This window comes from Qipengyuania xiapuensis, assembly GCF_019711395.1.
GTDB classification, from domain to species: Bacteria; Pseudomonadota; Alphaproteobacteria; order Sphingomonadales; family Sphingomonadaceae; genus Qipengyuania; species Qipengyuania xiapuensis.
The window spans coordinates 1,619,154-1,674,861 of the sequence record NZ_JAIGNL010000001.1 but is presented as its reverse complement, the minus strand read 5'-3'; the positions used below and the strand labels follow the sequence as shown (position 1 = coordinate 1,674,861).

The window sequence follows — 55,708 nt, the reverse complement described above, 5'->3', positions numbered from 1 at the left end:
GTCCTCGAGTAAGGACCCGTAATGGCTCTCGCACGTTGGTCAGGCAAAGGAGGATTTTTGCATGACCGACCACCCGAGCACTTACAAAGGCCAAGATTGCCATCGCCCCGGGATCCAATGGGACGACCGGGCCTCGCTGCACCATGTCGGTGACGGCGACGGTGTGCTGGACGCTGCCAAGGGCCTGCGCAACGGGACTTTCGCCGATCTCGTCAACCACATGATGCTGATGCCCGAGCACGAGCGGAAAGATTACTACATCGAGAAGCTGGGCGACCGCGAATACCACGCCTCGGAAGTGGAGGAGCTTTCCAAGCGAGACGATTTCCCGCGCTCGTAGGGCGCGATAGCCGCTCCGCAGATTGAAATTGGCGATCCTCCCGCAGCCGGTTTAGGCAGGATGCGGGAGGATTTTTCATGTCACTTGCATCCGTCGCCCTGATTCTCGCCCAGACCACCGCAGCCGAGGCGCCCGCCGTGCCGCCAGCACCTCCTTCATGCGAAGGCGAGGACTTCGAGGCTTTCGATTTCTGGGTCGGCGAGTGGGATGTTTACCCGAACGCAGATGGCTCTCCCGAAAAGGTGGCCGACAGCAGCATCGAGAAAGTGAGCGCCGGTTGCGCGATCCGCGAGACGTGGATGCCGCTTCAGGGGCGCAGCGGGACGAGCCTGAGCGCCTATGATCCCGTGACCGAGGGCTGGCACCAGCTGTGGGTCGGCGGGCAACCCGGCCGCGTCTTCTTCGATGGCGGCGCGGTGGAGGGCAAAATGATCCTCACCGGCCAATGGGGAAAGGCGCAGGATGGAACGCCTTTGCTGGTCCGAATGACTTATAGCTTGCGCGATGACGGTAGCGTGCGCCAACACGGAGAAGCCAGCAAGGACCGGGGTCTCAGCTGGGCGAATTACTTCGACCTCATCTATCGCCGCAAGGACGCAGCCCAATGACCACCATCGCCGATTTCACCGTGGCCACTAACAAGGGTGACGAACTCGACCTGAAAGAGAAACTCGGCAAGGTCCTGCTGGTCGTGAACACTGCCAGCAAGTGCGGTTTCACGCCGCAGTACGACGGGCTCGAGAAGCTGTTCCAGGACTACAAGGACCAGGGTTTCGAGGTCATGGCATTTCCCTGCAACCAGTTCGGCAACCAGGAGCCCGGCGATGCGGGCGAGATCGAGCAGTTCTGCAAGGTCAATTTCGGCCTCACCTTCCCGCTGATGCAGAAGGTCGAGGTGAACGGCGACAATGCCAGCCCGCTCTTCGACTGGATGAAGGCGGAAGCGCCGGGCCTGATGGGCTCGAAATCGATCAAGTGGAACTTCACCAAGTTCCTCATCGACCGCGAAGGCAACGTAGTGAAGCGTTACGGCCCCGCCGACGCTCCGGCGGCGATTGCCAAGGATATCGAAAAGCTACTGTAACTGATTCGGGGCTTCCAGCGAACACCACGCCATGCTTGCCGAACTCAACACCTGGTTTCTCTCGCTCGGCGCCCAGTACGGCGTGAACCCCTATATTTTCGGGGGGATATACGTGGGGGCGATCCCGTTCTTCCTCGCTTCCATCGCCTGGCTTGTGAAGCGGGCGAGGGCGGGGCAATCGACCGTCGTGCCGACGATGCTTGCGGGATTTTTCTTCGTTTCGGCCTATCTCTATCTCGCCATTGTGGGCGAGAATATCCCGGTCTGGGTGTGGGTCTTCCTTGCCGCTCTCGTCGTTTACGGAGCCTGGTCGACGATCCGCGACACTCGCAGGAAGATCGCTGCTCCGCCGGAGGACTGATTTCTCCACAAGCGGTGGAGAATAACCGTCCGCGCGCCCTTTGAGATCGGCGCGCAAAATCCTACCTTGCGAGGATGCCTTACAAGCCCTTCGTACCCCTGCGCGTGCTATCCGCTTATTCGATGCTCGAAGGAGCGATCGATCCCAAGGCGATGGCCAAGCTGGCGAAGGAGCGCGGCTTTCCCGCCATCGCAATGGCAGACCGCAACGGGCTCTATGGCGCGGTCATGTTCGCGAACGCCTGCAAGGCGGAGGGCATCCAGCCGATTACCGGCACGCTGCTCGGCGTTGCACGGGATGAGGAAGGCCGCACGGTCGACTACCTGCCGCTCTACGCGCAGGACGAAGCGGGCTACGACAATCTATGCCATTTGGTCTCGAAAGCGCATCTCGATCGTCCGCTCGAGTTCGAACCGCATATCCGGATGGAAGACCTCGAAGGGCGCACCGACGGCCTGATCGCGCTCACCGGCGCGAGCGAGGGCGGGGTTACGCGCCTATTGGCAGAGGGCCAGACGAGCCACGCCACGGCCATGCTCGACAAGCTCGAGGCGCTGTTTCCCGGGCGACTCTACGTGGAACTCGCGCGGCGCGGCAACCCGGTCGAGGAAGCGGCGGAAAGCGCACTGATCGACCTCGCCTACGAACGCGACCTGCCGCTCGTCGCCACGAACCCTGCCAACTTCGCCGAACCGCATATGTACAAGGCGCATGACGCCATGTTGTGCATCGCCAATTCGACGCATGTCGACGCGGAGGAGCGCGCGAAGTCGAACCCAGAGGCCTACGTCAAGACCGCCCACATGATGGAAGAGGCCTTCGACGACCTGCCGGAGGCCACTGCCAACACGCTGGTGGTCGCACAGCGCTGCGCTTACGCGCCGCCCTATCGCGACCCGATCCTGCCAAGCCTTGCCGGCGACCTCGAGGGCGAGGCGCGAATGCTGGAAGAGGATGCGCGCAAGGGTCTCGCCAATCGCCTCGAGCCCTATGGCGAGATGTCGGACGAGGAGCTCCAGGTCTATGTCGACCGGCTCGATTACGAGGTCGGCATCATCAACCAGATGGGCTTTCCCGGCTACTTCCTGATCGTTGCCGACTTCATCAAGTGGGCGAAGGATCAGGACATCCCTGTGGGGCCGGGCCGTGGTTCGGGTGCGGGCAGCCTTGTAGCATGGGCGCTGACGATTACCGACCTCGATCCCATCAAGCTGGGCCTGCTGTTCGAACGCTTCCTTAACCCGGAACGCGTCTCGATGCCCGACTTCGATATCGACTTCTGCGAAACCCGCCGCGGCGAGGTGATCCGTTATGTCCAGCAGAAGTACGGGCATGACCATGTCGCGCAGATCATCACCTTCGGTAAGCTGAAGGCGCGCGCCGTGCTGCGCGACACGGGCCGCATCCTCCAGATGAGCTACGGCCATGTCGACCGCATCTGCAAGATGGTCCCGAACCACCCGACCGACCCGTGGACGCTCCCTCGTGCGCTCAACGGGGCCGCCGATTTCAAGGCCGAGTACGACAACGACAACGAGGTCAAACGCCTGATCGACCTCGCGATGCAGCTGGAAGGTTTCCCGCGCAACAGCTCGACCCACGCCGCCGGCGTGGTGATCGGCGACCGGCCGCTGGCTCAACTCGTCCCGCTTTATCGTGATCCGCGTTCGGACATGCCGGTGACGCAGTACGACATGAAGAATGTCGAGAGCAGCGGTCTCGTCAAATTCGACTTCCTCGGATTGAAAACGCTGTCGGTCCTCAAGAAGGCGACCGACCTGCTCAAGAAGCGCGATATCGAGATCGATCTCTCGCAGCTCGAGCTGGACGATCCGGCGGTCTACGAGTTGATGAAGGCAGGTAACACGGTCGGCGTGTTCCAGCTGGAATCGGAAGGCATGCGGCGTACGCTGACCGCGGTGAAGCCGACCAATTTCGGCGACATCATCGCGCTCGTCTCGCTCTATCGCCCGGGCCCGATGGACAACATCCCGCTCTTCGGCAAGCGCAAGGCGGGCGAGGTGCCGATCGAGTATCCGCACGAGAAGCTCGAGGGTATCCTTGCCGAGACATACGGCATCTTCGTCTACCAGGAACAGGTCATGCAGGCCGCGCAGATCCTCGCCGGATATTCGCTCGGCGATGCAGACTTGCTGCGCCGCGCCATGGGCAAGAAGGTCCAGGCCGAGATGGACGCGCAGCGCGAACGTTTCGTGGCCGGCTGCAAGGAAGTCAGCGGCATCGAGAAAGCCAAGGCCAACGAGCTGTTCGACTTGATCGACAAGTTCGCAGGCTACGGCTTCAACAAGTCGCACGCTGCCGCCTACGCACTGCTCGCGTACCAGACCGCGTGGCTGAAGGCGCATTATCCGGAAGAATTCTTCGCCGCGTCGATGTGCTTCGACATGCACCAGTCGGAGAAGCTTACGATCTTCGTCGACGATGCGCGGCGGCAGGGCATCGCGGTCGAGCCGCCCTGCATCAACAAGTCCGAGGCCGAGTTCACCGTCGAACAGACCGACGATGGCTATGCGGTTCGCTATGCGCTCGCAGGCATCCGCAATGTCGGCGAGAAGGCGATGGAAGCCATCGTCGCCGAGCGTGAGGTTTCGGGGCAGTTCGACAGCCTGCAGGACCTGTTCGAGCGCATTCCCAAGGGTTCGATGAACTCGCGCCAACTCGAGGCTCTTGCCTGTGCAGGCGGGCTCGACGCGCTCGAGCCCAACCGCGCGAAGGTTTTCGAGAACGCCGACATGCTGCTGGCAGTCGCAGATGCGGCGGACCGCGAACGGACCAGCGGACAGGCCAGCATGTTCGGCGGCGAGGACGCGCCCGGCGAGACGCTGCGACTGCGCGAGGTCGAGGACTGGCCGCGCGCCGAGCGCATGGCGCGGGAGCGCGAGAACTTCGGCTTCTATTTCTCCGCCCATCCGGTCGCGGCATGGAAGGACATCGCTTCGGCCAATGGCGCGCGGACTTACGCCTCGCTGATGGCGGGCGGTGCACCTGCGGGTGGCCGCTCAAATGCGGTGATGGCCGCCATGGTCGAGAAGGTGAACAAGGGCACCACGCGGCGCGGAAAGCCTTTCATCCGTGCGGATTTCTCCGATGCGACCGGCCAGTTCAGCGCCGCCTGCTTCGAGGAAGGCATGGTCGAGCGCTTCATGAAATGGGCCGAGGAGCAGACCTGTGTGCTCCTGCAGGTCGAACTCGATTCGCCGAGCCCCGATGAACCGCCCCGCATTACGGTGCGCGGCGGCACTCCGCTCGCGGACGTGAAGGGCTCGACGCCCATGATCCTCACGCTCGACATCCTCGATGTCGCGGCGGTCGAGGCATTGAGCCGTGAATTGTCCGAAGCCGGAAACGGCAAGGACGAGGTCATGGTGACGCTACGGATCGGCGGCGACCACGAGCCTGTGATGCGCTTGGGCCGCGGGTTTGCGCTCGATGGCGAGCTCGCAGAACGCTTGGCAAGCGTGCCCGGCCTTGCCAAGGTGCAGCTCGACAAGCGGCGCGGCGGCTCGCACCTACGCCTCGTCGCCTGACCGACAAGCGCCGTGAGAGGCGCAAGAGGCAAGGAGAGAGGCTGAATGCTCGGAGCGATGCAGGACTGGACCATGCGTGTGACGCATGTGATCGACCACGCGGCACGTGAGGCACCGACCCGCGAAATCGTCACCCGCTGGGCGGATGGAACCGAAACCCGTACGAACTGGGCTGGCATCCGCCGCGATGCGCTGAAGATGGCGCAGGCCCTGCAAAAGCTTGGCCTCAAGCCGGGAGACAAAGTCGCCAGCATCGCGATGAACCATTCGCGCCACCTCGTCAGCTGGTATGGCGTGGCGGGTATGGGCGGCGTGCTCCACACGGTGAACCCGCGCCTGTTCGAGGACCAGCTCGAATACATCGTCAATCACGCGGACGATCGCGTTGTGATCTACGACGCAGCCTTCCAGCCCATCGTCGACAAGATGCGTGACCGCTGGCCGAACGTCGAACATTACATCTGCTTCGACAGCGGCGAGCACACGACCTCGTTTGAGGACTGGATCGGCGCGGAAGACGGCGATTTCGAATGGGTCGAAGGCGACGAGCGCGACCCCTGCATGATTTGCTACACCAGCGGCACCACCGGCAATCCGAAGGGCGTCCAGTACGAGCATCGCAGCACGGTCCTGCACGCGATCTCGGGGCTGCAGCCCTCGACGTTCAATTTCAGCGCGTCCTCGGTGATGCTGCCGGTCGTCCCGATGTTCCACGCGGCGAGCTGGGGCCTTCCCTATGCAGGCGCGATGGCGGGCATCAAATTCGTGTTCAGCGCGGTGAACGATCCGGCGGTGCTCCACGAGATGATGCTCAAGGAAGGCGTGACCGACAGCGCCGGTGTGCCAACCGTCTGGCTCGCTCACTTCCAGTATTGCGACGCGGAAGGCATCGACCTGCCGCCGCTCAAGGCCGCCACCATCGGCGGTTCGGCTGCGCCCAGGTTCATGATCGAGCGCCTAATGAAGAACGGTACGCGCGTCCAGCACGCATGGGGCATGACCGAAACCTCGCCCATCGGCACGGTCGGCGGCCCGACGCATGACTGGGACCAGCTCAGCTTCGACGAGAAGGTGACCAAGACGATGAAGCAGGGCCGCCCGATCTTCGGCGTGGAGCTGCGCACGATCGACCTCGACGATCCGACCAAGGTCCTCCCGCGCGACGGCGAAACCTCCGGCGCGCTGCAGATCCGCGGGCCGTGGGTGGTGAAGCGCTATTTCAAGGCCGAGGAAGACGCGGTCACCGAGGATGGCTGGTTCGACACCGGCGACGTCGGCATGCTTCATCCCGACGGCACGCTGCAGCTCACCGACCGCACCAAGGACGTCATCAAGTCGGGCGGTGAATGGATTTCCTCGGTCGAGCTCGAAAATGCGGCCGTCGGCCATCCGGCGGTCGCCGAGGCTGCATGCATCGGCATGTTCCACCCCAAGTGGGACGAGCGCCCGGTGCTGTTCGTGGTGAAGAAGGAAGGTCAGGATGTCAGCGCCGAGGAGGTGACCAATTTCCTCTCGGACAAGGTCGCCAAATGGTGGCTTCCCGATGCGGTCGAGTTCGTCGACGACATTCCGCACACCGCCACCGGCAAGATCAGCAAGAAGGACCTGCGCGACCGGTTCGCCGACTACAAGCTTGAGGCGTGAGCCGGCTGATCCTGCTCAACAAGCCCTTCGGCGTTCTCTCGCAGTTCACCGGGGGCAAGGAGGGGGTGGAAGACACTCTTGCGCATCTCGTCGATGTGCCGGGTGTCTATCCGGCAGGCCGTCTCGACAAGGATAGCGAAGGGCTGCTGCTGCTGACCGACGACGGTCGGCTACAGTCACGCATTGCCGAGCCGCGCTACAAGATGGCGAAGACCTACCTCGTGCAGGTCGAGGGCGAGGCGAGTGACGAGGCGCTTGAGAAACTGGCGCGCGGCGTCGAGCTTAAGGACGGCATGACCCGGCCTGCCCGCGCGAAACGCATCGATCCGCCGCCTGTCTGGGACCGCAATCCGCCGGTCCGCTATCGCAAGAGTGTGCCCGACAGCTGGATCGCGCTCGAGATCACCGAGGGACGAAACCGCCAGGTCCGCCGCATGACCGCCGCCGTAGGCCTGCCCACGCTGCGCCTCATCCGCTGGCGTATTGGCGATTGGAACGTGGACGGCATCGCGCCCGGCACCTACCGTGAAATCCAAGTCTGAGGAGAGAGCCGTGACCGACACCTACATCGACCCAAGCCGCGCCAATTTCGAGGCGTTCAAGGACCTGCCGCGCGACGAGCCGATCCACATGCTGAACCTCCTGCTCTATCGCGAAGAGGCCGAATATCCCGAGGGCCATCAGAATGCGGGCAAGGGCTGGAGCGGCCGCCGTGCCTACGAAGAATACGGCAAGACCAGCGGCCCGATCTTCCGCCGTGTGGGCGGCGAGATCGTCTGGCGCGGAGCATTCCAGACCGTGGTGACAGGGCCGGAGGCGATGCGCTGGCACGACGGCTTTGTGGCGCAATATCCGAACTCGGGCGCGTTCTTCGAGATGATCAAGGACGCGGATTATCAGAAGGCGGTGGTCAACCGCACGGCGGCGCTGGTGGACAGCAGGTTGGTGCGGTTCGCGCCGGGTGATGCGGGGGAGGGGTTTTGACGCGGCGGATCTGGTTGCCCATCATCGGAATAGCCCTGTTTTTCGCGGGCTACCTTATTGGTCAGTGGGCGCTTAAATGGCGTATTGCCGATGATTGCCTTCACTATGAGGGAGCTTTTATAGAACCCGGTTTGTGTCTTGACCCTCGGATCAAACCCCTTTCAAACTCATAGCAACCGCAATTGCCCACCCACCGCTGGCGGCCTGAACTGTGTACAATCCAGCTCGAACTTCGCCTTTCCCAGCCCCGCGCGTTTACACGCCACTCGGAACCTTGCGCGGAAGAGGTCGGCCCAGACGCCGGTCGGTTTGAGGCGCGAGAAGAAGTTGGGGTCGTTGTCCTTGCCGTTGCGGATCGACTGGACGATGCTCATCACCTTGTCGCCGCGTTCGGGGTAGTGGACCGACAGCCATTCGCGGAAAAGCGGGGCGACTTCGTGCGGCAGGCGGAGCGGAATCCAGCCCACGCTATCGACTCCGATCGCGGCGGCGCGCTGGACGATTTCCTCCATGAACTGGTCGGTGATGGCAGGAATGACCGGCGCGACCGAGCAATGGCTCGGGACGCCTACCTCGACCAGTTTCTCCAATGCTGAGAGTCGTTTGGCGGGCGAAGCTGCGCGCGGTTCGAGTTTGCCCGACAGCTTCGGATCGAGGCTGGTAACCGAAATCGCCACTGCCACAAGCCGCCTCTCAGCCATCTCGGCAAGCAGGTCGAGATCGTCGAGCACGCGGTCGGACTTGGTGGTGATCGTCACCGGGTGTCTTGCGTCCAGGCACACCTCCAGGACGGCTCGCGTGATCCGGTAGTCGCGCTCGATCGGCTGGTAGGGATCGGTGTTGGTCCCCATGGCAATCGGTTTGGGGCGGTACTTCGCTTTCGCCAGCGTCGCGCGCAGCAATTCGGCGGCATTCGGCTTGGCGAACAGCTGGGTCTCGAAGTCGAGGCCGGGCGAGAGGTCGTGATAGGCGTGGGTAGGGCGCGCAAAGCAATAGACGCAGCCATGCTCGCACCCGCGATAGGCGTTGATCGAGCGGTCGAAGAATATGTCGGGAGACTGGTTGAAGCTGAGGATCGTCTTCGGGTTCTCCTCGGTCACATGGGTGCGCAGCTTTACCGGGGGGCCGTCGAGCGCCTCCATATGATCGCGCCAGTCGCCATCGGCCTCGCGCGTGGCAAGGCCGAACCGCGTCGGGACCGCGCGCGACTGCGCACCCCGTCCGCTGACAGGCGACTCACTGCTTTTCTCCATGACGGGAACATATGTGGAACATTGGCGCCGGTCCAGCGAAAATCCGATGCAGGCTTGTGCAGCACGCAACCATGGTCAACATAGCGTAGGATGACCAAGCATGGCCCTTACACCTACCGCGTCGACGAGGGCGATCTCGCCGTCGCGGGACGCCATTACTTCCAGCGCCGAGTATTCCAGCGACCGATGCGCTACCTCTTCATCGCGGTGCTCGTGCTCGCGGCCCTGCTCGTCGCTCTCGACCTTTACGAGGACGGTGCGCTGAAGCTGTCGACCTTGATTGTGATCGGGGTCGGTATTCCGCTGATCTGGTTGATCCCGTATCTCATCGCACCACGCATCATGCGCAGGCAGTTCAGGCAGAGCGCCGCGCTACGCGATGAGAACGAGCTCGAGTTCGACGCTGAATCGATAACCTTCACCAACCAGCGCGGCCACGCGCGGATACCCTTCCACGAGCTCTATGCATGGTCCGAGACCGAGCGGATGATCCTGCTCCACCAGACTGAAGCTTACTTCAATCCCATCCCCAAGCAGGCGATGGGGGATGACCACCGCCTTCTCGCGGCAGCGCTCGATGCGGCGGGGGTAAAGCGCTTCTAGCGTTCGCGCAGGCGCGGCATCAGGTCGACGAAATTGCAGGGCCGATGGCGGCTGTCGAGCTGGCTTGCGAGGATCTTGTCCCAGCCGTCTTTCACTGCACCGTTCGAGCCGGGCAGCGCGAATATGTACGTCCCGCGGGCAATCACAGCGCAGGCGCGGCTCTGGATCGTGCTGACGCCGATCGTCTCGTAGCTGATCCATCGGAAAAGCTCGCCGAAACCGGGAATGTCCTTGTCCTTAACCCGGTCGAGCGCCTCCGGGGTTACATCCCGGCCAGTGAGGCCCGTGCCGCCAGTGGTGATGACCGCGTCGATTTGCTCGTCGTCGATCCAGCGGTGGAGATGTGCCGCGATCTCGTTCTTGTCGTCCTGACTGATCTCGCGGGCGGCAAGCGTATGCCCGGCATCCTCGATCCGTCCGGCCAGGATGTCCCCCGAAGTATCCTCGCTCGCCTTGCGCGTGTCGGAGATAGTGAGCAGCGCGATATTGACCGGCTTGAAGGTCAGGCTTTCGTCGATAGCCATTGGTTACCTCTCAACGGGTTCGTGGAAATTGCGGCCAGTCGTTTTCGGCAAGGTCGGTGCGGCTCGGGGCCGGAGCGTCGGCCTGTCGCAGATACATCCAGTAATTGCGCATCACGATCGCCACGTAGCCGCGGGTTTCCCAGTAGGGGATCGATTCCATCCAGAGCAGCGGATCGCCCTGGTCGTTGATCTCGCTGTTCCAGCGCGCGACCGGCGAGGGACCGGCGTTGTACGCGGCCATGACCTTGGGAAGCGTCCCCCGCGTGTAGCTGGCCTGCGCCAGTGCCTCGAGCGTGCGCTGCCCGAATGAGAGATTGGTGCGAGGGTCCTTGAGATCGGCCCCGGCACTCATGTTGATCGAGGCAGCATATTCACGCGCGGTGATCGGACGGATCTGCATCAGACCGATCGCGTTGGCGGGGCTGACCACACGTTCGCGGAAATTCGATTCCTGCAGCGCATGGGCAAAGGCGAGGGCGGGGTCGATCCGCCAGCCGTCCTGCGGAGCGTGATAGGCAACCGGCCAGCGCAGGTTGGCAGGCGAACGCTCTCCGCGCGGGGCGTTGTAGGCCATGAAGGTCTGTGCGCCCGTCACTCCGAGCGCGCGGGCAAGCCGCGCCAGTGCGGCAAAGTCGTCCGGGTCGCCGTAGCGGACCTGCCAGCGGAGCGCTTCGTCGGCGAGGTCACGCCGGTTCACTTCGGCGAGCATGACCGCTTCGCGAACTGCGCTCTTGCCCGAAAGGCGGTTCCAGTCGGCTCCGCTGAAATCCGCCGCGACATGGTCGCGCGGCAGGTCTCTCCCGAGCTGCTCGCTCGCGATCATGCCGTAAAGCGTCTCGTCGTAGCGCGCGGCGCTTCTCAAGTGGTCGTCAACGCCCTGTGGCTGGCGGCAGCGAATGAGGCTGCGAGCTGCCCAATAGTGCGCGGCCGTCCGGAGCTCGACATTCTCCGCTCCGCGTGCGCTTGCAGCGAAGTAGTCGGCAGCCCGTGCGCAGTCGCCGATCCGCCAGGCGGCAAGCCCTGCCACCCAGTCACCCTCGGCGACCCAGGGGCCGGAGCCTTGGGAAACCAGTTGGGCCATGGCGTATGCCTCGGCGTCGCGGTTCTCGATGTAATAACTCCAGGCGACGCGCTGTCGCCATTCGGCGCGAGCTTCGCGCGATAGCGACGCATCTACGCCGTCGAGAAGCAGGCGTGCTCCGTCCGGATCGTCTTCGCGAATGCGCTCGAGGATGGCCGAGCGCACGTCATCGGACAGCGTGCCGTCGTTTATCGTTGCAGGGCGCGTTCGCCGCGTGATCCCTGGCTGGCGCACCAGTGAGCGGGCTCGGGGCATCTCCGGTTCCCACGAGAGGCCGCGGGTCTGGCCGAGACGCACGATATCTTCGGTGCGGGCGCTACCGGCGTAGCGGCGCAGCCACTCCTCGATCCTCGCCAGTTCGATCCGGGGGCTCTTGGGGTCGAGGTAATAGGCCGCGAGCGCTGCCGCGTGGAGCGGACCATCCTCGCGCTGTCCGAGCACGACCTCTACACGGTCCCAGTTCTCCGCTTCGATGGCTTCGAACAGGGAAGCATAATAGAACCGGTCATCGGTCGAGAGCAGACGCGGCAATGCATTCGCATGATCGCGAGAGAAATGGCTGAGACTGCTTTCCTGGGCCTTTGCCGGAGCGGCGAGAGGCAGGCCGAGGCATGCTGCCATCAGCATCAAGCGGGAAGTCTTCATGCGGTCCATTCCAGCCAGCGATTCCAGAAGTTGCGGCGGCGATCGGCCGAGCGCGCGAGTTCGTCCAGGGGAGGGGCCAGCAGCAGGGGCAGGGTCCTGTCACCTGCCTCGATCACCGCGGGCTCGCGAGCCATTTTGGGCTGGATGCCGAACAGCGGGGCAAGGCTGCGATCGAAGGACAAAACCCTGTGCGGTTTCGCCAGAGCGACGTGTCGCCGTGTCACTTCGCCAAGGCCGCGAGCGGCCAACTCCGTCCAGTCCGGCAATGAGAGGGGCGCAGGCAGCGCACTGGCCAGATATGCCTCGTGGGGTTCGATGCCCATTGCCTTGAGAAGCGCGTCGGTGAACTTGCCCGGTGCGCCCGACAGGAGAGCATCGGTATCGCTTTCCATGGGATGCGGCAGGATCACCATGAGCTTGGCGCCTTCGACACCGCGGGGCGGTAGGCGGCGATCCGGCCCGGACGAGGAAAGGGTTTCCTCGCTCATCCACCATTCGCGAAATTTTTCCAGCGTGTCGGGCAAAGCCTCGGGGAGGCCTCCGATCAAAGCGGTGGGGTTCGTGCCCTCGAAGGCCCGCTCGAGAGGGCTTTGCTGCGGCTCCTCGGGCGGTTTCTTCGGTTTGGGAGACGCTACGGCCTGCTCTTCTTCGGGCTCGGCCAGCCAGCTGAAGGTTTCGTCATCATAGTCGCTGTCGACGCCTGCTTCACGCCACCAGTCAAGCGCTGCTTCGAGCGCTTCGGCGGGCGATATTTCGCGGGATTCCGGCGTTGCTGCGATCATTTTCCGTCCGTCACAGGTCTTGACCTCAATCCGCCCAGCAATCAAGGCATTCGCAACGTTTACGCGACGAAAAGAGAGAGACATGAGCGAACGCGAATCGATGCCCTGCGACGTCGTCATTATCGGCGGCGGTCCTGCCGGCCTTTCGGCTGCCATCCGTTTGAAACAGATCAACGAGGACCTCGAGGTCGTGGTGCTCGAAAAAGGCAGCGAAATCGGCGCGCACATCCTCTCGGGCGCGGTCGTCGATCCCAAGGCGATGAACGAGCTCTTCCCCGACTGGCGGAACATGGACTGCCCGCTCGCCGAGACGCCGGTGAAGGAGAACCACCACTGGGTGCTTTCGGAAGGCGGCAAGTCGGACCTTCCCGAATTCCTGCTCCCGCCGTTCATGTCGAATGACGGCAACTACACCGCATCGCTTGGCAACACCTGCCGTTGGTTGGCCGAACAGGCCGAGGGGCTGGGTGTGATGGTGTTCCCCGGCTTCCCCGCCGCGGAAGTGCTGTTCAACGAGGCAGGCGCCGTCACCGGCGTCGTGACGCAGGACATGGGCATTGCCGAGGACGGATCGCAGAAGGGCGATTACCAGCCAGGTATGGAAATCCACGCCAAGTACACCCTCTTCGCCGAGGGTGCGCGCGGTAACCTTACCAAGAAGATGAAGGCCAAGTACGACCTCGAGGCCGATTGCCAGCCGCAGGTCTATGGTCTCGGCATCAAGGAACTCTGGGACGTCGCGCCCGAGAAGTACGAGCAGGGCACCGTCATCCACACGCAGGGCTGGCCGCTCAGCGAAAGCGGTACGTGGGGCGGCGGCTTCATCTACCACCAGGCGAACGGCCAGGTCGCTCTCGGCTTCGTGACGGCTCTCGACTACAAGAACCCGCACGTCTCGCCCTACCAGGAATTCCAGCGCTGGAAGCACCACCCCGAGATTGCTTCGCTTCTCGAGGGCGGCAAGCGCGTCGCTTACGGTGCGCGAGTCATCAACGAAGGCGGCTGGCAGAGCGTGCCCAAGCTTGCATTCCCCGGCGGCGCGCTGATCGGCTGTTCGGCCGGCTTCGTGAACGTGCCGCGCATCAAGGGCACGCATACCGCCATGAAGAGCGGCATGCTGGCTGCCGAGAGCATCGCCGATGCGATTGCCGCCGGCAGTGAGCACACCGAACTCATGGAATATGACAGCGCGGTGCGTTCGAGCTGGATCGCAACCGAGCTCCAGAAGGTGAAGAACGCGCAGCCTGCGGTCGCCAAGTATGGCGAAGACCTCGGTACGATCCTTGCCGGGATCGACATGTGGATGCGCACTCTCAAGATCGGACTTCCGATCACGATGAAGCACCATCGCGACTACGAGCAGCTCGGCCGCGCGGATCTCTACCAGCCGATCGCTTATCCCAAGCCGGACGGTAAGATCAGCTTCGATCGCCTGACGAATGTCAGCTTCAGCTACACCAACCACGCCGAGGACCAGCCGGTTCACCTCAAGGTCCTCGACCGCGAGCTCCAGCGTGAGAGCGAGCTTGAGGTCTATGGTGGTCCCTCGACCCGCTATTGCCCGGCTGGCGTCTATGAATGGCTGGTCGACGAGGATACGGGCGAGCCGAAGTTCCAGATCAACTCGCAGAACTGCGTCCACTGCAAGACCTGCGACATCAAGGATCCAAACCAGAATATTGAATGGACCACGCCCGAAGGTGGCGGCGGGCCGAACTATCCGAACATGTGAACCGTCCGCGTGGCGGTAACCGAAACAGCCTATGCCAAGATCAACCTCGCGCTGCATGTCCGCAGGCGGCGCGAGGACGGCTATCATGAGCTGGAGACACTGTTCGCCTTCGTCGACAAAGGCGATGTGCTGACTGCACGCACGGCGGCCGAGGATCGGCTCGAGACCTTCGGCGAGTTCGCTTCCGCGCTCGACGATCCGTTCGACAATCTGGTGATGGCTGCGCTCGGCAAGCTTCCGCGACCGGAAGGTCTCGCGATCACGCTCGAGAAGAACCTGCCCGTCGCCGCAGGGCTGGGCGGAGGCTCCGCGGACGCCGGAGCGGTCTTTCGCATCATCCGCGATCGTTTCGGCTTGCCCGACGACTGGCACGAGCGCGCGACATCGCTGGGCGCCGACGTCCCTGCCTGCGTCGAAAGCAGGACCTCGATCGGCCTCGGTACCGGCACCGAACTCGAGGTGGCCGACGATAGTCTCGCGGGTACGCCTGTCCTTCTGGTCAACCCGCGCATCCCGCTCGCCACCGGGCCGGTTTTCAAGGCATGGGATGGCCAAGATCGGGGACCAGTTCCGCAAGGGAACGTGCGCGAGATCGCGCGTGCAGGCCGCAACGACCTTGAGGGTCCGGCAGTAACCATTTGCCCCCAGATCGCGGACGTACTGGCGTCATTGCGCGGAACCGAGCCGTTTCTCGCCCGTATGTCGGGTTCAGGCGCGACATGTTTTGCGCTCTACGACAGTAATTCCGCGCGTGATGCAGCTTCCGCGCGCATCGCCGCCGCCCAGCCGGATTGGTGGCAGTTGAGGGGAAAACTTAGATGATGATCGACAATCTGCCGTACCGACAGGTCGGTGCGGACGATCCGAGGCCCGGCGGCCTGCTTTGCGTTGCGGACCATGCCTCGAACTACGTACCCGATGGCATCGAGCTTGGCATCGATCCCAAGCTCATGGACCAGCACATCGCGCTCGATATCGGTGTCGAGGGTATCGCCGACCGTCTCGCACGCCGTCATGGCATTCCTACGCACATCGCATGTGTCAGTCGCCTCGTATGCGACTTCCACCGGCGCGAAGACGATCCCTCGGTCGTGCCGACCGAGAGCGATGGTCGCCTGATTCCCGGCAATATCGGCGCAGATGTCGAGGCTCGCCTCAACCTGTTCCACCGGCCGTATCACTTCGAACTGGGCAAGCTGATCGACCGGGTAAAGCCTCGCATGCTCGTGGCGCTGCACAGCTTCACCCCGAGCCTCGATACCAGTGACGAAGAGCGCCCCTGGGAAGTCGCCTTGCTCTACAACAAGGATGACAGGGCCGCTCGCCACGCCATTCGCCTGTTCGGCGAACAGGGCCTGACCGTCGGCGACAACGAGCCCTATTCCGGCAAGGAACTCAACGCCACGATGGACCGCCATGCGGAGGCCAACGGCATTCCCTATTGCACGGTCGAGATCCGGCAGGATCAGATTGATACCGAGGCGGGACAGGCGCGCTGGGCGGTCATGCTGGCCGACGTCCTGGGCCGCGTCGCACTCGAAGTCTAAGGTCGCTCCAAGCAAAGCTTTTCGTCAGACTGCTTGAATTCCTCTGCCCGCGCGGCGAATGCTGCGCGCTACGGAGGTATTCATGGCAAGGTTCGACAAATCCCGACTTCCCAGCCGTCACGTTTCGGTGGGCCCGGAGCGCGCGCCCCATCGCTCGTACTACTACGCAATGGGCCTTTCCGAAGAGGAGATTGCGCGCCCCTTCGTCGCTGTCGCCAGCGCTGGCAACGACAGCGCCCCTTGCAATACGACGCTCGACGCGCAGGCGGATATCTGTCGCCGGGGTGTCGACGAGGCGGGCGGGATGCCGCGCCGTTTCAATACGATCACGGTGACCGACGGTATCGCGATGGGCCACCAGGGCATGAAGAGCTCGCTGGTCAGTCGCGAGGTAATCGCGGACTCGGTCGAATTGTCGGTTCGCGGGCATTGCTACGATGCGCTTGTCGGGTTCGCCGGTTGCGACAAGAGCCTGCCCGGGATGATGATGGCCATGCTTCGGCTCAACGTGCCGAGCATATTCGTCTATGGCGGCTCCATCCTGCCCGGCACCTACAAGGGGGAGGACGTCACGGTGGTCGACGTCTTCGAAGCCGTCGGGCAATTCGCCTCCGGTAACTGCCCGTTGAAAGAGCTCACGGCGCTCGAGAAGGTCGCGTGTCCGGGCCACGGCGCTTGCGGAGGCCAGTTCACGGCCAATACCATGGCCTGTGTCGGCGAAGCAATAGGATTGTCATTACCAAACAGCAATATGGCTCCGGCACCTTACAAGTCGCGTGAAGAGGTTGCGATGGCCGCCGGCCGCCAGGTGATGACCCTGCTGGAGCATAATCTGCGTCCCCGCGATATCTGCACGCGCGCTGCCTTCGAGAATGCGGCGCGTGTCGTCGCTGCTACCGGTGGTTCGACCAATGCCGCGCTCCACCTTCCCGCGATGGCGCACGAGGCCGGCATCGAGTTCGACCTCCATGACGTCGCCGATATCTTCAAATCGACCCCGTACATAGCCGACCTGAAACCCGGCGGAAAATACGTGGCCAAGGACATGCACGAAGCCGGCGGCGTTTACATGGCGATGAAGACCCTGCTCGACGGCGGGTTCCTCGATCCCGAGCCTATGACCGTCACCGGGAAGACGCTCGGCGAGAATATCGAGGAGATCACCTGGAATCCGGACCAGAAGGTCTTTTACGAGGTATCCAATCCGATCACGCCCACCGGCGGGGTGGTCGGGCTGAAGGGCTCGCTCGCACCTGAAGGAGCGATCGTGAAGGTCGCAGGCATGGATCGCCTGCAGTTCACCGGCCCGGCAAAGGTCTTCGAGTGCGAGGAAGACGCCTTCGAAGCGGTTGAGAACCGCCAGATCGAGGAGGGTTGCGTTATCGTTATCCGTTACGAGGGCCCCAAGGGCGGTCCGGGTATGCGCGAAATGCTGGCGACGACGGCTGCTCTCTATGGTCAGGGGATGGGCGAGAAAGTCGCTCTCATCACCGATGGGCGTTTCTCGGGCGCGACCCGAGGCTTCTGTATCGGCCATGTCGGCCCTGAAGCAGCCGACTGCGGACCGATCGCGCTTGTCGAAGACGGTGACGAGATCGCCATCGACGCTGTCGCGGGTACGATCGATCTCAATGTTGATGCTTCGGTGCTGGACGAAAGGCGCAAGGCATGGCAGCCGCGCACCAATGATTACCAGTCCGGAGCCTTGTGGCGCTATGCGCAGAATGTCGGCCCAGCGGCCAGCGGCGCTGTCACGCATCCCGGTGCTGCAAGCGAAACCCACGTTTTCGCCGATATCTGACCCTGAAAGGTCTGCGTCGTGAACGGCGCCGTCCTGACTGTCGACCAGATGCGCGCCGCGGAGCAGGCGGCAACGGATGGCGGCGTGTCCGAGTGGGAGCTGATGCAGCGCGCCGGCGAAGGTGCCGCGCAGTGGGTCGCCAGGATGGCTGCGGGCAGGGCGGTGACGGTGCTGTGTGGTCCGGGAAACAATGGCGGCGACGGTTACGTGATCGCCGAGAGCCTGCGGCGCCGCGGTGTCGAGGTGGTGGTTGTCGCGCCCCGGGAGCCAGGCACCGACACCGCAAAGACTGCGCGTTCGCATTTCCAGGGGGAGATCGCTGACTCCGGACTGCCGTCGAGCCAGGTCTATGTCGATTGCCTCTTCGGATATGGCTTGTCGCGTAGGGTGGAAGGCGTTTTTGCGGAGCTGCTCGAGCGCCTTGCTGCAGTTCCCGGGTTCAAGATCGCCATCGATGTGCCGAGCAGCGTTGCCAGCGATAGCGGCGAGCTGCTTGGGCCCGAGGTGTCTTATGACCTGACCCTTGCGCTTGGTGGCTGGAAGCTGGCGCATTTCACCATGCCCGCGATGGCAATGATGGGCGCGAAAAGGCTGGTCGATATCGGTCTCGCCTTGCCCGGTGATGCACCGAGGCTTTCGGTTACTCCAAGCATCTCTGCACCGGCAACCGATGCCCACAAGTACAAGCGCGGCCTTCTCGCAATTGTAGCTGGCGAGATGCCGGGGGCGCCGATCCTCGCAGCCGAGGCAGCCATGAGGGCCGGTGCGGGTTATGTGAAACTGGCCAGCGAGCACTCGCATCCGGATGCTCCGGCGGATCTCGTCATCGTGGACGGCCCATTGAGCGAAACGATGGCCGACGATCGATTGTCAGCGATTCTAGTAGGACCGGGTCTCGGTCGCGGAGATGACGCGCGCAAGCGGCTTGAAGTCGCATCGGCAACGTCGCGCCCGGCGATCGTCGATGCCGATGCGCTCCATCTCCTCGATCCCGAGATGCTCGGACGGACCGACGCATCGAATATCGCCGTGACGCCGCACGAGGGAGAACTGACGGCGCTTTGCAGGACTTTCGGTATCAAGGCGGCGAGCAAGCTGGAAAAGGCCCGCGCTCTTCACGAGAAGACCGGCATGACAGTTCTGGCCAAGGGCCCTGACAACCTCCTCGTCGGAAACCCCGGTGTGAGGTTCTTCCCAACCGGGTCGAGCTGGCTGTCGACTGCAGGCACCGGAGATGTGCTGGCAGGGATCGCTGCGTCCCGGCTCGCAGTACACGGGGAGCTCTTCAAGGCTTGCGAAGAGGCTGTCTGGCTCCATCAGGAAGTCGCGCATCTCCTCGGACCCGCCTTTACCGCGAGCGAACTGGCCGCGGCGGTTTCCGGAGCATTGGAGCGATTCCTGTGAGCGGGTCGGAAATCATCGAAAGGATCGCCGCGAAGGGTGACGGAGTCACGGCCAGCGGCCGGCATGTCGCGGGTGCGGTGACAGGAGACACGGTCGATGAAGCCGGCAACATCCAGTTCGGCCCGCACCACCAGGATCCGCCGTGCCGTCACTTCGGAACTTGTGGTGGCTGCCAGCTCCAGCATGCAGACGAAGAGGCACTGAGGCGCTTCGTCACCGAGCGGGTTGCCTTTGCGGCCGAAGCGCAAGGGATGGAGATTGGCGAGCTGCTTGCGACGCACCTGTCGCCGGCTCGCACACGCAGGCGGGGAACGCTTCATGCCATGCGCGCCGGCAAGGGCGCTGTCCTTGGCTTCCGCGAGGCCCGCAGCAACCGCATAGTCGATATGCACGAGTGCCATATCCTCGAGCCGCGCCTGTTCTCGCTTGTGAACCCGCTCAGGAAGCTCGTCGCAGATCATGCCGGAAAGGCTCCGGTGGACATCTCGCTGACGCTGGCGGACCAGGGCGTGGATTGCTCGTTGAAGGGCTTCGTTGCCGATGGCCTCGCTGCGACCGAAGCGGTTCTCGACTTCGCGCGTGAACACCGCCTTGCGCGCCTGTCTCTCGACCAGGGCTACGGCGCGGAAACCGTGTGGGAACCCGAACCGGTTACGATCACGCTTGGAGCCGTGCCGGTAGGGTTGCCGCAGGGCGCATTCCTCCAGCCGACCTTGGATGGTGAAGAGATCCTACTGGCCGATGCCCGCTCCTATCTTGAAGGGGCCGGGACGATCGCCGATCTCTTCGCGGGTCTCGGCACTTTCGCTTTCGCCCTGGCTGGCGCAGCAAAGGTACTCGCCGTCGAGGCGGCACGCGATGCGCATCTGGGATGCAAGAGCGCAGCCAACTCTCGCGGCATCCCAGTACACGCAATGCACCGTGACCTGTTCCGCAATCCCCTGACCGCCGACGAAATCTCGCGCTTCGACGGGATCGTGCTTGATCCGCCTCGTGCAGGAGCGCGTGATCAGGTGGCGCAGATTGCGCAAGGTGATGCCAGCCGCGTGGCCTATATCAGCTGCAACCCGTCGAGCTGGGCGCGCGACGCCAAGTCGCTCGTGGATGCGGGGTTTAGATTGGAGAAACTGCGCCCGGTGGGCCAGTTCCGCTGGTCCACCCATGTCGAGCTGACCAGCTATTTCACGCGCTAGGTGTCAGGCTTCCACGCACTTCGCCTCGGTGAAGGCAAGCAGTCCGCCGTAGGTCTCAAGCATCTCGCCATCGACGTCCTCGTCCTCGATCACGATCTCTAGGCGGTCTTCCATCTCGGTGAAGAGCGTGGCCACTGCCATGCTGTCGAGCTCGGGGAGGTGGCCGAACAGGCCGGTGTCGGCCTCGAACTCGTCGACGCGCTCCTTCTCGAGGGAGAGCACATCGACCAGGATCGCGCGCAGTTTCTCGTCGATCGCGCTGCGGCTCGGGCCGGTCGGCTCAGCAGTGGCGGTCTGGCAGGTCATGCGAGAATATCGTCCCCTCGTGAGAAAGCGGCTTGCCTTAGCGGCGTGCCCTGCAGGGTGCAAGGCGGCGCGGGCCTCTTGCGCTAAGGCATGCGAGGCACGATAGCGGCGGCATGACAAGCCCTGTCACACCCCCCGATCCCGATGCGCGCCCCCTCGACTGGTTGATCGAGCGTGGGTCGGAGGACGATCCCGCACTTGTTCTTCGCGATGCCACGCTTTCCTTCGGCGAGGCGCGGGAGAAAGTCGCCCGGTTGGCCGGTTGGTTGTCGGAGAAGCTCGAGCGCGGCGACCGTGTGGCGAGCTGGGCCGCCAAGGGTGAGCTGACCTGCCTGCTGCCGCTCGCAGCGGCTAGGGCGGGTGTGGTGCACGTTCCTATCAACCCGCTGCTGAAACGCGCGCAAGTCGCTCATATCCTTGCTGATAGCGGCGCCACCCTCCTTGTAGCGACCGGTGCGCGACTGAATTCGCTCGAAAAGGACGACCTGCCGCCCGGTTGCGAGGCACTGGATGAAAAGGATGCGCTTGCATTGGCCGAGGAATGCCCGGTCACGCTCCCGCCTTCGGCGCATGACGTCGATGATCTGGTGGCCATCCTATACACCAGCGGTTCGACGGGGAGCCCTAAGGGTGTGATGCTGAGCCATGCGAACCTGTGGCTGGGGGCGGTGGCGGTAGCGCACTACCTCGAATTGCAGAGCGACGACGTAGTACTGGCGGTTCTTCCGTTGAGCTTCGACTATGGTCAGAACCAGTTGCTCAGCGCCTGGTATGCGGGCGCATCGGTGGTTCCGCTCGACTACCTCTTCCCGCGGGACGTGGCAAAAGCCTGTGCGAAGCACTCGGTCACCACCTTGGCCGCGGTTCCCCCGCTGTGGGTGCAATTGCTCGAGGTCGATTGGCCCGAAGATGCCGTGACGCCAATGCGCAGGCTGACCAATTCGGGCGGCGCGCTGACCGTAGAACTTGTGGAAGGATTGCGAGATAAGTTCAAAAAATCAGACATTTTTCCAATGTATGGTCTCACGGAAGCATTCCGCTCGACCTATCTCGATCCCGACCTGGTCGCAGCGCATCCGACATCGATGGGCAAGGCCATTCCCTTCGCCGAGATCCTCGTCATCGACGATCATGGTGAGGTGTGTGATCCCGGCGTAGAGGGAGAACTTGTCCATTGCGGTCCGCTCGTCGCCAAGGGCTACTGGCAGGATGATGAGCGGACTGCCGAAAGGTTCAAACCGGCTCCCCAAGCCTCGCATTACGGCGGAATGGCGGTCTGGTCCGGAGACCGGGTGAAACGCGACGAGGACGGCCTACTGCATTTCGTCGGACGGCGTGATGCCATGATCAAGTCCTCGGGAAACAGGATCAGCCCGCAGGAAATCGAGAGCGCTGCGCTCGCAACAGGACTGGTAGCCGAGGCCGTGGCCCTCGGAGTGCCGGACGAGCGGCTCGGGCACGCGATCCACCTGATCGCGCGTGCGGCGAAATCTGGCGGCAACGCGCGGGAAGAACTACCCAAGGCGCTGGCACGGGAGCTACCCAACTTCATGCAACCGCACGTCATTCACTGGAAGGACACGATGCCGCTCAATCCCAACGGCAAGATCGACCGCACGGCACTGGCCAGGGAGATTGCTGCGTGAAGCCGATCGGCCCAATTCCTGCCGGTTTCACGGCCATCGAGGGCGAACTTGCGATTTCGGGGCGCCGGACAAGCGAACTCGTGGAGGAGGCGGGTCGCACGCCGCTGTTCGTCTATTCGAAATCCATGATCGAGCAGCGGTTGGCGGACCTCAGGGCGGCAATGCCCGACGGATTGAAGGTCAACTACGCGATCAAGGCCAACAGCTACGCGCCGCTGCTGGAATACATTTCACCTCTGGTGGACGGTCTCGATATCGCATCTGGCGGTGAGCTCGAGATGCTCCAGGAGTTGGGCATCGACGGTTCACGCATCAGTTTCGCCGGCCCCGGCAAACGGGACGAGGAGCTCGAGGCTGCGATCAGGGCAGGCGTCACGCTCAACCTCGAGAGCGAGAACGAAGCTCGCCGCGCGCTTGCGATCAGCGAGAAGATTGGCGTCACCCCGCGTCTCGCGATCCGGGTGAACCCGGATTTCGAGCTCAAGGGCTCGGGTATGAAGATGGGGGGAGGGGCCAAGCCCTTCGGGATCGATGCGGAGCGCGTGCCTGCCCTTGCACGGCAAATCGTCGATGCAGGCTGCGATTGGCGCGGGCTGCATATTTTTACCGGCAGCCAGGCGCTCTCGGCCGAGGCAGTGACCGAAGCACAGTCCAATATCCTCGATCTGGCCATCCGTCTTGCCAATGAGGCCGGAGTAGGGCTGCCGAAACTGAACATGGGCGGCGGTTTCGGCATTCCCTATTTCAACGGCGACACTCCGCTCGAAATCGTGCGCGTCGGGAATGCTCTTAGAGAGCTTTTCAAGAAGCATTCACAAGACATTGCTGAAACAGAACTTTTCATCGAACTCGGGCGCTATCTTGTCGGCGAGGCGGGTGTCTATCTGACCCGGATCGTCGACCGGAAGGAAAGCCATGGCGAGACTTATCTCGTCACCGATGGCGGCCTTCACCACCAGCTCGCCGCATCGGGCAATTTCGGCACTGTCGTGAGGCGAAACTATCCCGTTGCAATCGCATCGTATTTCGCTGCCGAGCCCACTGAAGTGGCCAATATCGTGGGATGCCTGTGTACGCCCCTCGACCGGTTGGCGGACAAGGCGCACGTCCCGAAAGCGGATGTGGGCGACATCGTCGCGGTTTTCTGCGCGGGAGCCTATGGCGCCAGCGCCTCACCGAGCGCTTTTCTCGGCCAGGGTCCGGCGGCGGAACTGCTGGTTTGAGAAACCAGTCAACGATTTAACCATATTTAGAATGTAGGAGTGAATACGCGGCGCACACACGCGCGATGGGGCAATGACAGGACCGCCACGATGTACGAGCAATTCTACGGGTTTTCCGAGCGGCCATTCCAGCTGACGCCGGACCCTGCGTTCTTCTTCGAGAGCGTCACGCACAAGAAGGCTCTGAGCTATCTGGGCTACGGCCTCAACCAGGGCGAAGGCTTCATCGTGATCACCGGCGAAGTGGGCGCCGGCAAATCCACGCTCGTCGGCCATCTGCGCAACAAGATCGATGCCGACCGGGTCACCATCGGCGAGGTCGTCACCAGTGGCCTCGACGGCGACGCGATGATCACCATGGCCGCGCACAGCTTCGGCTTCTCGGTGCCCTCGGGCGACAAGGCAGCCGCACTGACAGCTATCGAGACCTTCCTACACGAGGAAGCGCGGGCCGGGCGTAAGGTCATGCTGATCGTCGATGAAGCGCAGAACCTGTCGGTGGGCGCACTCGAAGAGCTTCGCATGCTGTCGAACTTCCACCTCGGCTCGCAGCCGCTGTTGCAGATGGTCCTTCTCGGTCAGCCCGAGTTCCGTCAGCTGCTGGAGGAATGGGACGAGCTCGAGCAGATCCGGCAGCGCGTCATCGCGGCGCACCACCTCGAGGCGATGCAGCCCGAGGAGATCGAGCAATACGTCACTCACCGGCTCTCGCATGTGGGCTGGCAAGGCAATCCGGAATTCGAACCGCAGGTCTGGAAGCGGATCTTCGAGGAGAGCCGCGGCATTCCCCGCCTCATCAACCGCCTCATGTCCCGCCTTCTGATGCGCGGCGCAGCGCGGTCGCAGTCACGTATCGACGTGGCGTTGGTAGATGCGGTGGTCGAGGAAATGCACGGCGGCGGCAGCGGCGTTAAGCAGCAGATGAAGCAGCCTATCCAGATGGACGAAGCACCGGCGGCTGAGCCTGAAGATAGTCACGCCGAACCGGTTCAGGAGGCACAGACCGGACTCCTCGATGTGCAGATCAAGGCGATCGAGGGAGCGTTCGCCGATCATGAAAAGGCGATCGCCAAGCTGCGTGACGAGGTGGCTTCAATCGGCCAGGCGAGCGGAAACGCGCCGACAGGAGATGTCGAGAAGCGGCTTTCGGAGATCGAGGCACGGCTCGACGAGCAGGAGCGTTCCTTGCGGCACGTTCTCAGCATGATGATCGATTTCTTCGAGGACAGCGCCTCGCGCGATGCTGCCTGAACGGGCTCAGCCCTTTCCGTGACCGCGGGCCATGTAATCGGCGCTCTGCATTTCCTTAAGGCGGCTCACGGTCCGCTCGAACTCGAACGCGCCGTCGCCTGAGACATAGAGCTCTTCCGGCTCTGCAGCGGCAGTGGCGAAAAGCTTCACATTGTTCTCATACAACGCGTCGATGAGCTTGGTGAAGCGGATCGCCTCGTTGCGATTCTCGGGGGACAGGCGCGGAATGCCCACCACGATAACGGTGTGATAGGCCTGAGCGATGGCCAGATAGTCTGCCGCGCCCCGGTTCTCGCTGCACAGGCGCTTGAAGCTGAAGACGGCGACGCCCTTCAGGCTCTTCGGCACGTGCAATGTGCGGCCTCCGCCGAGGCCCAGCTCTCCGCTGGGCACATTGGCAGCGTCTTCCGGCTTGTAATCGGTCAGGCGGAAGAAGGCTTCGCGGACCTGTGACGTCGCCTCGTCGCCCAGCGGCGTGTGCCAGCTCGCGATGTCGCCGAGCCGGTCGAGCCGGTAATCGGTCGGGCCATTGAGTGGCATGACGTCGAGTTCGGCCTGCACGAGGTCGATGAACGGCAGGAACAGCGAGCGGTTGAGCCCATCCTTGTAGAGATCGGACGGCGGCCTGTTGCTGGTGGTGACGATGGTAACGCCCTCGTCGCAGATCAGTGCCGTGAAGAGGCGGGCCATGATGGCCGCATCGGCCGTGTTGTTGACCACCATCTCGTCGAAAGCGAGGCAGCGTACCTCCTCGGCAATGGCGGAAGCGACCGGGGCGATCGGATCGCCGCTTTCTTTCTTGCGCTCGTCGCGGATGCGTCGATCGACCTCGAGCATGAACTCGTGGAAATGGACACGCCGCTTTTCCTCGATCGAGAGAGTCTCGACGAACAGGTCCATCAGCATCGACTTGCCGCGACCGACACCGCCCCACATGTAGACGCCCTGCGGACGCACCTTCTTCGGACGGAAAAGCTGGCTTAGCAGGCCACCAGGACTGTGGGCTTCGAGGTCCTTCTGGAGCCGGTCCAGTCGCTCTGCCGCGCGGCGTTGGTCGGGATCGTGTTGCAGCTCTTCGGCTGCGACCAGCCGCTCGTAACGGGCCAGCATCCCGCTCATTTGGGGCGCATCTTCTTCACGATACCGGAGAATGAGGCGACCTTGTGGTCTTCCTGCACGACCATGCCGCGAACGAAGACGAGACCGCCGGTCTCGCGCACGATTTCGGTTACCGCGTCGAGGGGCATGTCGGGCTTCCCTCCGCCCGTGAACTGGGTGGAAAGTTCGAGCGTGACCGAAGGGCCGGCATTGCCGCTTCCGAGAGTGTGCATCGTCGTAAAGAGCGAAATGTCGATCAGCGAGAGCGTTACCGCCCCGTGGATGATGCCCTGGAGGTTCTCGTGCTTGCGCTCGGGAAACATGCGCAGGCGCGAATGCCTGCCGTCATCTTCGACGCGGGTGATGAGCTTGCCCATCACCGCGCCGTTGAACAGCGTTTCATCCTTGAGATTCCAGTGCCGCCAGCCCGGATTTTCCGGATCGGGCCCATGCTCGAAAACGTCGTCGGGAAGTGCCACGTGCGCTTAGATGGCGCGTTCGGCCATCATCTTCTTCGTTTCGGCGATTGCCTTGGCAGGGCTGAGACCCTTGGGGCAGACATTCGCGCAGTTCATGATCGTGTGGCAGCGATACAGGCGGAAGGGATCTTCCAGCTGGTCGAGGCGCTCACCCGTCATTTCGTCACGGCTGTCCGCCAGCCAGCGATAGGCCTGAAGGAGGATGGCAGGGCCGAGGAACTTGTCGCTGTTCCACCAATAGCTCGGGCACGAAGTCGAACAGCATGCGCACAGGATGCACTCGTAAAGACCGTCGAGCTTTTCGCGCTGTTCCGGCGACTGAAGGCGCTCCTTGCCGCTGGGCGTGGGCGACACGGTCTGCAGCCACGGACGGATGCTGGCGTACTGGGCATAGAAGTGGGTGAAGTCGGGGACGAGGTCCTTGATGACTTCCATATGCGGCAGAGGGGTGATGCGGATTTCACCCTTGAGATCGTCGATCGCGGTGGTGCAGGCGAGGCCGTTCTTGCCGTTGAGGTTCATCGAGCACGAACCGCAGATGCCTTCGCGGCACGAGCGACGGAAGGTCAGCGTGGGATCGATCTCGTTCTTGATCTTGAACAGCGCGTCGAGAACCATCGGGCCGCAATCGTCGAGATCGATCTCGAAGGTGTCGTAGCGCGGGTTCTCGCCGGTATCCGGATCGTAGCGATAGATCTTGAACTTCTTGACGCGATCACCGCCTTCGGCGCTGTGCGTGCGTCCCTTGCCGCTGATCTTGGAGTTCTTCGGGAGAGTGAAGGTCGCCATGTGTATTCGATCCTGACTTCGTTTGGCCCCTCTCTACCCGTTGCAACGCATGGTGCAAGGGGGTGAGGGTAGCGAATTTTGCACCGCTTGATGCAGCTTAGCGAAGCTGGCACTGCGACTGCGTGATTAAGGTGGCAATCTACGATCTCGACAAGACGCTGGTGCGGCGCGCGACCTTCACGCCGTTCCTTGCATTTGCAGCGCGTCGACTGACACCTGGCCGACTAGCCTTGATGCCTGTCTGGGTGCTGCTGATGATCGGATACCGCATCGGTTTCTACGATCGCACACGCCTCAAGACGATGGGCATGCGGCTGATGCTCGGCCGCCGTGAACTCGCCGAGTTGCAGGCCATCGGACGCGAATTTGCGGATGCCCATCTCGACAGCGCGGGATGGATTGAAGGCGTGATCGCGATGGTTGAGGAAGACCGCTCTGCCGGGAGGCGCCTGGCGATCGCCACTGCGGCTTTCGAGTTCTACGCGAGAGCCTTCGCCGAGAAGCTCCGCATCGACGAAGTGATCGCCACGCGATGGGACGGAAGCACGATACCCGGCGGCAATTGCTACGGTACTGCAAAGTGCAATCGGGTTGCCGACTGGCTGGGCGAGGACCCGGACAATGCAGGCATGCGCTTCGTCAGCGACAGTTTTGCGGATGAGCCATTGCTCGAGCTTGCCGATGACCCTGTTTTCGTGACCCAGAGCACCGCCAAGAAGAAGCGCGCCGAAGCACGCGGTTGGCGGGTTATCGACGGCTCGCTCTAGCTCGCGGTCAGACCGCTGATCCGCGAGACAATTTCGGCGCCAATCTTGTCGAACTTTTCCAGCGAGAAACGGTCAAGGACCCGCTCGCGCGCGTTGCGACCCATTCGAGCCAGATCCTTTGGTCGGGAAAGTAGATTCTCAAGCGCATCGGCAAGGGCAGGCACGTCTCCAACCGGAAAGGTCAGACCTACTTCTTGGGATTTTACCGTGAACGGCATTTCGCCCGTTTGTGAGGTAATGACAGGCAGACCCGCCTGCATCGCTTCATGCGCCGCGATACAGAATCCTTCCCGCCGGGAAGGCTGGAGGTAGAGATGTAGGCCCGCAAGGAACGCCTTCGGGTCTTCGGCGAAGCCCACGAACTCGACCTGATCGACACCGGCGTGTGCCGCTTGCGTTTTCAGGTCCGCTTCGTCCTGACCGAGGCCGGCTATGCGAATGCGGAAATCCGTGTTCGGGCAGAACCCCCGCTCATTCAGCAGTGCAAGCGCATCGATGAGGAAGTCGTATCCCTTTGCCGGGTGCAATCGGCCGAGACTTCCGATTTCCAGGACCTCGCCCGCTTTCCATTCGGTTGCCTGCGGTGCGGATGGATCCGCAGCGAAGATCGGCCAGGTGACGCAATCCTCCTCGGCAACGCCAAGCCGGTCGCGTGTCAGAGCGGCGACCTGCGCGCTATCTGCTACCCACAGGTCCGATGCACCGACCCGCCAGCGTAGCAGCCGCTCGTTCCACGGTTTCAGGAAAGCGTTGTGTTGCCAGCTGACTACCGGCAGGCGATGTTTTCTGCCCGCGATCTGTCCGAGCAGGGTCGCACGGGTCAGCGATGTCCAGATGACATCTGCGTCGAAGTCACGCGCCTGCTGCTCCATCCATCGAATTGCGGCGAGATGATCTTTCTCGCCGCCGTCACGCACAATGGGTTCCACACCCTCTGCGCGGAGGGTTGGTATGGCTAACCCGTTCCTTCGTGAAAGGGCGAAAACCCGCACTTCGGCACCGGCCTTTTCCAGCGCCCTAACGATTTTCGGTAGCGGCGATTGCGCGCCACCACCTTCCATCGAATTGATGAAATAGGCGATTTTCATCGGTTCAGGACCGCTGCGCCGAGATTGCATCAGCGATAGCTTGAGCGGCCCTCGACGAAGGCGGCTCGTCCGACGGATCGAAAGTATGGGCGATGAGGCGTTGTTGTACCTCGCGATATTGTTCCCCGACCGACTCGAGCTCTGCCAGAAGCGCGGCAAGGTCCGCCACGCTCGAGGCGCATGGGCCTGTCGTGAGGAAGGGCAGCTCGCGCTCACCCTGTTCTTGCAAGGCATTGTTCGGATCAAGCAAGAAGACCGGGCGCGGGCGAGCGAGGTATTCGTAAAGCTGGCTGGAGGCGTCGCCGATGTATCCGTCTGCAGACAACATGTAGCTCATATCGAAGAGCCGCGGTCCGTCGACATCGACGAGAATATTTGCAGCTTCCATGGCTTCTTCGGGCACATCGGGACGTCGCTTCGCGATCTTGTACTCCGGCGAGACATGCATCGCCTTGCGGAAGAGCATGACATGCGGAGCGAAGATCAGGTTGAACGCCTGCCCTTTTTCGCTGGCGAACCACCGTAACAACTCGGGTCCCGCTTCGTACCAGCTCGACAAATGCGGATCGAAATGCGGGTTGTAGACGAGGGTGGGGCGCCCATTCTCAAAGAAATCGGGATTGGCCGACAGGTCGATACCTTCGAACTTGGAGTATCCCGTGACGCGGATGCGTGCCGGATCCACGCCATTTGCCGCCAGTTGCTCAGCCATCTTCGGGCCGGCAACGAGGCTTAAATCGAACCGGCGATGATCGGGGTGGAACGTCACGCTGCGATCACCCGTGCCGTGGGGGACGCGAATGAAGAGGGGCGCGCGCTCAGGTCCAAGTCGCTTCTGGACCCGAAGGCAGGTGCGCTCCGTCGAAATCACCGCATCGCTTTCCGCAAACAGCTTCTCGTGGACTCGCAACCGCGCCAGCCGTGAGGCCGGGAGCAAGCGATCGAAAATGCCTGTCAGAAGTTTCGTCGCGCCGGTGAGGTCAAGCTCCTCCCAGCGGATGAGCGCCACATCTTCGGGATCGATCAACCCCTCGATCCGTGCACGGATTGCCGGGCCGGAGTAGGCGATCACGGTCTCTATGTCGCGATGGTCGCGTGCCATCGCCGCCGCGACGGGCGCGAGGTGGGCAACCTGATGGGCTGCATCGTGGTTGAAGAGGAACAGGGCGCGGGGCATCGCGGGGTCACCGGATAGGCATTGCGCATCGCCATGCAAGGCCTTTCGCGCAGGAAGCTATTTGCCATTGCCGCTCTATCGACTAGGGGTCCGGCCAAGAGTTTAGCCGGACGCCACCGTCCGATCGTGCCGCATTTACGCATAAGGACCCCTGCCATGGAGACGGACCCGACGATCCGCCCCCGTCGCAACGGGTTTGCCAACATCCTCAAGAATGTGGCCTGGCTGATGGGCGGCAAGGGCTTCGGAGCGGTCTGCTCGATCGCTTATCTCGCCATCCTGTCCCGCTCGCTGGGTCTCAAGGATTTCGGTCACTTCTCGCTCATTTTCGCAACGGCGCTCGCTCTCGTCGCGCTGGCGAGCTTCCAGACCTGGCAGACGGTGGTTAAGTTCGGTGCCGAGCCTCTGAGGGACAAGGACTGGGGGCGTTTCGGCAGGCTGATCTGGACCTGCGGCGGCATCGATGTCGGGGGAGCCGTTGTCGGTTGCCTTATTGCGGCGACCGTTTTCTACGGCTTCGGCCAGATGCTGGAGCTCAATCCGCGCTACATCGACACCGCCTTCTGGTTCGCTTGCGCGTTACTCTGGTCGCGGATGACGACACCTAACGGGATAGTCAGGGTGCTCGATCGTTTCGATCTTGCCATCTATGTCGAAGCGATCGTCCCCGCTGGACGGCTTATTGCTTCCTTCGTCATCGTTCTGGTCGGGCCGACGGTCGAGCGTTTCCTCTTTGCATGGGCGTTTTTCGACCTGCTCGTGGGTTTCCTTTACTGGATCGTAGCCTGGCGCCTAGTTCCGCAGGCCATGAATCTGCGCAATTTCGGCTTCGCCCGAGAGACGTTGCGCAGCAATCCGGACCTGCCCAAATTCTTCGCGATCACCTATTTCTCTTCGACGCTGGACGCGCTTTACAAGCAGGGGCCGCTTCTCGCGGTCGGCTATTTCCTCGGCACGAGTGCGGCCGGTCTTTACCGACTGGCCGACCAGCTGGCGCAGGGCATCGGCAAGCTTTCGGGGCTGCTCGCACGCGCGATCTTCCCCGAGTTCGCAGTCGCGCGGACCACGCATTCGATCGAGCACTTCCGCAAGCTGGTGCGGCAGACGACGGTCATGGCAGCAGGGGGCGGGGCAGTGGTCACGCTTCTCGCCGTGTTCCTCGGCGAGCCGCTGCTGCTTCTCATCGGCGGCGAGGACTATGTCCGCGGTGCCGCCATCCTTATCCCGCTGGCGATCGGCGCTTCGTTCGAACTTGCTTCGGTAACCTACGAGCCGCTGCTCTACTCGACCGGGCACGCCATCTATCCGCTTCTCATCCGCGCGCTTGCGGTCGGTGTTCTTACCGTAGGCATTCTCTTGCTCGTGCCGCTCGGCCCCATCGGTGTTGGGATCGCAGTGGCGATCGGACTTGCCGTGCTTTGGATCGTGATGAGTATAACGGTTCGCCAAGTGATGACTGCTCTTGCCCGCAAGGAAGCCACGCAGTGATCCAGAGTGCGCTCGTGCTGGCTGGCACCAGGAGAGGGGGAGACCCTTTTGCCGCCGAACAGGGAGTCGAGCACAAGGCGCTGATCGAGATCGGCGGGAAGACGATCCTCGAACGTGTCGTTGGCGCACTTCGCGATGCGCAGATCGAACGTATCGCCGTCAGCTGCGACGAGGGCGCTGTGGCAGAGCTTTGCCGTAAGCTCGATGTAGAAACGGTACCCACCCGCGCGGGACCGAGCGCCAGCGTTGCGGCAGGGTTCGAGCTGCTTGGAGCGCCGATGATCGTTACGACCAGCGATCATGCGCTTCTAGAGGGCACCTGGATTACCCAGCTGGTCGAGGATACTCCGCCTGATGCGGACCTTTCGGTCATGCTGGCCCATCGGGAAAAGATCGAGGCTGCCATGCCGGGCACCCGCAGGACCTACCTCCGCTTTGCCGACGGTCACTGGTCGGGCTGCAATCTATTCTACCTGAAGACGGTCGACGCCCGCCGCGCGATTGACGTGTGGGGCATGGTCGAAGCAGACCGAAAGCGTCCATGGCGGATCGCGGCCCGGCTCGGCTTTTCGACGCTGCTGTCGATGCTGTTCGGGCGGCTGACCCTTGCCGAAGGCCTGTCTCGGCTTGGATTGAGGATCGGAGTGAAGGCGGCGCTCGTTTCCGCGGAAAACGGCCTTGCGGCGGTCGATGTGGACAAGGCCGAAGATCTGGCAGCAGTCCGGGCACTCGTCGCGGGCCGGACCGAAAAATAGTCCCCATCGGCGCGTTTCGCGTTAAACATGGTTAACGAATCGCGAGCCTGGGGAGGACGTGGTGGGCGTCAAACGCTGGTACGATGCGCATGTTATGCCGCGATTGATCACGCTGGCTTGCGGCCAGAAAGGGATCGAAAAGCGCAGGCGGCAGGTCGTTCCGCTTGCGGAAGGTAACGTCTTCGAACTGGGTTGCGGTGGCGGCCTCAACCAGGCCCTCTACGATAGCGACAAGATCACCGGATTTGCCGGTATAGATCCCCATGAAAAACTGCTCGAAGGCGCGCGCGAGCGAGCCCGCGCAAAGGGCTGGGATCACGATATCCGACAGGGTGTCGGTGAGGATATTCCATTTGCTACCAGCACCTTCGACACGGCGGTGTGCACCTACACGCTGTGTACGGTCGACGATCCTGCGCAGGTCTTGTCCGAATTACGAAGGATCCTGAAGCCGGGCGGGAAATTGCTGTTTCTCGAGCACGGCAAGGCGCCGGACGAGAACGTGGCGAAGTGGCAGGAACGGATCGAACCTGCATGGAAACCTCTTGCAGGTGGATGCCACCTGACCAGGCCGATCGGTTCGGCGCTTCGCGGTGCCGGATTCGAAGTCGAGCCCATCGGGCAGGCCTATCTCGACAAGACTCCGAAGGTCATGGGCTGGATGGAATGGGGTGTGGCGCGGCGCACAGGCGCCTGACGCCGGTTTCGACAATCAGCCGGTAACTCCCCGCCCCGCGAGAGTGCAGGGCGGGGAATACCAGGTCTCTATTCGCCGAAAGTGCGCTGCCACCAGCCGCGCTTGGGCTTTCCGTCAGCGTCATTCGAACCCCCGGCCGCTTCCGAAGTCTGTGCCGCGTCGTCGGGTCCGGCAACGACAGCCAAGTCTTCCTTGGCCTGTTTTGCGACCTTTGCGGTCTCATCCGCATCGGCTTTTTTCTTGCGCGTGCGCTTCGGCTTGGGTGCTTCTTCTGCGGGAGTTTCCTCTTCGGCAGCAGGCTCGGCCTTCTTCTTGCGCGTACGCTTCGGCTTGGGAGCTTCCTCAGTGGCCTCTTCGGTCTCCGCCTTCTTCTTGCGGGTCCGCTTTGGCTTCGGCTTCTCTTCAGCCGCAGCTTCCTCTGGAGCGGCCTCGGCCTTTTCAGCCGGGGCTTCGTCAGCCTTCTTCTTGCGACGGGTGGTGCGCTTCTTGGGCTTCTCCTCGGCTGCGGCTTCCGCGGTTTCCGGTGCATCTTCCGGACCGGCGACAACTGCCATGTCGTCCTTCACCTGCTCCGAGACCTCTTCGAGCTTCTCGGCATCTTCAGAGGTTATTTCCTCGCCATTGCCCTTGCCGCGACCACGACCGCCGCGGCGGCGTCCGCCACGACGACGACGCTTCTTCGGCTTTTCTTCGCCGTCGTCGTCCTCCTCGGAGGTCTCTTCGTCGCTGTCTTCCTCGGATTCGTCCTGGTCCTCGGACTGCTCGCGCTTCTTGTTGCGTCCGCGGCCACCACGGCGGCGACGGCGCTTCTTGCGCGGACGATCATCGTCATCCTCGTCTTCATCCGTGGTGTCGATGTCTTCGTCTTCATCCTCGTCTTCGTCGACAAGGGTTTCGAACTTGGGAGCATCTTTAGGCTTGGGACCGTGGCTGGATACGGTCATCTTAGCGCCTTCGTCCTCGCCCTCGGGGACGACTTCGACCGAAACGCCGTAGAGGCTCTCGATCTCCATGAGTTCCTGGCGCTTTTCGTTGAGCAGGTAGACCGCCGCCTCGGTGCTGGCCGCGAGGCGGATACGCGTTCCCTTGCCCTTGGCCGATTCCTCTTCGATGAGGCGCAGCGCCGAGAGGCCCGCGGAGCTGGCGGTGCGGACGAGGCCGGTGCCGTCGCAGTGCGGACATTCGCGGGTCGTCGCCTCAAGCACGCCGGTACGCAGGCGCTGGCGGCTCATTTCCATCAGGCCGAAGCTCGAGATGCGGCCCACCTGGATGCGAGCGCGGTCGGTCTTGAGCGCATCCTTCATGGCACGCTCGACCTTGCGGGTGTTCGAGTGGTGCTCCTGGTCGATGAAGTCGATGACCACGAGACCCGCCATGTCGCGCAGGCGCAGCTGGCGAGCGATTTCCTTGGCCGCTTCCAGGTTGGTGTGGAGCGCGGTCTGCTCGATATTGTGCTCCTTGGTGGAGCGACCGGAGTTGATGTCGATCGAGACCAGAGCCTCGGTCGGGTTGATCACGAGGTAGCCGCCCGACTTGAGCTGGACCACCGGATCATACATCGCCTTGAGCTGGTCTTCCGCGCCATAGCGCTGGAAGAGCGGCACGGGGTCGGCATACTGCTTCACCCGGCGTGCATGGCTGGGCATGAGCATCTTCATGAAGGCCTTGGCCGACTTGTAGCCTTCCTCGCCCTCGACCACGACTTCCTCGATATCGCGGTTGTAGATGTCGCGGATGGCGCGCTTGATGAGGTCGCTGTCCGAATGGATCAGGGCAGGGGCCGCCGATGCCAGAGTCTTCTCGCGAATTTCGTCCCAAAGACGGGCGAGATAGTCGAAGTCGCGCTTGATCTCGGTCTTGGTGCGGCTGAGGCCCGCGGTACGGACGATCAGGCCCATGCTGCGCGGCAGGTTGAGGTCGGAGACCACCTGCTTGAGGCGCTTGCGGTCGCTTGCCGAGTTGATCTTGCGGCTGATGCCACCGCCGTGGCTGCTGTTCGGCATGAGAACCGTGTAGCGGCCGGCGAGGCTGAGGTAGGTGGTCAGCGCGGCGCCCTTGTTGCCACGCTCTTCCTTGACGACCTGGACGAGCAGGACCTGGCGGCGCTGGATGACGTCCTGGATCTTGTACTTGCGACGCAGAGCCATGCGCTTGGCGCGCGCTTCATCGACTTCCTTGGCGCGGGTGCGACCCTTGCCCTGACGGCGGCCACGGCCGCGGCGTCCGCGACCCTTGGGCTTCTCGTCGGCTTCTTCCTCGTCGTCCTCGTCTTCGTCGTCTTCCTCGTCCTCGTCACCGTCAAGCTGGCCTTCCTCGATGGTCGCGACCTTGTCCTTGTCGGAGGTGTCGACTTCCTCGAGGCCATCTTCGGCGATTTCTTCGGCGAGGGCTTCGGCGCTTTCGTCCTCGGCGTCGTATTCGTCGCCGGGCATTTCGCCGCGCTCTTCCTCTTCGGCGCGCAGGCGCTGCTCTTCTTCCGCGACTTCAGCCTCGGCAGCGAGCAGGGCTTCGCGGTCTTCCTTGGGAATCTGATAGTAGTCGGGGTGGATTTCGCTGAAGGCGAGGAAGCCGTGACGGTTGCCGCCGAAATCGACGAATGCCGCCTGAAGCGATGGTTCTACCCGGGTTACCTTGGCGAGGTAGATGTTGCCCTTGATCTGCCGCTTGTCGGCAGATTCAAAATCGAATTCCTCAATCCGGTTTCCCTTGAGGACTGCCACCCGGGTTTCTTCCTGGTGGCGCGCGTCGATGAGCATGCGCGTTGCCATTGATTATTCTCCATGCGCGAGTGCGCGGGTCTCGCCCGTCGCTCCATTCGCGCGTCAGTGTTGGAAATCCGCTTGCCTTGTAACGGCTTGCGGCATTCGGGAACCGGCTCATCGCTTTCGCGAGAGTCCGGTGATTCGTGTCTGCAAGGAGGCCCTGGTCCCTGGTCGGGACCGCCCATCGAGCCGAAGTCGCACAGCGGCAAGCCGCCTGCATCTGTCCGTTCGTAAGGGGGTGAAGTGCGTCCTGCATCAACCTGTTCATTCGGGGCCGAGGCCGGGATGACATCGGCAAGGCCCGGGAAGTGACCCTCTTCGTCGCGAGTTGAACGCGCCGATCGGAGGCACCGGTTTCCCGGATTTCAGTTCGCTAGCACCGTGGGTATCGCTCGGCAACTATATTGCGCTGTCCGGAGTTATGCCCCTAACGCTAGGCCGATGTCCCGGCGCGCGCATATCCTTGCCCTCGTGCTTTTTCCGCTCGTTGTGGTCGCGGCACTGGTCCTTTTCGCCCACCAGTCCGGCCTTGTGGGCAAGGGGCCGGGCTTCGTGATGCGGGCAGAATTGCCGACGGATAATTCGCCGATCGAATTGCCGGAAATCCAGGGCGACGAAAGCCTTCCGCTGGTCGTCATCGACCCCGGACATGGAGGGCATGACCCCGGCGCGACATCGCAGGGCTATGTCGAGAAACGCCTGGTGCTGGATCTGGCGCTGGCGCTGAGGGACAGGTTGCAGGAACTCGGCGTTGCGAGGGTAGCGCTCACACGTGACGAAGATCGCTACCTGCTCCACGCCGATCGTTACGAGATCGCCCGGCGGCTCGAAGCCGACCTCTTCCTTTCGATCCATGCCGACAGCGCTGGCGACGTCGGCGAAGTGGCAGGCGCGACAATTTATACCCTGTCCGAGCGCGCATCGAGCCAGGCAGCGGCTATCTTCGCCGCGCGCGAGAATGCTTCGGACACGCTCAATGGCGTGAACCTTTCTGCGGAAAGTGATTCGGTCGGCAATATCCTGATCGAGCTGTCCCAGCGCCGCACCCAGGAGCAATCGGCGCGTTTTGCCTCCCTGATCGAGCGCGTCGGCGAAGGCCGGATCGAATTCCATCCGCAAGCCCGTCGCTCCGCCGCCCTTCGCGTCCTGCGCGCGCCGGATACACCGTCGGTGCTCTTCGAAAGCGGTTTTATCTCGAACGAGGAGGATGCTCGCAGGCTCGCTTCCGATGAAGGCAGGCAAACCTTTGCCGAGGTGATGGCAAGCGCAATCCGGCTCTATTTCGCGCGGGAAGAAGCCGAGTAGCCACCCGCTTACGCCCAGGAGGTGATTCTCCATCTGGCGCTGTCGAGAATGCCCGTGCTAGGGGCCGTTCCCAGTATGGTTGCAATTCCCAGCCTCGATTACGTCCGGCAACGCCTGGCGGGCGATCCTGCGCGGTTCTCCGCATGGATGCGTGAAAACTGGCACGAGAGCCGCAAGCTCCGCGTGCTCACCTATTTCATCGGCATCGCGCTCGTGCTGCTGGTGCTCGCCTGGGCTTCGCTTGCGCGCAACCTTCCGGAAGCCGATTCCCTGCTCGAATATGAAACTCCGCTGCCGACCGTGGTGCGCGGGATCGATGGCGAGATCGTGCACAGCTATGCCCGCGAACGCCGCGTGCAGCTCCAGTATGTCGATTTCCCGCAGCAGATGGTGGAAGCCTTCCTTTCCGCCGAGGACAAGACCTTCTTCAGCCATGGCGGTGTCGACCTGACCGGTACGCTCAACGCGGTCATTGACTACATCACCAAGTACGGCTCGGGAGAGCGCGCAGTCGGTGGTTCGACCATCACGCAGCAGGTGGCGAAGAACCTCCTCCTGGGTGACGAATACTCGGTCACCCGCAAGCTCAAGGAAATGATCCTCGCGCAGCGTATCGAGCAGGTACTCACGAAGCAGGAAATTCTCGAGCTCTATCTCAACGAAATTCCCCTCGGTCGCCGCAGCTTCGGCGTTCAGGCCGCTTCGCGTGCCTATTTCGACAAGGATGTCGGTGAGCTCGATCTGCACGAGACCGCATTCCTTGCCATCCTGCCGAAGGCACCCGAACGCTATGGCCGCGCGCGATACGAGGATCTCGCGATCACGCGCCGCAATTTCGTGCTCGATCAGATGGTCGCAAACGATTTCGTTTCTTCCGCAGAAGCCGAGCAGGCCAAAAGACAGCCGCTCGGCCTCGTCCAGCAACGCACCGAGCGTTCGGCCGATGCCGGATACTTCCTCGAGGAAGTCCGCCGCCAGCTGATCGAACGCTTCGGCGAGACAGCCGAGGATACCGGCGAAAGCGGAACGACGGGCAACAGCGTTTATGCCGGCGGCCTATGGGTGCGCACATCGCTGGACGTGGAGCTGCAGGACGCAGCGCGCGATGCTCTTCGCGCACAGCTTTTGCGTTATCACGGCAATCGCGGTTATCGTGGTCCCATCGCCACTCTTAACCCGGAGAACGGCGAACTGCACGCGCAGCTGCGCTCCTCCAACCTCTCGATCAATTATCGTGATTGGCAGGTCGGCGTGGTGACCACGGGCGGTAGCTCTCCCGAGGTAGGGATGACCGATGGCGAGGATTATTCGCTCTCGGGCGCGCCTGCCTCGATCAAGGTTGGCGATGTGGTCGCAGTTGAACGGTCGGGGGAGGGCTATCGCCTGCGCATCGTGCCCGAGGTTTCCGGCGCCTTTCTCGCCGCATCACCGCGGACCGGCCGGGTCCTCGCCATGCAGGGCGGTTTCGACAGCAGGCTCGGTAGCTTCAACCGCGCGACGCAGGCGCTCCGCCAGCCGGGCTCGACGATCAAGCCTTTCGTTTATGCAGCGGCTCTCGACCAGGGCATGACGCCTGCCTCGATGGTGCCCGACCAGACGTTCTGTGTTTGGCAGGGCGCACAGCTAGGCGAGAAATGCTTCCGCAACTTCGGCGGCGGCGGCGGCGGTGAGCACACCATGCGCTGGGGCCTCGAGCAGAGCCGCAACCTCATGACGGTGCATATCGCGGATGATACCGGCATGGAAAACGTCACCGAGACGATCAGCCGTGTGGGCATCGGAGACTACGATCCGTATTATTCCTTCGCGCTTGGCGCCGGTGACACGACGGTTGCGAAGATGGTCAACGCTTATGCCGCGCTCGCCAACTGGGGGCGCCAGTACGAGGGCTCCGTCATCGACTACGTCCAGGACCGCCGCGGCAAGGTGATCTACCGCAGCGACCGGCGCGATTGTACCGGCTGCAACATGGCCGAATGGGACGGGCAGCCCATGCCGCGTTTCGAGCCGGGTGGACGTCAGGTTCTCGATCCCCGCACCGCGTTCCAGGTCGTACACATGCTGCAGGGCGTCGTTACCCGAGGCACCGCTGTTCGCCTGCGCAGCCTGGGTCTCCCGCTTTTCGGCAAGACCGGAACGACCAATGGTCCGACCAATGCATGGTTCGTCGGCGGCACGCCCGATATCATTGCCGGCATGTATGTCGGCTTCGACCAGCCCCGGAATCTCGGCGGTTGGGTGCAGGGCGGTAACACCGCTGCGCCGATCATGAAGGAATTCATCGAAGCGACCAGCGACCGCTGGACCTCGGACGGTTTCATTGCCCCTCCGGGTATCCGGATGGTCAAGATCGACCGCCGTACCGGCAAGCGCGTGTTCGAAGGTACGCCCGATGATGATCCTCGCGCAGCAGTCATCTGGGAAGCGTTCAAGCCCGATACCGAGCCGGCACGCTCGACCAGGTCCGACCAGCTGGCAGCCGAGCGTAGCGAAATCCTCGAGCTTATCCGCCGCGCGCGCCAGGCCGTAAGCGGAGACCGGACCGAAGGACGCGACGACCAGCCATCCGACTTCGTCGAGGACCAGGGCGGCATCTATTAGTCACCATCCTGCAGTGCCCCGTCGCTTTACAATCCACGCCCGCGCGCTAGGTGGGCGGACCAATCTGGTGAGGACTTGATCTATGCGTGCCGAAGGGCAGGCCAATATCGACCGTATCGAAGCAGCGCTTGCGCTGGTGCGTGAGTCGCTCGACTGGGAGCGCGCCCTGCGCCGCCTCGACGAGCTTGACGCCCGCGTGCAGGACCCGACCCTGTGGGACGATCCCAAGCAGGCACAGGCAATCACGCAGGAGCAGAAGCGGCTCGAAACCGCCATCAACACGGTGCGCGAGATCGAGAGCGAAATGGGCGATGCAATCGAGTTCGTCGAAATGGGCGAGGCCGAGGGCGATGACGATATCGTGAGCGAGGGGCTGGCAAGCCTCACCGCACTCGCCGAGCGCGCCGACCGCGACAAGGTGCAGGCGCTGCTTTCGGGCGAGGCGGATGCGAACGACACCTACATCGAAATCCACGCAGGCGCTGGCGGTACCGAAAGCCAGGACTGGGCCGAGATGCTCTTCCGCATGTACGCCCGCTGGGCGGAACGCCGCGGGTTCAAGGTCGAAACGGTTGAATACCAGTCGGGCGAACAGGCCGGCATCAAGAGCGCGACCCTGCTGCTGAAGGGCGAGAACGCCTATGGCTATGCCAAGACCGAAAGCGGTGTGCACCGCCTCGTCCGCATCAGCCCGTACGACAGCTCTGCCCGCCGCCACACCAGCTTCAGCTCTGTCTGGGTCTATCCGGTGATCGACGACGACATCGACATCGAGATCAATCCCTCAGACCTCAAGATCGACACCTACCGCGCCAGCGGTGCGGGCGGCCAGCACGTCAATACGACCGACTCTGCCGTTCGCATTACCCACCAGCCGACCGGTATCGTCGTGGCCAGCCAGAACGATCGCAGCCAGCACAAGAACAAGGCTACTGCGATGAATATGCTCAAGGCTCGCCTGTTCGAACGTGAAATGGCCGAGCGCGAGGCAGCCGCTTCCGGGGAATACCAGGAAAAGAGCGACATCGGTTGGGGCCACCAGATCCGCAGCTACGTCTTGCAGCCCTACCAGATGGTCAAGGACCTGCGGACGGGCGTTCAGTCGCCCACGCCGGACGACGTGCTTGACGGCGCTCTCGACCCGTTCATCTCCGCGGCGCTCGCCCAGCGTGTGACGGGCGAAAAAGTCGAGGTCGAGGACGCCGAGTGATCCGCGCTGCGAGCCTTCTTCTGCTTACAAGCGTGGCGTTGGGCGGCTGCACCGACGAGCCGCAGGCGGCGCCGGGCTTCCCGCTCCCCGACAGGCCGGTCTCGGGTCTCGGCTCGAACGAGTTTTCCAGCGAAGACCAGCGCGACAGCGTGGGCGAAGCACAGAAAGTCATGGACCTCGCCGAAATCGATACCGGTATGACCGTTGCCGACATCGGCGCAGGCAATGGCTACTATACCGTGCGGCTTGCCGAGCGCGTGGGCGCGGAGGGCAGGGTGCTGGCACAGGATATCGACCAGAATGCGCTCGACCGGCTTGCGCGACGGGTCGAGCGGTACAGGCTCGACAATGTGTCCATCAGGCGCGGCGAATTTGCCGATCCGCGGCTGCCCGCGGACAGCTTCGACCGGATATTCATGGTCCACATGTACCATGAGATCGAGCAGCCTTACGAGTTCCTCTGGCGGATGTGGCCGGCTCTTCGGGATGAAGGCCAGGTCATCGTCGTCGACCGTGACCGGCCGACCGACCAGCACGGTATCGACCCGCTTCTCCTGTCGTGCGAGTTCGAGCGGGTTGGCTTCGAGCTCGTGGCATTCAAGGACGCGCCCGAGTTGTCGGGGTACTATGCGCAGTTCAAGGCAGCGGCTAAGAGGCCGGAGCCTGGAGAGATCAAGCCCTGCCGGAGCGACAATCCAGAATAGGGGCGTGCGCCCGCAGCGGCGCCAGAACGAGAGAGAATTTTCATGAGTTTCAAGGGGCTGAGCCCGATCAATTACGGTGGCCGCGAAGTCTGGCCGCTTATCGAGGGCGGCAAGGGGGTCTCCGCCACGAATCATGCCAGCTCGGGCGCCTGGGCGGCTGCCGGTGGCATCGGCACAGTCAGCGCGGTGAATGCCGACAGCTATGACGATGACGGAAATCCGATCCCGCAGGTCTATCCTCAGGCTACTCGTGTCGAGCGCTTCGAGCAGCTCGTGCGTTACGGCATCGACGGTGCGACCGAGCAGGTAAAGCGCGCATATGAGATTGCCGACGGCAAGGGCGCGATCAATATCAACGTGCTCTGGGAAATGGGCGGCGCACAGCAGGTCCTCGAAGGCGTGCTGGAGAACTGCAAGGGCCTGATCACCGGCGTGACCTGTGGGGCCGGCATGCCGTACAAGCTGGCCGAGATCGCAGCGCGCTACAACGTCCACTATCTTCCGATCATCAGCTCGGCCCGCGCTTTCCGCGCACTGTGGAAGCGCAGCTATTCGAAGGTGCCCGAATTGATGGCCGCCGTGGTCTACGAAGACCCGTGGCTGGCTGGCGGACACAACGGCCTTTCGAACGCGGAAGACCCGACCAAGCCCGAAGATCCCTATCCTCGCGTGAAGGCGCTGCGTGACACCATGCGCGCGGAAGGCGTCAGCGAAGATGTCGCCATCGTCATGGCAGGCGGCGTCTGGTTCCTGCGCGAGTGGAACGACTGGATCGACAATCCCGAGCTTGGCAAGATCGCATTCCAGTTCGGCACGCGTCCTCTGCTGACCCACGAAAGCCCGATCCCGCAGGTCTGGAAGGACATGCTGCGCACGGTCGAGCCCGGCGACGTGCTGCTGCACAAGTTCTCGCCCACCGGCTTCTACTCGAGCGCGGTGAAGACCCCGTTCCTCTACGATCTCATGCATCGTAGCGAGCGCCAGATCCCGATCTTCAAGCGCGACGAGGAAGAGGGCACGATCCCGCTCATGGATCACGGCAAGGCGAAGTACTTCTTCGTCCACCCCGGCGACCAGCGAAAGGCGCAGGCCTGGATGCACGAAGGCTTCACCGAAGCGCTCAAGACGCCTGACGATACGGTCGTCTTCGTGACGCCCGAAAGCGCCGAGCAGATCCGTGCCGACCAGCAGGGCTGCATGGGCTGCCTGTCGCACTGCCAGTTCTCGAGCTGGAAAGATCACGACAACCACACGACCGGCCGCCTCGCCGACCCGCGCAGCTTCTGCATCCAGAAGACGCTTCAGGACATCGCTCACGGCGGCGATCCGGACGAGAACCTCGCCTTCGCAGGTCACGCGGCCTACCGCTTCAAGCAGGACCCGTTCTATTCGAACAACTTCACCCCGACAGTGAAGGAACTCGTGGACCGCATTCTCACGGGCGACTGATCAGATGCGTGGGGGCGACAGCGACGATAGCAAGGCGCCCCCTCTCATCCGCTGGATTGCGGAACCGCTGGCCTTACCGAAAATTGCCGTTGCTCCTTTCCGAAAGCCTGAGCCTACGGAGCCTATTGGAAACGGACGTCCGGTATTGGTCCTTCCGGGGATGGCATCGGGTGACGGTTCGACCGCACTCCTGCGCAATTCCTTGTCCGAGGCTGGTTTCCATACTTACCCTGCATCGCTTGGTCGCAACCTGACGATTTCGCGGGCTAAGTTCGCGTCGCTCGAAGCCATGCTCGATCGCATGGTACAGGCGGAGGGCAAGAAAGCCGTCCTTCTCGGTTGGAGCCTAGGCGGTTTCTATGCGCGTGTGTTGGCGCAGCGCCACCCCTCGAAAGTGAAATTGGTGGCGACGCTCGGAACGCCTTTTTCAGGTGATCGGAGGGCGAATAACGCGTGGCGCATCTACGAGATGATTGCCGACCACAACGTGCATTCTCCGCCGCTACCGGATGATCCCGCGGTCAAGCCGAGAGCCTATACGATCGCCTTCTGGTCTCCGGTCGACGGCATTGTCTCCCCGGCAAGCGCACGAGGCACGGAAACGGAACGTGACGAGGCGGTGGAACTGCCGTTCAGGCACTTCGAACTGGGCTGTTCGAGACGGTCGATCAGGAAGGTCGTAGAAACCTTGGGCAACCGTCTGTCAGTAATCGATACCGCCTAACGCCAGAGCTGCATCGAGCGGATTTCGCCCGGCATCTTCTCGTCGGTATCGGGACGCGAAAGCGTGCGCTCGACGATGCGCCATTTCCGGCGGATCTTCGACTTGTGCCACAGGTCCATCAGCCAGGTATCACCCGACCAGTCATGGTCGCCGAGGGTGGCATCGAGTGTCATGTGGGTGGCGAAAACGGCGATATTGCCGTGGCGCCGGACGTAGACTTCATTGAAGCGATAGCCGGAGCAGCGGAAACGCGTGGTCGAGGCTTCAAGCCAGCTGGCCCGGTCGAGGATCGCGGGTGTCTTCGAGCCGAGCAGGAAGATGAAATCACCCGAAGCGAGGGCTTTCATCTGATTGCGGTCGCGCTGCACCCAGCTGCGCATCCAGAGGTGCTCGAGAGCTTCGATCTTGGCTGAGAATTCGTCCATGGGCTAAACCGCTTACACCTTGTGGTGCGGTGGGCAAGGCCGTTAGTCGAGACCGCTGAGAACCTGGTCGGGCGGGCGGTGACCGTCGGCCCACATGCGGATGTTGGCGATCACTTTCATTCCCGATTCCTCGCGACCTTCGCGCGTCGCACTCCCGATGTGGGGCAGGGTCATCACGTTGGGATGTCCGATCAGGCGGCGGTCGACATTGGGTTCGTCGGGATAAACGTCGAGCCCGGCGCCGGCGAGATGACCGGTTTCAAGCGCCGCGATCAGTGCTTCCTGATCGACGAGATCGCCGCGGGCCGTGTTGATGAGGCTTGCCCCTTCCTTCATCAGCCCGATCCTGCGCGCATCGATGATGTGCCGGGTATTCGGGCTGGACGGGCAATGCAGAGTTAGGATGTCGGCCTGAGCCACGAGGTCATCGAGATTTTCGACGAAAGTGGCAGCGAACATGCGTTCGATGGCTTCGGGTAGGCGCTTGCGATTGTGATACGCAATCTGGAGACCGAAGGCGCGCGCACGATGCGCGACTGCCTGGCCGATGCGGCCCATGCCGACGATACCCAGCACTTTGCCACCCAGCTTGCGTCCCAGCATCGCGGTGGGCGCCCAGCCGGTCCACTCTCCGCTCCTGATCAACTCGACACCTTCGCGCACCCGGCGAGGGACGCCGATGATGCCCGCCATGGTGATATCTGCCGTGTCGTCGGTAAAGACGCCCGGCGTGTTGGTGACCATGATGTTGCGAGCCGCTGCGGCCTTGAGATCGATATGCTCCGTCCCCGCGCCGAAATTGGCGATCAGGCGCAGGTTGTCCCCGGCCTTTTCGATCAATTCCGCGTCGATCCGGTCGGTGACCGTGGGAACGAGGACGTCGCAATCCTGCATGGCCTCGATCAGTTGTTCCCGGGTAAGGGGAAGGTCGGTCGCATTAAGGCTGACCTCGAAGAGATCGCCCATGCGGTCTTCGACAACGGGGCCGAGACGTCTCGTGACGACGACGCGCGGCGTCCGGTCGAGGCGCTTCTCGGGAATGGCGGAGGTAGTCGGCGTCGTTTCCATACTATCTCCTGCGCTACGCTTTTCGCATTGGAGGGGTCAAGCGGCGCTTGATGGGATGGCTCGCCGCAATTACACCGTGAGGGGTTATGGTTCTTCGGATTTCATTCGCTTTGCTGGCTCTTGCCGCAGTCTCGGTTCCCGCCCAGGCACAGGACCGCGAAGTGCCGTATTGGGCAACGATCCGGTATGACGAAACCAATATGCGCGTTGGCCCGAGCCAGGAATACAAGATCGACTGGGTTTACCGCCGCAAGGGCCTGCCCGTGAAGGTAGTGCGCGTCATGGAAGGGTGGCGGCTGATCCAGGACCCCGACGGGACACAGGGTTGGGTGGCGCAGCGACAGCTCAACCCGGCGCGCGGTGCCTTGGTCGTCGGCGAAGGTGAATCGGCGCTGAGGGCAGAGCCTTCAGCGCGCGGTGCCATCAAGTGGCGGCTCGAGCCGGGCGTCGTGGGCGCACTTGGCGATTGCGACGGCAACTGGTGCGAATTCAGCGTCGGGAATCGCAGTGGCTGGGTCTTGCAGAACCGGCTCTGGGGCGCGGGCGAGCCATAAAAAGGGCGACCGCAAGGCCGCCCTCCCAGTCATTCTATTCCGGCTTGATCAGCCTTCGATGCGGCGAACCGTAGTCGTCACGCTTCCGTCGGCCGTGGTCGCCTCGAACGTGCCGTCCGGACCGGGGGCTCCGCCGGTCCAGCAGGTCTCGCCATCCGCGCCATCGGGATCATAGCAAAGCTGGTCGCCTGCCTGGCGCCAGCTGCCGCTTTCGGTCACATTTCCTTCGAGGTCGGTGTCGACATAGGTGCCATCGGCATTGACCTGCTGGCGGACGACCGTGCCGTCTTCCATGGTCACTTCGTAAGTACCGGCAACCTGCTCGGCCGTGGCCGTGTCGGTCACGGCGACATCGGTTTCGATCGGTTCCGGCGCTTCGGCCTCGTTCGAACCGCATGCCGCCAGCGCGCCGCAAGCGGCAAGGATCATTAGATTTTTCATCATTCTTTCCCCTTTCCCCGCACCAACGCCAGAGGTGCGGGGAAGGGTCCGAAAGAAATCAGACGAGTTCGACCGCCACCGCAGTTGCCTCGCCGCCGCCAATGCAGAGGCTGGCAACACCGCGCTTCTTGCCCTGCGACTTGAGAGCATTGAGCAGCGTCACGATGATCCGCGTCCCGCTGGCACCGATCGGGTGGCCGAGCGCAGTGCCGCCGCCGTTGACGTTGATCTTCTCGTGCGGGATGCCGATGTCGCGCATCGCGAACATGGCGACGCAGGCGAAGGCTTCGTTCACTTCCCACAGGTCGACATCGTCAGCCGACCAGCCGGCCTTCTCGAGAACCTTGTTGATGGCGCCGACCGGAGCCACGGTGAATTCGCTCGGCTCCTGCGCATGGGCGGCCATGGCGACGATCTTGGCGACCGGTTCCTGGCCATTGGCCTTGGCAACGCTTTCGCGGGTGAGCACGACAGCAGCCGCACCGTCCGAGATCGAGGACGAAGTCGCAGCGGTGATCGTGCCGTCCTTGGCGAAGGCAGGGCGCAGCTGGGGGATCTTGTCGGGATTGCCGCGGCCGGGTGCCTCGTCGGTATCGACGGTCACATCGCCCTTGCGGGTGGCGAAGGTCACACCGACCACTTCGTCCGCGAATGCGCCGCTCTCGATGGCCGCATTGGCGCGGCGCAGCGATTCGATCGAGTAGTCGTCCATCTGCTCACGCGTGAGCTGGTATTCGTTGGCAGTGTCCTGCGCGAAAGTGCCCATCGCGCGGCCTTCTTCGTAGGCGTCTTCCAGCCCGTCGAGGAACATGTGGTCATATGCAGTGTCATGACCGATGCGCGCGCCGCTGCGGTGCTTCTTGAGCAAGTAGGGGGCGTTGGTCATGCTCTCCATGCCGCCGGCAACGACATAGTCGGTCGTGCCGCTGGCAAGCGCCTCGGCGCCCATGATGACGGTCTGCATGCCGCTGCCGCAAACCTTGTTCACCGTGGTCGCCTGGACCGATTTCGGCAGGCCGGCCTTGATCGATGCCTGGCGGGCGGGGGCCTGGCCGAGGCCGGCGGGAAGGACGCAGCCCATGTAGGTGCGATCGAACTTGTCGGCCGGAACGCCCGAACGCTCGACAGCCGCCTTCACCGCAGTCGCCCCGAGATCGGTTGCCGATACGTCGGCAAGGGCACCCTGCATGCTGCCCATGGGCGTGCGGGCGTAGGACAGGATGACGACGGGGTCGGCTGCGCTGAACTGAGACATGCTTGTGCTGGTCCTTGTAGTCTGGAATATCTGCGCGCCGAGATAGGATGCGAAGCGCTGCAGCGCAACATAGACCATGGGAGAATACGATGGCGGACGATCGCAAGATGGAAATGGAAGAGGTGCTTCGCAAACAGCGTGCAATCCACACGCAGCTGCGGCCGGAACCGCTTTCCGCCCGCCGCGACCGTATCAAGCGTGCGATGCAGCTGCTCAAGGATCACGGTGATGACCTGTGCAAGGTGATGAGCGCCGATTTCGGCAACCGCTCGCCCATGCAGTCGATGATCACCGACATCGCTGGGACAGTGAACTTCGGGAAGTATTGCATCAAGCACATGGACAAGTGGTCCAGGCCCGAGCGGCGTAGCGTCCAGTTCCCGCTCGGCCTGCTCGGGGCGAAAGCCGAGGTTCGCTATGAACCGAAAGGCGTCGTCGGCATCCTCAGCCCGTGGAATTTCCCGGTCAATTTGACCTTCGGCCCGCTGATGCAGATTTTCGCCGCCGGCAACCGCGCGATGATCAAGCCGTCCGAATTTACTGCCAAGACCAGCCTGATGATGCAGGAACTGGTGGCGGAGTACTTCACGCCGGACGAATGTGCGGTCTTCACCGGTGGTCCCGAAGTTGCGGCTGCGTTCTCCGAGTTGCCCTTCGATCACCTCGTCTTCACGGGCTCTACCGCTACTGGTCGCAAGGTGATGGAAGCTGCTTCGAAAAACCTCGTGCCGGTCACGCTCGAGCTCGGGGGCAAGAGCCCGGTGTTCATGGGCGAGAGCGCGGACTTCTCCGCTGCGGGCGAGCGTATCGCCATGGGCAAGATGATGAATGCCGGCCAGATCTGCCTCGCACCGGACTATATGTACGTGCCCGAGAGCAAGCAGGACGAGGCGATCCACGGTGTCTGGCAGGGCACGGCCAACATGTATCCGACGCTGCTCGAGAATGACGACTACGCCAGCCTCGTCAGCGACCGCCACTTCGACCGGCTTCAGGACATGGTCGCCGATGCGCGCGACAAGGGTGCGGAGGTGATCGAGGTCAATCCGGGGAACGAGGACTTCTCCAGCAGCAATGCGCGCAAGATGCCGCTCACGATCCTCAAAGGCGTGACCGACGACATGAAGGCGATGCAGGAAGAGATCTTCGGTCCGGTCCTCCCGGTGAAGACCTACGCGCACATCGACGAGGCGATCTCATACGTGAACGAAAACGATCGTCCGCTGGGTCTCTACTATTTCGGTAGCGACAGCGACGAGCGCGAGAAGGTGCTCACCAGGACGATCAGCGGCGGCGTGACTGTCAACGACGTGATCTTCCATGTTTCGATGGAGGACCTTCCATTCGGCGGCGTGGGCCCCTCGGGCATGGGCAGCTATCACGGCGTCGAGGGCTTCCGCGAGTTCAGCCACGCTCGCAGCGTTTACACCCAGCCGAAGATCGATGTGGCCAAGCTGGGCGGCTTCAAGCCTCCCTATGGCTCCGCAACCGAGAAAGCCGTCAAGACGATGATGAAGTGATGCGGGCATCGCTCGCGGCGCTCGCGCTCTCGCTCGTCGCTGGCGGGTGCGCCGTGGACGATGACGAGATTGCTTCCGTATCGGCGCCGGTGCAGTCGCTTGCGGACTGGCGACCGGTCGATGGCGAAACCGGCAAGATCGCCGATGTTGCCGGCCTGACGGCCTTGTCCGAGGCTTTCCCGGATAGCAGCAGCGTGAAACTGCGCCTGCTCAACGCCCAGTTGCAGGCGGGCGAGGACGCTTTGGTGCTGGATACGCTGAACTGGCTCAATGAGCGCGGTTACGTCTTCAGCGAGGCGGCGCGGAGACAGATACCCAAGCTGATCGGCGAGGAATTCGCCGCGGATGCCGCCGCTCTGCTTCTTGCTGCGCCCGAACCAGTCGAGAATAGTGAAGTCGCCTGGACAGTGCCCGCCGAGGCAGGGCTGGTCGAAAGCGTGCTGGTCGATGTCGAGGAGGGGCGGATAGCCGTCACCTCGATCGCCACGCGTTCGCTCTGGGGCACTACGCCGGACGGTGCCTGGCGGCAGGTCGAATTGGTCGGCGCCGATAATTTGACCGGTATTGTTTACGACAACGCGTCGGGCGATATCTGGGTCGCATCGGGAAATGTCGATCAGTCCGACGACGATGTGGCGTATTTTGCGGGACTGATGTCGGTTCTGAAGGGACCGGAAGGGCCACGGGTGGCGGCACCCGACAATGTCGTACTGTCAGATCTTCATCGCGCGATCGATGGGACACTGTATGCGAGCGACCCGCTCAACGGAGGGGTCTATTTCCTGGGGCCCGAACGCGAGGCCATGGAAACCTTGCTGGAGCCCGGAACACTTCGTTCTCCTCAAGGCCTTGCGACCAGCGCAGACGGCAAGCAACTTTACATCAGCGATTATCGCTACGGCATTGCGATAGTAGATCTGGCAACACGCAAGGTGTCGCGTCTAAGTGCAGACGTTCCGGTAATTCTCGACGGAACCGACGCGCTTTTCCGGCGCGGAAATTCTCTGGTTGCGATCCAGAACGGCACCAGCCCGATGCGGATTTCGCAATTCGAGCTGTCCGATGACGGCACAAGGGTGGTCGGACACCGCATCCTGGAAATGGCACACACTCAATGGACCGAGCCGCTGAGCGGCTATCTGGGCCGCGAGGCGCTCTATTACATCGGCAACGGTCAGTGGGATAAATATGTCGCCGGGCAGCTGGGCGAGGGGAAGCAGCCCGAACCAACCCAGGTCCGCCGGCTCCCCCTTGCCGATTAGCCGGACTTATTCCGGGTCCTTGCTGAACGCGAAATCGCCGAACGCGACCATGATTGCGTCCCAATAGGCGAGATTGTCGATAAAGAGCTCCTTCGACATGCCACCGGCTTCGAGATCGATATCCATTTCGATTACCGGATCACCGTCATTGTCCAGGTAGACGCGGCCGAAACGGTTTTCGGCGGCATAGGTGTTCATTTCCTCCAGCGTCGGCTTCGTCTGCGGCACGAAGGAAACGTAGAACTGGACCGACTTGCAGTCTTCTCCGGCATCGTTGCAGCCGAACGGCAGGATCAGGTAGGTGTAGCCGGACATGCCGCTTTCGATCCAGCGCTGGCCTTCGCTTTCGTCGATCTTGGCCTGGTAACCCTCTTCCTTGAGGAGCCCCGCAATCTGATCGAGATCTGCAGTGATATTCTGTGCAGCCAGCGGCGTGGCTGCGAGGAATGCGGCGGCACCGATGGCGCCGGTAATTGCGTGTTTGAACATTCTGGAAACTAGCCCCCTTAGGTGAATCCCGTTGTCCCATGCTGGCAAGGTGTTAACCGGAGTTCAACTTGGATTGTAAAATTCACGGGAAACTCGCCGCGCCAGCCCCTTGCACCGGCTTGGCTAGAGGCCTAGAGGCGACCCCCGAACCCCACCCAGACGGAATCATACGTGGTCGACCTCGAACAATATCTTCCGATCCTGATCTTCCTGTTCATCGCTGCAGGTCTTTCGGCGCTCTTCGTGTTCCTGCCGATGGGCGTTTCGCGACTGACCGGTGCCCATGCGCCGGACGCAGAGAAGCTCAGTGAATATGAATGCGGATTTCCCGCCTTCGACGACTCCCGCAGCCAGTTCGATGTTCGCTTCTATCTCGTCGCGATCTCGTTCCTGCTGTTCGATCTCGAAGCCTCGTTCCTCTTCCCCTGGGCTGTCAGCCTGGATGTGACGGGCTGGGTGGGATGGATTTCCATGGTCATCTTCCTCCTCATCCTGGCGATCGGCCTTGCCTATGAGTGGAAGATGGGCGCCCTGGAGTGGGACTGATATGAGCCAGCAGATGACTTCTTCGCCGCACGGCCGCGACGCGCTGATCCAGCCGACTGCGCAACCAGGTGAGGTGCGCCAGCCCGACCAGGACTATTTCAACGCGCTTCAGACCGAGGTGAACGACAAGGGCTTCCTCGTCACCAGCACCGAAGACCTGTTCCAGTGGGCCCGCACCGGTTCGCTGTGGTGGATGACCTTCGGCCTTGCCTGCTGCGCGGTCGAAATGATCCACGTGAACATGCCGCGCTACGACATGGAGCGTTTCGGTGTCGCACCGCGTGCATCCCCGCGCCAGAGCGACGTGATGATCGTCGCCGGTACGCTGTGCAACAAGATGGCGCCTGCTCTGCGCAAGGTCTACGACCAGATGTCGGAGCCGAAATACGTCATCTCGATGGGCAGCTGCGCCAACGGCGGCGGCTACTATCACTACAGCTACAGCGTCGTTCGTGGCTGCGATCGCATCGTGCCCGTCGACATCTACGTTCCCGGGTGCCCGCCGACAGCCGAAGCGCTGCTCTACGGCGTGATGCAGCTCCAGCGTAAGATCCGCCGGTCGGGGACGATCGAGCGATGAGCGAACTGGTTCCAGCCTCCGGCCGCAAGCTCGGCGCTTTCGCACTCGGTGCGATGGCGACCGGTGCGCTGGCAGTCGGCGCAGTAGCGATCGGCCGTCTCGTGCTGGGTCGCGTGTCGGTCGGCTCGGCCCGCATCAAGCGTCTCGAGGTCGACGAACTGGTTGTTGGCAATATCACGAAGAAGGGTGAACTCGTCTGATGAGTGTGCTCCATTCCGCACCCCGCTTCACGCTGATCGACGGGCTCAAGGGCACTGTGTCCAAGGCGCTCGGCGATCACCTGGTCGAAGCTCACGAGGAGCATGGCGAACTGCTGTTCACCGTGCATCGTGCCAGCATCGAGGATGCGCTGCGCATCCTGCGCGACGACTTCGAGTACCAGCAGCTCATGGAAATCGCCGGTGTCGACTATCCGTCGCGCGCCGAACGGTTCGAAGTCGTCTACATGCTGCTTTCGGTCACCAAGAACAGCCGCATCATGGTCAAGTGCACGGCGTCCGAAGACACGCCCGTGCCGACCGTCACCACGCTGTGGCCCAATGCCGGATGGCTCGAGCGCGAAGTGTTCGACATGTACGGCGTGCTGTTCGACGGTAACACCGACCTGCGCCGTATCCTGACTGACTACGGTTTCGAAGGGCATCCCTTCCGCAAGGATTTCCCGCTCACCGGCTATGTCGAGCTGCGCTATTCGGAAGACCAGAAGCGCGTCGTCTACGAGCCGGTCAAGCTTGCGCAGGACTTGCGCCAGTTCGATTTCATGAGCCCCTGGGAAGGTGCCGACTACGTGCTTCCGGGCGACGAGAAGGCGGACATGCCGCTGATCGACGATCCCAAGGTCACCGAAAGCCCCAAGCAGACCGGTGCCGGTGCCAAGGCAGACGAAAAGGCCGCCGAAAAGGTGAGCGACGCTGCTCCTGCCGAGAAGGATTCCGACGCGGAAGCGCCTGCTCCCGAGCCGACCGAAGACCAGCCTGCACGCGCCAAGCGCAAGGGCAAGACCACCGACACGGCCGAGGCCACCGAGCCGAAGAAGGGTGACGCGGAATGATGCGTCTCGCCATTCTCTCCCTCTCGGCTCTGGCCCTTGCAGCCTGCTCCAGCGAGCCGGCACCGCAGGAAAGTGCGGACGAGTTTGCCGATCGTATCGGCAGCGGCGCTCCCGGTGCCTCGGCGACGCTCGATCCGTCGCAGCCCGATCCGAACGCTCCCAATTTCGCGACCGACACTCCCCCGGTCGGCGTCGATCTCACGCAGCTGCAGCGTCTCGGCGATGTCGGCGGCGTCAATCTCGGGCCGCGTCAAGGTGGCTGCACCTTCATGGTGGACGAGCAGGAACTGATCATCGCGGTCGGCATGAACGAGCCCACCCTCCCGGGCAAAGCCGTCGTGCGCGTCGGCAATCAGCTGGTCATGGCTGATGCGGGCCCCGGCGGCCTCGCTGCAATCAAGGGTGGCACGACATTCACCGGCGAAGGGTTCACCGTCCAGGTAGCGCCTGCTGCAGGTGAGGCTCAGAGCCGCCCCGCGCGCGTCGCGGTCAGCGATGCCACGGGCAACCAGCAAAACTACTCCGGCAATTGGATCTGCGCATGAGCAACGGGCTTCAACTCGAAGAGTCGCCCACCACCGGCGACGAGACGATCACCAATTACACGATCAACTTCGGGCCCCAGCACCCGGCAGCACACGGCGTGCTGCGCATGGTCATGGAGCTCGACGGCGAGATCATCGAGCGTATCGATCCGCACGTCGGCCTGCTGCATCGCGGCACCGAAAAGCTGATCGAGCACAAGACCTACCTGCAGGCGCTGCCGTATTTCGACCGCCTCGACTACTGCTCGCCGCTGGCGCAGGAATACAGCTACGTCCTCGCGATCGAGAAGCTGCTGAACGTCGAAGTGCCCGAGCGTGGCCAGTACCTGCGCGTGCTGTTCGCCGAGCTGACCCGCATCTGCAACCACATGCTCAACATCGGCGCGCACGTCATGGACGTCGGTGCGATGACCCCGAACCTGTGGGTGTTCGAACTGCGCGAAGACTGCATGAACTTCTTCGAGCGCATGTCCGGCGCGCGCATGCACCACGCGTGGCTGCGTCCGGGCGGCGTCCACCAGGACGTGCCCGAGAAGCTGCTGGTCGACATCGGCGAGTGGATCGACACGCGCCTGCCCGAGCTGTTCGGCGATGCGATGAGCCTCGTGCTCGACAACCGCATCTTCAAGCAGCGCAATGTCGATATCGCGGTCGTCTCGAAGGACGATGCGCTGGCATGGGGCTTTTCGGGCCCGATGATCCGCGCGGCCGGCATCCCGTGGGACCTGCGCAAGTCGCAGCCCTATGACGTTTACGAGCGCATGGAATTCGACATTCCCGTCGGTACCAATTCGGACTGCTACGACCGCTTCGTGGTGCGCGTGAAGGAAGTTTACGAAAGCGCCAAGATCATCAAGCAGTGCCTTCGAGACATGCCTTCGGGTCCTGTCTCGAGCACCGACCGCAAGGTCTATCCGCCCAAGCGCGGCGAGATGAAGCAGTCGATGGAAGCGCTGATCCACCACTTCAAGCTCTATACCGAGGGCTTCCACGTGCCCGCGGGCGAGGTCTATGTCGCCACCGAAAGCCCCAAGGGCGAATTCGGCGTCTATCTCGTCAGCGACGGCTCCAACAAACCCTACCGCTGCAAGATCCGCCCGACGGCCTTCAGCCACCTCCAGGCAATGGACATGATGAGCAAGGGACACATGCTGCCCGACGCAACCGCCATTCTCGGCGCAATCGACGTCGTCTTCGGGGAGTGCGACCGCTAATGGCCGACCGTAATCCCGCACCCGATACCCCCGAGCTGCGCGAGCGCTGGGGCGGCTTCGAGTTCAACGAAGCCTACCGCGCGAAGGCGGACAAGGCGATCGCACGCTATCCCGAAGGGCGCCAGCGCTCGGCGGTGATGCCGCTGCTCGACCTTGCCCAGCGCCAGGTCGGTGAGGAAACCGATACGCAGGGCTGGCTGCCGCTTCCGGTGATCGAATATGTCGCCGATTATCTCGACATGCCGGTCATCCGCGTGCTCGAGGTCGCCAGCTTCTACTTCATGTACAACATGAAGCCGGTGGGTAAGTACCACGTGCAGGTCTGCGGCACGACGCCGTGCATGCTTCGCGGTTCGGACGGCCTGTTCGAGACCTGCAAGAAGCGCGGCATGAAGAAGGGCGAAGTCTCCGAAGACGGCCTTTGGACGCTTACCGAAGTCGAGTGCATGGGCAACTGCGCCACCGCGCCGATGGTCCAGATCAACGACGACAATTACGAGGACCTCACGCCCGAGCGTCTCGACACCATTCTCGATGCGCTGGCGAAGGGCGAGCAGCCCAAGGCCGGCACCCAGGAGCCGGGCCGTCACACCAGCGAACCGGCCAATGCGCTGAGTTCGCTCGAGAAAATGACCGAAGAAAACCACGATTACCGGGGTGAATGGTCATGAGCTACGACTGGCTCACCATCGTCCTCGCGCTGATCGCGGTCG

At 62.7% G+C, this 55,708-nt stretch carries 56 protein-coding genes (2 of these 56 only partly in view); 40 read left to right on the top strand and 16 right to left on the bottom strand.

The features are described 5' to 3' along the window. The 9 genes from K3163_RS08475 to K3163_RS08435 form a co-directional block, all read left to right on the top strand. Window positions 1–12 carry the 3' portion of an ABC transporter ATP-binding protein gene (locus tag K3163_RS08475; RefSeq protein WP_221553809.1) on the top strand. 675 nt of this gene lie to the left of the window's left edge, so the window shows 12 of its 687 coding nt (coding positions 676–687); its start codon lies off the left edge, out of view; it ends in the stop codon at window positions 10–12. A 49-nt stretch (window positions 13–61) separates the two neighbouring features. Further along, window positions 62–340: a hypothetical protein gene (locus K3163_RS08470; protein ID WP_221553808.1), complete on the top strand. Its 279-nt coding sequence runs from the start codon at window positions 62–64 to the stop codon at window positions 338–340. Window positions 341–417: 77 nt separating this feature from the next. Then, window positions 418–948, top strand: coding sequence for a hypothetical protein (locus tag K3163_RS08465; protein ID WP_221428321.1), 531 nt, complete (start codon window positions 418–420; stop codon window positions 946–948). Then, window positions 945–1,424, top strand: coding sequence for a glutathione peroxidase (locus tag K3163_RS08460; protein ID WP_221428322.1), 480 nt, complete (start codon window positions 945–947; stop codon window positions 1,422–1,424). Before K3163_RS08465 ends, K3163_RS08460 begins: the two co-directional genes overlap by 4 nt. Window positions 1,425–1,455: 31 nt before the next feature. Continuing rightward, entirely contained in the window at window positions 1,456–1,785 is a 330-nt protein-coding gene (locus K3163_RS08455; RefSeq protein ID WP_221428323.1) for a hypothetical protein, read from the top strand. Window positions 1,786–1,859: 74 nt separating this feature from the next. After that, window positions 1,860–5,333: a DNA polymerase III subunit alpha gene (gene dnaE, locus K3163_RS08450; protein WP_221553807.1), complete on the top strand. Its 3,474-nt coding sequence runs from the start codon at window positions 1,860–1,862 to the stop codon at window positions 5,331–5,333. 45 nt (window positions 5,334–5,378) lie between these two features. Then, on the top strand, window positions 5,379–6,977 hold the full coding sequence (locus K3163_RS08445; protein ID WP_221553806.1) for a long-chain fatty acid--CoA ligase: 1,599 nt from the start codon (window positions 5,379–5,381) through the stop codon (window positions 6,975–6,977). Beyond that, window positions 6,974–7,519: a pseudouridine synthase gene (locus K3163_RS08440; RefSeq protein WP_221553805.1), complete on the top strand. Its 546-nt coding sequence runs from the start codon at window positions 6,974–6,976 to the stop codon at window positions 7,517–7,519. The genes K3163_RS08445 and K3163_RS08440 overlap by 4 nt, the downstream gene beginning before the upstream one ends. A 10-nt stretch (window positions 7,520–7,529) precedes the next feature. Next, window positions 7,530–7,961, top strand: a complete 432-nt coding sequence (locus tag K3163_RS08435) for a DUF1330 domain-containing protein (RefSeq protein WP_221553804.1) — start codon at window positions 7,530–7,532, stop codon at window positions 7,959–7,961. 167 nt (window positions 7,962–8,128) lie between these two features. On the opposite strand, the gene K3163_RS08430 is transcribed toward K3163_RS08435, so the two are convergent. Beyond that, window positions 8,129–9,214, bottom strand: a complete 1,086-nt coding sequence (locus tag K3163_RS08430; RefSeq protein WP_221553803.1) for a PA0069 family radical SAM protein — start codon at window positions 9,212–9,214, stop codon at window positions 8,129–8,131. A 90-nt stretch (window positions 9,215–9,304) separates the two neighbouring features. Here K3163_RS08430 and K3163_RS08425 point away from each other — a divergent pair, with 90 nt between their 5' ends. Then, complete coding sequence (locus K3163_RS08425) at window positions 9,305–9,817, top strand: YcxB family protein (RefSeq protein WP_221553802.1); 513 nt, start codon at window positions 9,305–9,307, stop codon at window positions 9,815–9,817. Here K3163_RS08425 and moaB read toward each other — a convergent pair. From moaB to K3163_RS08410, 3 genes are read right to left on the bottom strand one after another with little or no spacing between them, the layout of a single operon-like run. Continuing rightward, window positions 9,814–10,341 carry a molybdenum cofactor biosynthesis protein B gene (gene moaB, locus K3163_RS08420; protein WP_221553801.1) on the bottom strand — a complete coding sequence of 176 codons (528 nt, stop codon included), beginning with the start codon at window positions 10,339–10,341 and terminating at the stop codon, window positions 9,814–9,816. The two genes, K3163_RS08425 and moaB, sit on opposite strands and share 4 nt — an antisense overlap. Before the next feature lie 10 nt (window positions 10,342–10,351). Then, the gene (locus tag K3163_RS08415) at window positions 10,352–12,067 is read right to left on the bottom strand and encodes a lytic transglycosylase domain-containing protein (protein ID WP_247712492.1); all 1,716 of its coding nucleotides are present in this window, start codon (window positions 12,065–12,067) and stop codon (window positions 10,352–10,354) included. After that, window positions 12,064–12,849: a hypothetical protein gene (locus tag K3163_RS08410; RefSeq protein WP_221553799.1), complete on the bottom strand. Its 786-nt coding sequence runs from the start codon at window positions 12,847–12,849 to the stop codon at window positions 12,064–12,066. Before K3163_RS08410 ends, K3163_RS08415 begins: the two co-directional genes overlap by 4 nt. A gap of 82 nt (window positions 12,850–12,931) precedes the next feature. Between K3163_RS08410 and K3163_RS08405 the strand changes: the two genes are divergently transcribed. From K3163_RS08405 to K3163_RS08380, 6 genes are all read left to right on the top strand, one after another. Beyond that, window positions 12,932–14,581 (top strand): electron transfer flavoprotein-ubiquinone oxidoreductase, encoded by a 1,650-nt coding sequence (locus K3163_RS08405; RefSeq protein ID WP_221553798.1) that lies wholly within the window; start codon window positions 12,932–12,934, stop codon window positions 14,579–14,581. A gap of 9 nt (window positions 14,582–14,590) precedes the next feature. Continuing rightward, window positions 14,591–15,403, top strand: a complete 813-nt coding sequence (locus K3163_RS08400) for a 4-(cytidine 5'-diphospho)-2-C-methyl-D-erythritol kinase (RefSeq protein WP_221553797.1) — start codon at window positions 14,591–14,593, stop codon at window positions 15,401–15,403. Beyond that, a complete protein-coding gene (locus K3163_RS08395; RefSeq protein ID WP_221554009.1) occupies window positions 15,403–16,128 on the top strand; it encodes an N-formylglutamate amidohydrolase in 726 nt (241 codons plus the stop codon). Before K3163_RS08400 ends, K3163_RS08395 begins: the two co-directional genes overlap by 1 nt. Before the next feature lie 82 nt (window positions 16,129–16,210). After that, a complete protein-coding gene (gene ilvD, locus K3163_RS08390; protein WP_221553796.1) occupies window positions 16,211–17,929 on the top strand; it encodes a dihydroxy-acid dehydratase in 1,719 nt (572 codons plus the stop codon). 18 nt (window positions 17,930–17,947) lie between these two features. Next, window positions 17,948–19,333: an NAD(P)H-hydrate epimerase gene (locus K3163_RS08385; protein WP_345719716.1), complete on the top strand. Its 1,386-nt coding sequence runs from the start codon at window positions 17,948–17,950 to the stop codon at window positions 19,331–19,333. Continuing rightward, entirely contained in the window at window positions 19,330–20,526 is a 1,197-nt protein-coding gene (locus K3163_RS08380; RefSeq protein WP_221553795.1) for a class I SAM-dependent RNA methyltransferase, read from the top strand. The genes K3163_RS08385 and K3163_RS08380 overlap by 4 nt, the downstream gene beginning before the upstream one ends. Window positions 20,527–20,529: 3 nt before the next feature. Here K3163_RS08380 and K3163_RS08375 read toward each other — a convergent pair whose 3' ends face one another. Continuing rightward, complete coding sequence (locus tag K3163_RS08375) at window positions 20,530–20,832, bottom strand: acyl carrier protein (protein WP_221553794.1); 303 nt, start codon at window positions 20,830–20,832, stop codon at window positions 20,530–20,532. Between the two features lie 113 nt (window positions 20,833–20,945). Here K3163_RS08375 and K3163_RS08370 point away from each other — a divergent pair, with 113 nt between their 5' ends. From K3163_RS08370 to K3163_RS08360, 3 genes are all read left to right on the top strand, one after another. Continuing rightward, entirely contained in the window at window positions 20,946–22,478 is a 1,533-nt protein-coding gene (locus K3163_RS08370) for an acyl-CoA ligase (AMP-forming), exosortase A system-associated (RefSeq protein ID WP_221553793.1), read from the top strand. Further along, a complete protein-coding gene (locus K3163_RS08365; protein WP_221428338.1) occupies window positions 22,475–23,701 on the top strand; it encodes a pyridoxal-dependent decarboxylase, exosortase A system-associated in 1,227 nt (408 codons plus the stop codon). The genes K3163_RS08370 and K3163_RS08365 overlap by 4 nt, the downstream gene beginning before the upstream one ends. A 90-nt stretch (window positions 23,702–23,791) precedes the next feature. Further along, complete coding sequence (locus K3163_RS08360) at window positions 23,792–24,952, top strand: ExeA family protein (RefSeq protein WP_221553792.1); 1,161 nt, start codon at window positions 23,792–23,794, stop codon at window positions 24,950–24,952. A 6-nt stretch (window positions 24,953–24,958) separates the two neighbouring features. On the opposite strand, the gene zapE is transcribed toward K3163_RS08360, so the two are convergent. From zapE to K3163_RS08345, 3 genes are read right to left on the bottom strand one after another with little or no spacing between them, the layout of a single operon-like run. Continuing rightward, window positions 24,959–26,071, bottom strand: coding sequence for a cell division protein ZapE (gene zapE, locus K3163_RS08355; RefSeq protein ID WP_221553791.1), 1,113 nt, complete (start codon window positions 26,069–26,071; stop codon window positions 24,959–24,961). Beyond that, window positions 26,068–26,529 (bottom strand): PaaI family thioesterase, encoded by a 462-nt coding sequence (locus tag K3163_RS08350; RefSeq protein ID WP_221553790.1) that lies wholly within the window; start codon window positions 26,527–26,529, stop codon window positions 26,068–26,070. The genes zapE and K3163_RS08350 overlap by 4 nt, the downstream gene beginning before the upstream one ends. Before the next feature lie 6 nt (window positions 26,530–26,535). Further along, a complete protein-coding gene (locus tag K3163_RS08345) occupies window positions 26,536–27,318 on the bottom strand; it encodes a succinate dehydrogenase iron-sulfur subunit (RefSeq protein ID WP_221428342.1) in 783 nt (260 codons plus the stop codon). 122 nt (window positions 27,319–27,440) lie between these two features. Between K3163_RS08345 and K3163_RS08340 the strand changes: the two genes are divergently transcribed. After that, window positions 27,441–28,085 carry an HAD-IB family phosphatase gene (locus tag K3163_RS08340; protein ID WP_221553789.1) on the top strand — a complete coding sequence of 215 codons (645 nt, stop codon included), beginning with the start codon at window positions 27,441–27,443 and terminating at the stop codon, window positions 28,083–28,085. Here K3163_RS08340 and K3163_RS08335 read toward each other — a convergent pair. Together K3163_RS08335 and K3163_RS08330 are read right to left on the bottom strand one after the other, a co-directional pair. Then, the gene (locus K3163_RS08335) at window positions 28,082–29,173 is read right to left on the bottom strand and encodes a glycosyltransferase family 4 protein (protein ID WP_221553788.1); all 1,092 of its coding nucleotides are present in this window, start codon (window positions 29,171–29,173) and stop codon (window positions 28,082–28,084) included. The two genes, K3163_RS08340 and K3163_RS08335, sit on opposite strands and share 4 nt — an antisense overlap. Before the next feature lie 4 nt (window positions 29,174–29,177). Continuing rightward, window positions 29,178–30,350 (bottom strand): hypothetical protein, encoded by a 1,173-nt coding sequence (locus K3163_RS08330; protein ID WP_221553787.1) that lies wholly within the window; start codon window positions 30,348–30,350, stop codon window positions 29,178–29,180. 156 nt (window positions 30,351–30,506) lie between these two features. Between K3163_RS08330 and K3163_RS08325 the strand changes: the two genes are divergently transcribed. The 3 genes from K3163_RS08325 (at window position 30,507) to K3163_RS08315 (ending at window position 33,290) form a co-directional block, all read left to right on the top strand. Beyond that, window positions 30,507–31,838, top strand: a complete 1,332-nt coding sequence (locus K3163_RS08325) for a lipopolysaccharide biosynthesis protein (RefSeq protein ID WP_221553786.1) — start codon at window positions 30,507–30,509, stop codon at window positions 31,836–31,838. Beyond that, window positions 31,835–32,593, top strand: a complete 759-nt coding sequence (locus tag K3163_RS08320) for a nucleotidyltransferase family protein (RefSeq protein WP_221553785.1) — start codon at window positions 31,835–31,837, stop codon at window positions 32,591–32,593. Before K3163_RS08325 ends, K3163_RS08320 begins: the two co-directional genes overlap by 4 nt. 61 nt (window positions 32,594–32,654) lie before the next feature. Next, a complete protein-coding gene (locus K3163_RS08315) occupies window positions 32,655–33,290 on the top strand; it encodes a class I SAM-dependent methyltransferase (RefSeq protein ID WP_221553784.1) in 636 nt (211 codons plus the stop codon). A gap of 68 nt (window positions 33,291–33,358) precedes the next feature. On the opposite strand, the gene K3163_RS08310 is transcribed toward K3163_RS08315, so the two are convergent. Then, complete coding sequence (locus K3163_RS08310) at window positions 33,359–36,058, bottom strand: Rne/Rng family ribonuclease (RefSeq protein ID WP_221553783.1); 2,700 nt, start codon at window positions 36,056–36,058, stop codon at window positions 33,359–33,361. Between the two features lie 435 nt (window positions 36,059–36,493). Between K3163_RS08310 and K3163_RS08305 the strand changes: the two genes are divergently transcribed. From K3163_RS08305 to K3163_RS08280, 6 genes are all read left to right on the top strand, one after another. Beyond that, the gene (locus K3163_RS08305; protein WP_221553782.1) at window positions 36,494–37,357 is read left to right on the top strand and encodes an N-acetylmuramoyl-L-alanine amidase family protein; all 864 of its coding nucleotides are present in this window, start codon (window positions 36,494–36,496) and stop codon (window positions 37,355–37,357) included. 75 nt (window positions 37,358–37,432) lie between these two features. After that, entirely contained in the window at window positions 37,433–39,958 is a 2,526-nt protein-coding gene (locus K3163_RS08300) for a penicillin-binding protein 1A (RefSeq protein WP_221553781.1), read from the top strand. An 82-nt stretch (window positions 39,959–40,040) separates the two neighbouring features. Next, a complete protein-coding gene (gene prfB / locus K3163_RS08295; protein ID WP_221553780.1) occupies window positions 40,041–41,168 on the top strand; it encodes a peptide chain release factor 2 in 1,128 nt (375 codons plus the stop codon). Next, complete coding sequence (locus tag K3163_RS08290; protein WP_221553779.1) at window positions 41,165–41,872, top strand: class I SAM-dependent methyltransferase; 708 nt, start codon at window positions 41,165–41,167, stop codon at window positions 41,870–41,872. Before prfB ends, K3163_RS08290 begins: the two co-directional genes overlap by 4 nt. A 42-nt stretch (window positions 41,873–41,914) precedes the next feature. Continuing rightward, the gene (locus K3163_RS08285; protein WP_221428353.1) at window positions 41,915–43,321 is read left to right on the top strand and encodes an NAD(P)H-dependent flavin oxidoreductase; all 1,407 of its coding nucleotides are present in this window, start codon (window positions 41,915–41,917) and stop codon (window positions 43,319–43,321) included. A 160-nt stretch (window positions 43,322–43,481) separates the two neighbouring features. Then, window positions 43,482–44,045, top strand: coding sequence for an esterase/lipase family protein (locus K3163_RS08280; RefSeq protein WP_247712491.1), 564 nt, complete (start codon window positions 43,482–43,484; stop codon window positions 44,043–44,045). Here the strand turns inward: K3163_RS08280 and K3163_RS08275 are convergent. Together K3163_RS08275 and K3163_RS08270 are read right to left on the bottom strand one after the other, a co-directional pair. Next, a complete protein-coding gene (locus K3163_RS08275; RefSeq protein WP_221428355.1) occupies window positions 44,042–44,470 on the bottom strand; it encodes a nuclear transport factor 2 family protein in 429 nt (142 codons plus the stop codon). The genes K3163_RS08280 and K3163_RS08275 overlap by 4 nt on opposite strands. A 42-nt stretch (window positions 44,471–44,512) precedes the next feature. Further along, a complete protein-coding gene (locus tag K3163_RS08270; protein ID WP_221553777.1) occupies window positions 44,513–45,538 on the bottom strand; it encodes a 2-hydroxyacid dehydrogenase in 1,026 nt (341 codons plus the stop codon). A gap of 86 nt (window positions 45,539–45,624) precedes the next feature. Between K3163_RS08270 and K3163_RS08265 the strand changes: the two genes are divergently transcribed. Then, entirely contained in the window at window positions 45,625–46,092 is a 468-nt protein-coding gene (locus K3163_RS08265; protein WP_221553776.1) for an SH3 domain-containing protein, read from the top strand. Window positions 46,093–46,140: 48 nt separating this feature from the next. Here the strand turns inward: K3163_RS08265 and K3163_RS08260 are convergent, their stop codons facing one another. Together K3163_RS08260 and K3163_RS08255 are read right to left on the bottom strand one after the other, a co-directional pair. Then, window positions 46,141–46,536 (bottom strand): hypothetical protein, encoded by a 396-nt coding sequence (locus K3163_RS08260; protein ID WP_221553775.1) that lies wholly within the window; start codon window positions 46,534–46,536, stop codon window positions 46,141–46,143. 55 nt (window positions 46,537–46,591) lie between these two features. Then, entirely contained in the window at window positions 46,592–47,788 is a 1,197-nt protein-coding gene (locus K3163_RS08255) for a thiolase family protein (RefSeq protein ID WP_221553774.1), read from the bottom strand. Between the two features lie 89 nt (window positions 47,789–47,877). Between K3163_RS08255 and K3163_RS08250 the strand changes: the two genes are divergently transcribed. Together K3163_RS08250 and K3163_RS08245 are read left to right on the top strand one after the other, a co-directional pair. Further along, entirely contained in the window at window positions 47,878–49,308 is a 1,431-nt protein-coding gene (locus K3163_RS08250) for a coniferyl aldehyde dehydrogenase (RefSeq protein WP_221553773.1), read from the top strand. Beyond that, window positions 49,308–50,570, top strand: coding sequence for an SMP-30/gluconolactonase/LRE family protein (locus K3163_RS08245; RefSeq protein WP_221553772.1), 1,263 nt, complete (start codon window positions 49,308–49,310; stop codon window positions 50,568–50,570). The genes K3163_RS08250 and K3163_RS08245 overlap by 1 nt, the downstream gene beginning before the upstream one ends. A 6-nt stretch (window positions 50,571–50,576) precedes the next feature. Here the strand turns inward: K3163_RS08245 and K3163_RS08240 are convergent, their stop codons facing one another. Further along, entirely contained in the window at window positions 50,577–51,059 is a 483-nt protein-coding gene (locus K3163_RS08240) for a YbjN domain-containing protein (RefSeq protein ID WP_221428362.1), read from the bottom strand. Window positions 51,060–51,230: 171 nt separating this feature from the next. Here K3163_RS08240 and ndhC point away from each other — a divergent pair, with 171 nt between their 5' ends. The 8 genes in view from ndhC to K3163_RS08200 are tightly spaced (at most 13 nt apart) and all read left to right on the top strand, a layout consistent with a single transcriptional unit that may run on beyond the window. Then, a complete protein-coding gene (gene ndhC, locus K3163_RS08235) occupies window positions 51,231–51,605 on the top strand; it encodes an NADH-quinone oxidoreductase subunit A (RefSeq protein WP_221428363.1) in 375 nt (124 codons plus the stop codon). 13 nt (window positions 51,606–51,618) lie between these two features. After that, entirely contained in the window at window positions 51,619–52,185 is a 567-nt protein-coding gene (locus K3163_RS08230; protein WP_244922144.1) for a NuoB/complex I 20 kDa subunit family protein, read from the top strand. Continuing rightward, complete coding sequence (locus K3163_RS08225; RefSeq protein WP_221428364.1) at window positions 52,182–52,385, top strand: hypothetical protein; 204 nt, start codon at window positions 52,182–52,184, stop codon at window positions 52,383–52,385. The genes K3163_RS08230 and K3163_RS08225 overlap by 4 nt, the downstream gene beginning before the upstream one ends. Next, window positions 52,385–53,236, top strand: coding sequence for an NADH-quinone oxidoreductase subunit C (locus K3163_RS08220; RefSeq protein WP_221553771.1), 852 nt, complete (start codon window positions 52,385–52,387; stop codon window positions 53,234–53,236). The genes K3163_RS08225 and K3163_RS08220 overlap by 1 nt, the downstream gene beginning before the upstream one ends. Next, window positions 53,233–53,781, top strand: a complete 549-nt coding sequence (locus K3163_RS08215) for a hypothetical protein (protein WP_221553770.1) — start codon at window positions 53,233–53,235, stop codon at window positions 53,779–53,781. The genes K3163_RS08220 and K3163_RS08215 overlap by 4 nt, the downstream gene beginning before the upstream one ends. Continuing rightward, window positions 53,778–54,995, top strand: a complete 1,218-nt coding sequence (locus tag K3163_RS08210; RefSeq protein WP_221428367.1) for an NADH-quinone oxidoreductase subunit D — start codon at window positions 53,778–53,780, stop codon at window positions 54,993–54,995. The genes K3163_RS08215 and K3163_RS08210 overlap by 4 nt, the downstream gene beginning before the upstream one ends. Then, window positions 54,995–55,666, top strand: a complete 672-nt coding sequence (locus K3163_RS08205) for a complex I 24 kDa subunit family protein (protein ID WP_221428368.1) — start codon at window positions 54,995–54,997, stop codon at window positions 55,664–55,666. Before K3163_RS08210 ends, K3163_RS08205 begins: the two co-directional genes overlap by 1 nt. Beyond that, window positions 55,663–55,708, top strand: the 5' portion of a protein-coding gene (locus K3163_RS08200; RefSeq protein WP_221553769.1) for a hypothetical protein. Its footprint extends 98 nt past the window's final position; the window shows 46 of its 144 coding nt (coding positions 1–46); its start codon is at window positions 55,663–55,665; its stop codon lies off the right edge, out of view. The genes K3163_RS08205 and K3163_RS08200 overlap by 4 nt, the downstream gene beginning before the upstream one ends.

What these genes read in the sequence shown, in the direction of transcription:
- K3163_RS08470 (WP_221553808.1), top strand. Translation starts at nt 62, where the DNA reads ATGACCGACCACCCGAGCACTTACAAAGGCCAAGATTGCCATCGCCCC.
- K3163_RS08465 (WP_221428321.1), top strand. Translation starts at nt 418, where the DNA reads ATGTCACTTGCATCCGTCGCCCTGATTCTCGCCCAGACCACCGCAGCC.
- K3163_RS08460 (WP_221428322.1), top strand. Translation starts at nt 945, where the DNA reads ATGACCACCATCGCCGATTTCACCGTGGCCACTAACAAGGGTGACGAA.
- K3163_RS08455 (WP_221428323.1), top strand. Translation starts at nt 1,456, where the DNA reads ATGCTTGCCGAACTCAACACCTGGTTTCTCTCGCTCGGCGCCCAGTAC.
- dnaE (WP_221553807.1), top strand. Translation starts at nt 1,860, where the DNA reads ATGCCTTACAAGCCCTTCGTACCCCTGCGCGTGCTATCCGCTTATTCG.
- K3163_RS08445 (WP_221553806.1), top strand. Translation starts at nt 5,379, where the DNA reads ATGCTCGGAGCGATGCAGGACTGGACCATGCGTGTGACGCATGTGATC.
- K3163_RS08430 (WP_221553803.1), bottom strand. Translation starts at nt 9,214, where the DNA reads ATGGAGAAAAGCAGTGAGTCGCCTGTCAGCGGACGGGGTGCGCAGTCG.
- K3163_RS08425 (WP_221553802.1), top strand. Translation starts at nt 9,305, where the DNA reads ATGACCAAGCATGGCCCTTACACCTACCGCGTCGACGAGGGCGATCTC.
- moaB (WP_221553801.1), bottom strand. Translation starts at nt 10,341, where the DNA reads ATGGCTATCGACGAAAGCCTGACCTTCAAGCCGGTCAATATCGCGCTG.
- K3163_RS08415 (WP_247712492.1), bottom strand. Translation starts at nt 12,067, where the DNA reads ATGAAGACTTCCCGCTTGATGCTGATGGCAGCATGCCTCGGCCTGCCT.
- K3163_RS08410 (WP_221553799.1), bottom strand. Translation starts at nt 12,849, where the DNA reads ATGATCGCAGCAACGCCGGAATCCCGCGAAATATCGCCCGCCGAAGCG.
- K3163_RS08405 (WP_221553798.1), top strand. Translation starts at nt 12,932, where the DNA reads ATGAGCGAACGCGAATCGATGCCCTGCGACGTCGTCATTATCGGCGGC.
- K3163_RS08395 (WP_221554009.1), top strand. Translation starts at nt 15,403, where the DNA reads ATGATCGACAATCTGCCGTACCGACAGGTCGGTGCGGACGATCCGAGG.
- ilvD (WP_221553796.1), top strand. Translation starts at nt 16,211, where the DNA reads ATGGCAAGGTTCGACAAATCCCGACTTCCCAGCCGTCACGTTTCGGTG.
- K3163_RS08375 (WP_221553794.1), bottom strand. Translation starts at nt 20,832, where the DNA reads ATGACCTGCCAGACCGCCACTGCTGAGCCGACCGGCCCGAGCCGCAGC.
- K3163_RS08370 (WP_221553793.1), top strand. Translation starts at nt 20,946, where the DNA reads ATGACAAGCCCTGTCACACCCCCCGATCCCGATGCGCGCCCCCTCGAC.
- K3163_RS08360 (WP_221553792.1), top strand. Translation starts at nt 23,792, where the DNA reads ATGTACGAGCAATTCTACGGGTTTTCCGAGCGGCCATTCCAGCTGACG.
- zapE (WP_221553791.1), bottom strand. Translation starts at nt 26,071, where the DNA reads ATGAGCGGGATGCTGGCCCGTTACGAGCGGCTGGTCGCAGCCGAAGAG.
- K3163_RS08345 (WP_221428342.1), bottom strand. Translation starts at nt 27,318, where the DNA reads ATGGCGACCTTCACTCTCCCGAAGAACTCCAAGATCAGCGGCAAGGGA.
- K3163_RS08335 (WP_221553788.1), bottom strand. Translation starts at nt 29,173, where the DNA reads ATGAAAATCGCCTATTTCATCAATTCGATGGAAGGTGGTGGCGCGCAA.
- K3163_RS08330 (WP_221553787.1), bottom strand. Translation starts at nt 30,350, where the DNA reads ATGCCCCGCGCCCTGTTCCTCTTCAACCACGATGCAGCCCATCAGGTT.
- K3163_RS08325 (WP_221553786.1), top strand. Translation starts at nt 30,507, where the DNA reads ATGGAGACGGACCCGACGATCCGCCCCCGTCGCAACGGGTTTGCCAAC.
- K3163_RS08310 (WP_221553783.1), bottom strand. Translation starts at nt 36,058, where the DNA reads ATGGCAACGCGCATGCTCATCGACGCGCGCCACCAGGAAGAAACCCGG.
- K3163_RS08305 (WP_221553782.1), top strand. Translation starts at nt 36,494, where the DNA reads ATGTCCCGGCGCGCGCATATCCTTGCCCTCGTGCTTTTTCCGCTCGTT.
- K3163_RS08300 (WP_221553781.1), top strand. Translation starts at nt 37,433, where the DNA reads ATGGTTGCAATTCCCAGCCTCGATTACGTCCGGCAACGCCTGGCGGGC.
- prfB (WP_221553780.1), top strand. Translation starts at nt 40,041, where the DNA reads ATGCGTGCCGAAGGGCAGGCCAATATCGACCGTATCGAAGCAGCGCTT.
- K3163_RS08285 (WP_221428353.1), top strand. Translation starts at nt 41,915, where the DNA reads ATGAGTTTCAAGGGGCTGAGCCCGATCAATTACGGTGGCCGCGAAGTC.
- K3163_RS08280 (WP_247712491.1), top strand. Translation starts at nt 43,482, where the DNA reads ATGGCATCGGGTGACGGTTCGACCGCACTCCTGCGCAATTCCTTGTCC.
- K3163_RS08275 (WP_221428355.1), bottom strand. Translation starts at nt 44,470, where the DNA reads ATGGACGAATTCTCAGCCAAGATCGAAGCTCTCGAGCACCTCTGGATG.
- K3163_RS08270 (WP_221553777.1), bottom strand. Translation starts at nt 45,538, where the DNA reads ATGGAAACGACGCCGACTACCTCCGCCATTCCCGAGAAGCGCCTCGAC.
- K3163_RS08265 (WP_221553776.1), top strand. Translation starts at nt 45,625, where the DNA reads ATGGTTCTTCGGATTTCATTCGCTTTGCTGGCTCTTGCCGCAGTCTCG.
- K3163_RS08260 (WP_221553775.1), bottom strand. Translation starts at nt 46,536, where the DNA reads ATGATGAAAAATCTAATGATCCTTGCCGCTTGCGGCGCGCTGGCGGCA.
- K3163_RS08255 (WP_221553774.1), bottom strand. Translation starts at nt 47,788, where the DNA reads ATGTCTCAGTTCAGCGCAGCCGACCCCGTCGTCATCCTGTCCTACGCC.
- K3163_RS08250 (WP_221553773.1), top strand. Translation starts at nt 47,878, where the DNA reads ATGGCGGACGATCGCAAGATGGAAATGGAAGAGGTGCTTCGCAAACAG.
- K3163_RS08245 (WP_221553772.1), top strand. Translation starts at nt 49,308, where the DNA reads ATGCGGGCATCGCTCGCGGCGCTCGCGCTCTCGCTCGTCGCTGGCGGG.
- K3163_RS08240 (WP_221428362.1), bottom strand. Translation starts at nt 51,059, where the DNA reads ATGTTCAAACACGCAATTACCGGCGCCATCGGTGCCGCCGCATTCCTC.
- K3163_RS08230 (WP_244922144.1), top strand. Translation starts at nt 51,619, where the DNA reads ATGACTTCTTCGCCGCACGGCCGCGACGCGCTGATCCAGCCGACTGCG.
- K3163_RS08225 (WP_221428364.1), top strand. Translation starts at nt 52,182, where the DNA reads ATGAGCGAACTGGTTCCAGCCTCCGGCCGCAAGCTCGGCGCTTTCGCA.
- K3163_RS08220 (WP_221553771.1), top strand. Translation starts at nt 52,385, where the DNA reads ATGAGTGTGCTCCATTCCGCACCCCGCTTCACGCTGATCGACGGGCTC.
- K3163_RS08215 (WP_221553770.1), top strand. Translation starts at nt 53,233, where the DNA reads ATGATGCGTCTCGCCATTCTCTCCCTCTCGGCTCTGGCCCTTGCAGCC.
- K3163_RS08210 (WP_221428367.1), top strand. Translation starts at nt 53,778, where the DNA reads ATGAGCAACGGGCTTCAACTCGAAGAGTCGCCCACCACCGGCGACGAG.
- K3163_RS08205 (WP_221428368.1), top strand. Translation starts at nt 54,995, where the DNA reads ATGGCCGACCGTAATCCCGCACCCGATACCCCCGAGCTGCGCGAGCGC.